Origin of the sequence: Paenibacillus marchantiae (assembly GCF_028771845.1) — a bacterium.
GTDB lineage: Bacteria > Bacillota > Bacilli > Paenibacillales > Paenibacillaceae > Paenibacillus > Paenibacillus marchantiae.
In genome coordinates this window covers 3921660-3979330 of record NZ_CP118270.1, presented here as the reverse complement: position 1 = coordinate 3979330, position 57671 = coordinate 3921660, and the positions used below count along the sequence as shown (strand labels likewise).

Genomic DNA, 57671 nt, shown 5'->3' with positions numbered 1-57671 from the left:
TACTGGTCAGTGGCGGAGCCTGTTGGGGGTATCTAACCCTATATCGCAAGACGGAACAACCCGTATTCACGGAAGAGGAGCGACTAAGCATTCAGGCCTGGACACCTTCTATTGCTTTGATGTTACGATCAACAAGTCTGACTCTTATGGACGAGATTAAGAGCGGAAGTCCCTCGGACCCTGGTATTATGATCACATCGGACGCTTTCGAGCTGTTATCCGTGAACGCTCCCGCTCAATATTGGCTATCACAATTACGTTTACTGGAGCAGGTGGGACCAGATGTATTGCCGCGCCCAGTCCGTGCAGTCAGTTCGCATTTACAGCGTCAGATTCGTACAGATTCCGACCTGATAGTTGCGCAAGAACCTATCCTTCATTCGCCTTCCAAAGTTTGCATTCAACTCCTGGATGGCCGTTACCTTGTGCTTCATGCCAGCCTCATGCAACAGTTTTCAGGTCCGGATCAGATTGCGATCAGGCTTGAACAGGCTATGCCGCAGGACTTACTGCCATTACTCGCAGAGAGTCATGGGTTGTCCATTCGGGAACGAGAACTATTGGGTTACGTGCTGCGCAGCTATTCTTCCAAAGAAATTGCCGAAGCAATGCATATATCAGCTTACACGGTACAGGATCATTTAAAATCCATTTTTGCCAAAACAGACGTATCCTCCCGCCGTGAGTTAATCTGGTATTTCGTATCCCGTTTCCAGTTGTCTGATGAACCAGCTATTTGAATGTTATAACTGGACATACAAAAAAAGATGCCTTGTCCCATGGGACAAGGCATCTTTACACTGCATTATGGTGAAGAACATCAGTTATATCAACACATACGTTTAATTCATTCAATTCTACTGCACCATTCTCATGAGTGAAAACTTAGGACTTAGCGGGCTTCGCAGGTTTGATGTTTTTGTTCTTTACCTGCACAGCCACGGGCTCTTGCGGGTGTTCCACCGGATACAATTTGCGGAACAATAACGTCTGCAAGACCAGGAATGAACCGCCGATCGTCCAATACAGCGGCATCGCTGCAGGTGCCGAAAGCGAGAAAAAGGCCATCATCAAAGGAGAGATATATCCCATGATTGCGAATTGTTTTCGCTGTTCCGGCGCCATATTGGCTTGCGAAACCTTGGCTTGGATCAGATAAATTATTGCTACCACGACTGCTAGCACATAGTCAGGCGCTCCTAATTTGAACCACAGAAAGGAGTGGGAAGATAGTTCCGGTGTAAGCCGGATAGCCGTGTAGATACCTGACAGAATGGGCAACTGAATCAGCAGTGGCAAGCATCCAATATTCAGCGGATTGAACTTGTGCTTCTTGTACAGCTCCATCGTTTCCTGCGAAAGCTTCTGCTTATCGGCTGGGTCGTTTTTGCCCTCATACTTTTTCTTGAGCGCATCCATCTCCGGCTTCATAGCATTCATGATCACTCGGGTACCTTGCTGAGATTTTGCTTGTCGCATCATCAATGGTAACAAAGCAAGACGGATAACGAGGGTAATCACAATAATGGCTACCCCATAACTTCCATTAAATATCGTTGCGATGTGCTGAATGAGATACGACAGTGGAAATACAACATAATGGTTAAAGAACCCCGGTGTTGATGAATTAATCTCTGAGACGTTGTTACTGCATCCAGCCAGTAGCATCACTGCAAAAAGAATTGCAATTAGGCCATAGATCCGTCCCTTGCCAGATGTAAAAGTGAACCCCTTGCTTGTCTTATGTCCCATATATATCCTCCTCGTTGTTTTGTAGAAAGTACATACAACGAGGAATGGCAATCTGGTTCATCTTCATCCGGGGATTCTCTTCGTCTGACAATTCGACTTAAAGCTTCAGGTCTGTGTTGTCCGTCCAAGGACAAGGTTGGCAATCCAGGTTCCAGACCACCTCCGGCCCCACCTTCCATCCAGTACTCTGTAATGCCGCAATGCAGATGGGCAATATAAGCGTAACTGACTGTGAAAATGAGTCCGAGTGAAAATATATACGGTATCAATTCCTGAAGTTCAAACAAGGGATTCACCCCCTTTATAGGTTAGTTTTTATAGTATAACACTTACATATGGATTTTGCATAAATTCATTGTTGGAAAACAGGTAGATGAATTCATTCCATTCTCAATTTGGACAATTCTAGCTTAGCTCTATGTCTTGCCATATTAAAAGAAGTCCATGAACTCTCTTCACCCAAGTCGAAGTTGGCTTGACGATCCAACATTTCCCCTTTCAAATTCGGGTACTCTCTCTGGGCAAATTCCCGCAATAGCGGAAAGGCATCTGCAGATAAACTCGCCAAGTAGGATGTATCAATAATGCCTGTCTGATGATATCGTGCAATATTGAGCTCCGCAATCCGTTTATCCATACCCACATAGTTGACTGCCACATAGGCTGCTAGGGACAGTACAATATACCAGCGGATCAACGGTATGGAGGTATAACGGATTCGAAGAGCTGCAATAAGCAGCAGTAGCGCCAGAAAAATCATGAATGCATGTACGAGAAATCGAATGTAGGTATATCCATAAGCCTGTTCATACAGGTTGAGGCGTATAAACGCCGAGTACAGCATGATTGCGGAACAACCCACCAGGACAAAGAGCAGCACCTGATGCACAACAGAACCTATTTTGCCGCTTGAACGCGTGAACTGAAGAGCGATAATCAGGATGAAAAAATTAATGCCTGTTACCAGTATCAGCTCCACAAATCCACTTCTTGCATACTCTGCGTAGGACAATTCTGACGGAAGATGTCCCTCACCCGCCCCAAAAAGATAAGAAAATTGTACAAGTACAAACAGAACATACACACAGTTGATGACCAACAGCATCGTGCCCACAATGATGGGGTCCAATCTTAAAGGTTCACGATGAGCTTGAGTAGAAATTGCCTCAGGTGCGGGCTTATTTGCTGGCTGATCCTCTATGATTGAGTTCAAGGAAGGACTCTCCTGTATGGAATTCACGGAAACATCTTCTCGCTTTTCGATTTCTGAAGTAACCGTAATTGCTTTTCCATTTTTCCAATGTGCATTTTCTCTCTTATCTGCTTCATATTGCATTGGCTGCACGAAACCCCATACGTAACTGAACAATAAAACGCTCGCGATGAGAATCCAGATCACTCTCGGAAATCCTGGTGTCAGTGTCATCTGGTTCAGCCATTGGGGAAAACCGGACAAATACTCATTAAAAATCCCATCTGCTGAGGTGAGCAGTGCTACGACCACGATGAGGATGGGAACGGAAGCTATAAGGCCAATGAATACTTTGAAAGCAGCCGTTTTCTGCGTTTTACCTAACCCACGTCCTCCTGTTTTCACAACAATGCTTGCGACCGTTCCCCAATGACGGATGGATTGCGGCAGCAAATGGTCCATCGCGGTACCGATCAATCCAATGTCCCACCATTGTCTCTGTTTTCTGCCAATTAGATAAGTCATATGTAAGATAATAAGCACCGGTACGATCAGGAAATTAAGGATACGCAGCGGTTCATTGTCGTATAACAGAAACGTTAGCGCTAGCATCAGCACCACCCCAGCCATAAAAGCATCAATCATGGTCAATGGCCGCATGCGGTCCCTGGCAAACAAGAACATAAAGCCATAAAAGAGGATAACAAAGATGGGATAAGAAACACCAATATCCTTGCCATAGAACAAATACTGATGAATGATAGCTAACATTAATGCGGATAGTAGCGTAATTAAAGCGCGGTTGGGTGAAGCCATTATTTTATCAATCATGGGAAAAACCTCCATTAAACTTTCTAGGTTTCATTCTAGATGATAAAATAAGAATATAAATAGAAATTAAAAACGATAAAACTTCTTATTTTATTATATTGCATCTGCTACAACCTCCAGGAGGAATCAAAACCTTGAAATTACATCAGCAATATTTGCTGCTTCATAGCCGGTTTGGTCAACTATTAGAACATGAAGTAACGCTCTCTGACCTTGCGGAACTGCTCGAGTGTACACACCGTAACACATTAACAATCGTCAAAAAAATGGTTGCCCAAGACTGGATTCGGTGGGTGTCCCAGCGCGGACGTGGACGGCGTTCTAAGCTGACCTTACTTGTTCCGGCTGATCAAATTGCAGCAGAATACATGATGCAGGCCATGAATCGCCGCGAGTTGCAGCAAGCCGCCGAACAGGTTGGTGCTTTCTCTAGTTCTACGACAATGCAGGATCACCTAAACCAGTGGCTGCTTGGTTATTCTGGACACCATACGGAAGCTGGTAGCCATAATGAGCGAATTGATACGCTCAGGTTACCGATCCGTCAACAACTGCACGCCCTTGATCCTCTTTTTATCAATTTGCTGGCAGAATCTTTTGTCACTAGTCATGTGTTCGACGGGCTGGTTCAACGTAATGAACATGGAGAGATTATTCCTTGTCTGTCTCATACCTGGGATATCAGTTCAGATCGGAAAACATGGTTCTTTTATTTGCGTAAAGGGATTACTTTTCACAATGGACATCTGCTGACAGCCGCGGATGTGGTGTATACATTTGAACGACTGCAATCCACAGAACGGCGGACATTATACCGCGATGTGAGTAAACAAATTCTATCGATTGAAGCAGCAGATCCCTTGACCGTTTGTTTCAAGCTCAAAGCCCCTCACGAACTGTTTTTGCCCTTTCTTTCTACGAGCCGTGCAGCGATTGTTTCACAAGCCGCTTACGGGCAACATAAAGATGGATACAATGAACCAGATCTACCGAATAGCATGCAAAAGCCTATAGGAACGGGGCCTTTCAAGGTCACAACCTGGGATGATCACCTGTGCAGACTTGAAGCTTTTCCGATGTATTTTCAAGGCAGGGCCCATCTGGACCGAGTAGATATTCTACAAATCCCGTGGAGTGCTCCTGCACATTTGGATGAAAAACAAGATATCGAATCTCCTTTCTTCCACCTTGTTCATAATCCATCCTCGTCTGAGGGTAGGGACTGGACACAGATTAGTGCAGGCGTGATGGTACGCAAATTACTCACTTGTAATACACAAAAAACCGGACCGCTAAGCGATCCGGATGTAAGAGCACATGTTCAGGCGTGTATTACTAAATTGTATGGAAGTGGCATGAATGAAAGTAATGAAGCTGATTCAGGAGATGCTGATAAAGTGTTGATGAATGCAGAAGAATTGACTTATTTGTCTCAGCACCCTACTTTTGATCTACCTATCCCCTTGCACATCACAACCATTCCTCAGTATCGGATGGATGCTAGACGTTTGGCATCGTCATTGGAAATGAACGGCTTCACATGTACTGTCCGCATAGGCACGATGGAGCAATTCAAAGGGAACCTGAGACTGGAATCCGATCTGATTCTCTTCTCCTTGATTCGGGACCGGGACGAAAAATTACGCAGGTACGATCTCTATCTCACTTTATCCGAGCATCTGGAGGACTCTTCCAAGAAGAGTGTACAACAGATGCTGCAAACCGTTGTTGCTTCACAAATATCCGCAGACCGAACTGCCGAACTGGACCGAATTGAACAATTTTTGGTGCAGCAGAGTCTATTATTCCATTTAACTGAAAAACCTGTGGAGACTGCCTACCTGCCTTCCGTTCGTGGCCTCTCCTTCAACAGCCAGGGATGGGTAAACCTCAGGCACATCTGGTTCCTGTGAATGCTCGTTAAACGAGCATAACAATCCATTCGTTTCAAGATGCGGTAATGATGTTGCATGCTTATGAACTGGTCATTGGGTCGGCATCCACCTTCTGCCGTATTTTTTCATTTTTCTTGGAAATGGTATCCTTCCGACGGTACACACCGAGAAGTAAACCGAGCATAGCATATTCGAAAAGCAGGTGATTTCCATATCCTATTAAAGGAAAAACAATGCTAAGAATTGGAGCCTTCCCGGTAGTCATCGCCAACGAATAGATGATTTGCAACGCAAACATAGATGTGATACTGATAATTATCATTCGACCGAAATCTTCCCGAATGTGAGGAAGGATCTTCACCATACTGGCAACAAACCAGATGATACCCACCAATAACAGTATTCCGGCTGACCAGCCAAACACATCAATGAGCAGCACACCTGGGTAATCTAAATAACTCGTTTTAAACTTGTCGAACGTTGTATCAATTCCATTCCCCCACCAGCCGGCTGATTGAATAATTTCAATAATGGAATTGTTGCTATAGCCACCGCAAGGGTCATCCTGAAGATTCAAAACGACAGAAAGCCTCTTCAGGCGTCCGTATTGATCTGCAAAAAACAATAACAATACAAAAATACTTCCTGTTACAACAGCACCTAAGGCTGTATAAAGCCATTTTCGCGTGAGCCAACCAAATAAAATAATGGACATTGTGCCAAACAGAAACATGCGAACCCAGTCCGACATTTGAAACAATAGCACTACAGGTAACGCTACCAGAGCAATATAGGTCAATATGGATTGCATATTGCAGTTTGAACGAAGCTTGTCCTGCACAATTGCCCCTATGGCAAGTGGCAAAATCCACACTGAAGCAGTGGTAAGGTCTATTACAAATCCAAGTGGTGCAATCAGGAATCTGCTCATACCATAAAAATCCGTAGATATCATTGGATTAATCCACAAAAGGGCATTAAGTAGAATATATATCCACCAAGCAGCTTTTTTCAACTTACGATAATCAAAGTAAATAAAGAACAACATCAACATTACACCTATAACGGTATACACCACATGCCCCCGATATAAGGACTGATACTTTTCATCTGCGACATTCGTCGTAAAAATCCATATCAGTAACAAGCTAGTTATAGACAAACCAATTAATCCAACTAACAGCCCCCAATGCATACGATGACGATGCAATCTGTGCATACTTTTGCCCACCACTGCGGGATCACCCATCTGATCAATGGCGTATGCAGCTGCCTCTTCCTGGCTCAGTCCCTCTTGCTCCTTGTCCAACATCATTTCTTCCATGTGGTTGCCAAGCTCATCACGCAGATCAGTATGTACTTCACGTGCCTTAACCTGACTACACAGTTGATCAAGATAATGTTTAATCTTCTCATGTCGATCCGTCATGTTAAGCCTCCTTCCCCAAGCACCCGATCCACGGCACCGCGGAATAAAAGCCACTCGGCTTTTTTATGCTGTAACGCCTCCACACCCTTGTCACAGATGGAATAATATTTACGTTTCCTACCTTCAACCTCCATCCAGTAAGACTCCACCCATCCCTCAAGCTCCATCGCGTGCAGAATGGGATATAACGTACCTTCCTTCAAATTAAACACACCTTCGGATTGACGATGGAGTTCCTTGATCAATTCATAACCGTAAAGCGGCTGTTCCTTCAGTAGCGTAAGAATCAATGTCTCCGTGCTGCCTTTAATCATTTGTTTGTTTACCTGCAAAGCTGTCACTCCCTTTGGTTCATGCTTCCACGTCCAATAACTACATCCACTTTTACCACACTTCTTAAAACTTCAACATGTACCTAATAAATCCACTTGGCTACATACATCGGAAATCTATGCATAGTAAAACTAGGTATAATATTACCTGATCCTTCCTTTTCTGTCTAGCTATCAATTGAAGACGTTTGTGATAAAATAAATAAGTCATTTCACACCTGAGGTGTCATCACGAATCTCTTATTCTTACTTAGACATTACATATTCTTTCTACCGATTATGAGGAGGCAATTCAAACCATGAGCAAACTGATTTTCTTTCTTGGCGGGGCCGGGAGCGGCAAAACAACCCTTGCCAAAGCCCTCTCGCGTAAACATAAAGCTGCTTTTTTTGATATGGATATCCTGCTGCGTCCAGCTGCTGAAGCAATAATGACCCTACAAGGACTCGATCCATCCGATCGGGATTCACCGGAATACAAACGGCTGTGCCGTGATTTGGGATATCGTATTACGATGGATGCTGCACTGGACAACGTGCAATTGGGTATCGATACCGTGGTTGTAGGACCCTTTACCAAAGAAATCGGAACTCCGGACTGGATCGAGCAGGAACTCGCACGGATTGGACGTTCCCTGGATGATACAGATGTACGTGTGGCCTATATTTATCTTGCAAATGAAGCGTTGTATCGAGAGCGGATTACAGCCAGAAAATCCCCGCTGGATGAGTGGAAGCTGGAGAACTGGGATGCCTTCACAGCTTCACTTGCCCGTAAACAAGTAGCCTGGCCCTTGCCCGCCTCAGCCGTTGCTTACATTGATAATTCAAATGAGAGCCCTGATATCGCTTTTGCTGAAGTCGAACAACGAATGTACGAATAAAATGTGTAATGGAATGGAACGACCTTCATTTTCTCCATTCAATTTCATGCTACCTATAGGCTCAGAAATATATAATCCACACCAAAAGGGGTATTTGTCATGGTGACCCGCGCAGGTCGAACGTGACAAATACCCCTTTTACAATAATCTATGACTAAACATCCGAACCTACATCGTTACAAAAACTGCTTCATAATATACTCCTGCTCCAGAGGTGTAATCACAGTGCGCTCCACGGGTGGGCCTTCTGTCAGATACTCTGCCACTTCAGCCACACGATTGGATTCCAGTTCCGCTGTAAATACGAGATTGGCCATCCCTAATGTCTCAACCAATGTTCCCCGCGCTTTAGCGTGAAGCATGAATAAGGTATATAAATCTGGTCGTTTCAACTCCGTCATTGCCCGGGCGATCAAAGCCAATTCGGCTTTGTTGTCCCCCAACGGATGATGCACTTTAGGCTGTCTCTTTAAGCCAAGATCGCACCACAAAATGCGCCGCTCCTGTATATCAATAATGGCCGGAATACAAATATGGGAATCTGCCGTCAGATCAATTCGCTCCTGCACCGTTGAAGGTTCGAATTTTTCATCCGACTGTGGCCCCTGACGCATCATCCAGCCAGCATAACACTCCGACAAATCCTTGATAGCATTATCCCTGAATGCGTTAACCATGATTACAATATAACGTGCCCCTAACCTAGAAACGGACGGCAAATGCAGATCCATATACTTCGCCGCTCCATCCGGTGCAGTCACCATAAACCCACTATTTGCAGCTATATATTCATTCGATTGCAGAGGGGTCCGGGATGTTTGGTCCATATAACGCCAATCCTCATCATACAGTGCACCCGACAGATCGGTATCCACACGTTCGATTCGCTCATCACCGCTCAGGCCTTCTCTCCACCACAGAAAAAAACGAACGGTATCTCCTGTGGGTAACGATATCCATGACGCACGCGATAGAGCTCGAAGAGATTCGCTTGCCCGGCGTTTTCCCCATGGAACTGAAAACTCTTGAAGTCTTTCATCAATGTAGACATTACCGAGTGGTGGAAGCACGGCAAACCGTTTCAACAGTGTATGCTCTACCGCCGATATCACCGCATGAACATCCTCAACGTTGAGGGACGGTAGCGGTTGAGTGGAGACATACAGATTTGCCGTGTTGCCTTGGCGGAAAAAGCTCCTCCTGACCTGAAACTCCGTCCGTGTGCTGAAGTGGGCCAACACTCGAAGCAGCGCCCTTGTCGATACCTTCTCTTCCACAGTTTCCATTTTGCTGATCACTTGCTGTACCGGAAAACCGGAACGTATCATTCGGTCCAGCTGACCCATCATCTCTCCCGGACGTTCCGCAAGCGTCTCCACAATAAGCTTGTTATCCTTCTGTTCAAATGCCCGCTCCACTCGGCCATGAAAGGTAAGCGGTCGTTCCCCACGTCGCAACTGGTCCAGCGCCACTATTGCCCCTGGATAACGGTGACGATATTCACCTGGATGCAGTCGCTCGGCCAATCTCTGCCAGCGCCCTTTATATCGAAACAAATCTTCCAGCGGGTTCGAAGCACCCTCCAATAAAGCAAGTATTACCCGACGTTCAGATCGAGTAAATGAACGGAAGCGGGTGTTCTCCTTCAGACTGACATCTCCATCGGAACACGCTACAGCCAGCCGCAATATATCTGTTGCCGTGCGCAAATGTCGCTGGAGTTGCTTCACCGAAGCACGCCCCGCCTTTAATAAAGCCGCGCAATAAACGGCTGCATTTTCCCTCACAGGTATTTGCCCTGCCTCTGGTTCAAATGTGGCCCAGCCTTCGTACTTTGTTGCAAACCAGGTCAACTGCTCTCTTGCAACTGGCATTAACGAAGATTTTGCTGTAAGCAGGTCCATTCCTACTTGGTAAAAATCTGCTTCACTGCCGAGATGAATCACACGCAGTCGCAGCTTGTTCAGCAGTAATATGCGCTGCTCCTGTTCTTGCTCCTTTTCAAGAAGCTGCTGTCTCCAGGAATGCATCAAAGCATTTAAATAAAATTTACTTTCCTGAATATTCATTTTCCGCTTAGGAAATTTCGGATACACGAGGATTTCCTTTAAATTGATTCCTTTCATCTTTCGAAGCTCATCTATCAATTGCTCAAACCAGAAAACGAATCTGTCACGTTCCCAGGTATTCAGCACATCTATCAGTTTCGTCGAAAACGTATATCCCAGCGATTCCAAATTTCTCAGTGCAGTCGCCAATATACGCACAGGCAGCTTGCCCTTGCGCTCTGCAATGATCACTTTCAAATTCCTGCTGAAATAGATTGAGAATAAGTCCATCACTTGTACTCTCCCACATGACGATAATATATTCAGCATTGGTATACTTGGCCTAGCTCGTGGCGGTTCTTCATATGTATAACACAGTCCAAAAAACTAAAAAAATCAGGGAAGCGGCACCCCTAATACCATTGTAAGAGTTCAGAAGGAAGGGATACCATAGCCTGATTAATGCATATTATATCTTATAATTACAGATTAGAAAATATCACATCGGAAAGAGAGCGGCAGAATACCACTTAACCCAAAAGGTAAGATTATTCTGACCGCTCTCTTTATGTTTATTTTCACCGCTGTTCTCTTGCCAGATTATCCGTGCTGCCGTGCCGCTTGACGTCCGGCGATACGAGCTGTAATTAACTGGTGACTCTCATCAATCTCTTCCGGTGTGCAGGCTGCTTTCAACTCATATACTTTGACCGGAGAACGATCAATGATGTCCAGAAATGAATCAAAAAATGCCATGTCCTTACTATGGATATAAGGACACCAATGATCCGACAAGCCTACCGTCTCATGAATATGTACCCCGACGACATGGTCGATCAATTCATTTGCTTCACGTACATTGTCATAGAGCCCCATTCGATCCATCATCATACCGTGACCAATATCGTACCACAATCCGAGTGGTGCCCCTTTCATGCTGCGGATAAGTGCGCCCGCCTCCTGCAGCGTCGGCATTTGGTAACAGCGAGATCGGGTTTCAATGCCAAAATTCACCCCATACCCGCGCTGTTCCGACAACTCGCACACTTCTTCCAGACTCTCCTGAATTCGCTTCAGGTAATGTGCACTCCCCGCCTCGCGCTTCTCAATCATCTCTTGCCATAACGATTGATAGTCCGTGGAGTCCGGCCCTTGATCGTGATATATCTTTTTCAATGCTTCATCAATATTATATTCAAACGGCACCTCGCCTGGATGCACGACAACTGCCTTCGCACCATACCGATGTGCATATTCAGCTGAACCGAGCAGCAGTTCAATGGCCCGCTTACGACGAGGCTCATCGTCGAAACCGAGCAGAACCGAATCGGTTCCATAATCGGGATCAGCTACATGCGGAAACGTATTTGTGCACACTGGATATGCCGATTTCTCCCCGTTCAATCATCGGTTCAATCGTTTGCAGCAATTCGTCCGTCACGTTATAGTTTAGCTCCACCTGTCTGAAGCCTAGGGATTTGATCTCCTCAATCATGCCCTGACCCGTAGTGTGACGTTTGATGTTCCAGCAAGTTGAAAATGAATATTCCTTTTTGTCGGTAAACATAGCTTTGTCCTCCTATATGCGATGTTCAACCCGTTCAATGTCTGATGAATCTTCTCTATTTTTAAATCAGCCTAGCTGATTGTTTAATTCAAATCTCATTTTGTTCGCGGTTAACGGTTAAGCCAATTTCGATCTCGCCCATCCAGCTTACCTTTATCATTATTGAAGTAACGCCCTTATTCCAATGCCTCATGCTGAAGATTCAGCATCGTCTGTTGCAAGGCTACCTGCACTGCTCCAGTCACTACAGCCCGCTCGCCCAGCTCTGAACAGATCAGTTCAGGCTTCGCCGGGAATTGATCAGATACGATCTGTCTGAGAAACGGCAATAACACATCCCCATTTCCCCCGATACCTCCGCCAAGTACAATGAGATGGGGAGCAAGCACGACACAGATATTCCGCAGAGCCGAAGCAATCATTTGGCTGTATTGTTTCAGAATCTTCACAGCCTGCGATTCTCCACCTCGGGTAGCTTCAAACAGTTTCTCAGGAGTCAGGTGTTCACGAAGGTATTCTATACCAGAATCAGGACCCTCAAGAAGACTGGCATCCAACTGACGCTTGGCCAGTTCCATCAGACCTTCCGCTGACAAAACATCCTCCAATCGACGCCCCTCTTCCAACAACATCTCCGCGAGCTCGCCTGTCAAACCGCCCATGCCTCGTAGCAATTGCCCGTTCACCATGATGCCTGCACCCGTTCCAGTACCGATGGAGAAAAACACAAATAGATTGGAATCCGCTGCTGCTCCACCCCTGTACTCCCCCAGTGCAGCCAGGTTCACATCGTTCTCCAGGATCACTTCACACGGGAAGGCTCCCGACAATGATTCAAGCGAGAGCAACTTCTCCAATCCCTCTAACGGGGCAACGATTCGATCAATATCACCAGAGTCCGGCAGTACAACACCTGGAATGCCAAAACCAATATATTGGATTTGATCCCAATTCAATTGATTTTCCGTCAGTAATTCATCCATATGGCTTCGAAGCACATCAAGGATTGCCGTCCCTGCTCGATCACCGCTTTGGACCGATAATGTTGGATACGTTCTGTAATCCACAATCTCACCATTCAGATCAGAGAGTGCGATCCGAATTCGGGTTGCCCCAATATCAATACCACAGACATAGTAAGCTGTTTCATTGAATCGAATGAGTGTTGCTTTGCGACCCTGGGCATTGTCGGCTCTACCGGTTTCTAACACCAGATTTCGTTCAATCAGATGTTCAATCGCCGACGACACCGTAGGTTTGCTGAGTCCGGTCTGACGACTGATATCTGCCCTGGACATCGCACCAGTTGCGATCAGCGCATCCATAATCAAATTCTCGTTCAGATTGCGGATATACTGCGGTGTGCCAGCCATTTTATCGCCTCCTTTTATAGTTAGTTAAGTTTCTTAACGAATTAAATTTAATATATCATCGGCTTTAAAACGTGTACAGCTTTTTGTCTGTATCGGATGATATGATTTCAAAATCAAGGCCTGATCTCATCGTAATCATTCAATTTCGACTTTACATTATGTAAATCAAAAAAGCCGCAGTGATAAACACCGCAGCTCCTTACTTCCTTATATATACGTTTCATTACGATTTGGACAATTCAATGAATCCTTCACCAAATACGTCACGCACATCATGGATCGTTATGAAAGCAATTTCGTCCTCCGCTCGCACAATCTTCTTCAGCATCGGAACTTCTTGTTTGCTAATGACAATATATAAGATCTCTTTCGGGTTTTTCGTATAGTAGCCATGACCAGACAAGACGGTAACTCCCCGATCCATCTTCTCAATGACCTGTTGAGCAATGGCATCCTGTTTGGTAGATATAATCGTAACTGCTTTTTTCGGATTGAGCCCTTCAATAATAAACTCCATCGTTTTGGTTCCGACGAACAACATGACAATCGTACACATCAAACCTTGCGGCCCTATAATGAAGAAAGACGAGAACGCCACGATCAGATCGAAGAATAACAGTCCATAACTGATGTTCCAATCCAGATATTTATTGGCAAGCCGGGCCAGAATAACGGTGCCCGCCGTTGTGCCGCCTACTCTAACAATCATGCCGATACCCAGACCGGCAAATAATCCACCAAAAATAGTATTGATCCAGAGCTCGTCCGATGCGATCGTCCAGCTCTCGGTTAGGTGCAGGAACAGCGAGTTAAATACCACCGCAATAATGGTATACACCGTTGTCGTTCTGTCCAGAAATTTGTACCCCACAAGTAGCAAAATACCATTCAGGAGCAAGTTCATCAGTCCAGGAGACCATTCAAAGAGGTAATACAAAATAATTGTAATCCCTGTAACGCCGCCTTCAGCCAGATCATTCGGGATGACGAACAGGTTTACTGCAAGTGCAAACAGAAATGCACCCGCCATAATAAATAGAATATCCGTTATTCTTTTCTTCATCATGCACTCCATCCAATCCATCAGAAAATCAACCTATCAACCAATTTCATAAGTTGTCATAACCACTCAATGATAGATTCTACCATGCCCGGCACAAAATTTGTATACATAATACAAATTGTTGCGCAAATTGTACAAAGGAATCTAAAAATACTGTTTTTCAGGCTCTACAAAGCAGGTTTTCTTCATCCACCCATGACAAATGTCATGGGTCATCATTGATATTCATCATTACAGTGTACTGACGTTTATGACTTACTGCACTGGACGCATTCTTATACAATGATAAAAACGCCTCACTTGGAGACATCTTCCCAGGAAGCGTTAGGTTAGAACTGATTACAGTTATTGACCATTGAAGGAGGACGTAAGTCTATGAGCAGAACCAAAGAAATGGCCCTTAAAAAAGAAGTGACCCCTTATGAGAAAAATAATCTTCGCCTGAGTATCCAACAATTAGTGAATTCCATACTACCACTATTATTATTATGGGCCGCAGCGTACTATAGCCTGTCCGTGTCCTACTGGCTGACATTTCCGATTGCCCTCGTAGCCTCGGGGTTTGTACTTAGAACGTTTATCATCTTCCACGACTGCTGTCATGGTTCATTCTTCAAAAGCAAACGTGCCAACGACATTCTCGGTACGATTACAGGTGTATTAACCCTGACGCCTTACCTGCAATGGAAAAATGAGCATTCCATTCATCACGCCACCAGCGGCAATCTGGATAAACGTGGAGTTGGCGATATCTGGGTGATGACGGTTGAGGAATATAAAGCCGCTTCCCCTTGGGGCCGTCTCTTCTACCGTATTTATCGTAATCCGTTTGTCATGTTCGGTATTGGACCCATTTATGTATTCCTGTTCGCCTACCGTTTTAACCGTAAAGGTGCAAGACGCAAAGAACGCATGAATACTCACCTGACTACAGTGTTGATCGTAGCTCTTTATGCCTCCATGTGCTGGTTAATCGGCTGGCAGGCTTTTGTCCTGGTGCAGGCACCCGTCTTTTTCTTCTCTGGCTTCTTCGGCATCTGGCTGTTCTACGTACAGCATCAATTTGAAGATACGTACTTTGAGAATGAAGATGAATGGAGTTATGTGAAGGCTGCTGTTGAAGGTAGTTCATATTACAAATTGCCTAAACTGTTGCAGTGGATCAGCGGCAATATCGGGTTCCACCATGTGCATCACTTGAGCCCACGTGTACCTAACTATTACTTGGAAGAAGCACATAATGCAACACCACCATTGCAGAATGCAACAACGATTACGCTACGTTCCAGTCTGGCTGCCCTGCGCTTCCGTCTATGGGACGAAGAATCCAAGCGTTTTATTAGCTTCGGCGAGATCAAAACGTTATCCCGCAAGCCTTACGTTCAACCGCCTATTCGAGTAAACAACCAAGCGGGTCTGACAGAGAAGCCTTAACTCTGTCGGATTCGTTTTCTTGTATTCAGGCTAAAGTCATGCTACAGTCAGGCTAAGTTTGAGTACAATGCAAGTCCGAGGAGGAGAATTTTCATTCAAAAGTGGATGCAGCTCTTTTATAAAAATACAGGTTTAAATCCATATGTATGGCTCGTCTTTTTCATCCTGCCCTTCTATTATATTTCACAATATTCCAAATTGTGGCCCATGGTTGCGGGAATCTTCATCATTCTGTTCTTCTTTGTTTGCTATCTGCTTGCCTTCATCACAAAGGGCTGGCAGGTGTATATGTGGATTGGGCTGCTGATCGCCATATCAATTACGATGACCATCGCTTATGATTATGCCTATTTCTCATTGTTTCTTGCTTTTTTTATTGGGAATATTAAAAATAAAGCCGGCTTTTTCACCCTCTATTCGGTGAACCTGGCAGCCAGTTTTCTAACTATTAATTATAGCTTCATCAAGCAGAGCACCCTACTGCTCAGTCAGTTTCCGTTTGTATTCATTAGTCTCATGGCATCCATTCTGCTTCCGATCAGTACGTATAACAAAAATAAGCGTGAACAGTTGGAAGGCCAGCTGGAGAATGCCAACAAACGGCTGGATGATCTGGTGAAAATGGAAGAGCGGCAACGTATCGCACGCGATCTGCACGATACACTTGGACAAAAGCTCTCTCTCATTGGTCTGAAAACCGATCTGGCGAAGCGTCTGCTTCGCATGAATCCTGATCAAGCCGAGATTGAACTGAACGATCTGAGACAGACGGCAAGTACGGCCCTGAAGGAAGTCCGGGAAATGGTAACGACCATGCGTGGCACACAGCTGGTGGATGAACTGTTCCGTGCCGAACAGATTTTGAAGGCCGCTTCCATTGAATTTGTACTGGAAGGCAATCCGAAGTTGCAGGATACGTCACAACTAAATGAAAATGTACTCGGCATGTGTCTGAAAGAAGCCGTTACGAATGTCGTAAAACACAGTCAGGCAACGGTATGCACCATCCGAATCGAGGAAACACTGTCCGATAATATAGTAACGGTTCAGGATAACGGAGTTGGAATCGAACGTACCCGCAAGCAAGAACGGCGCGGTACCGGAATCTTGGGAATGAAAGAACGACTTGAATTTGTGAACGGTTGTCTGGATATTCGTTCCGGAGCAAACATGGAAGGTACAGGCATTGTCATCCATGTTCCCAAGCTGGTCCGCAAACCGATAAAGGAGGTTGAACAATGATCAGGATCGTAATCGCCGAAGACCAGCGTATGATGCTGGGGGCCTTGTCTTCCCTACTCAATCTGGAAGAGGATATGGAAGTGGTAGGTCGTGCAAGCAATGGACAGGAAGCTCTTTCTCTCGTTAGGGAGCTTACACCAGACATCTGTCTGATGGACATTGAAATGCCCGTCAAAAGTGGCCTGGAGGCCGCTGAGGAACTGAAAGGTATGAGCTGTAAAGTCATTATTTTGACAACCTTTGCCCGGACCGGATATTTTGAACGTGCTTTGAAAGGCGGTGTACGCGGTTATCTGTTAAAGGATAGCCCGATCGAGGAACTGGCCGAATCAATCCGTCAGGTCATGAATGGGAGACGTATTTTTGCACCCGATCTGGTAGACGAGGCTTATGTACAGGAGAACCCGCTGACCGAACGTGAAAATGCCGTTCTCGGCCTGATGGCAGACGGTAAAAATACAAAGGAAATAGCCGGACATTTATTTATTACAACCGGTACGGTGCGAAATTACATCTCTATTATCCTCAACAAGTTAAATGCAAGTAACCGCATTGAAGCCATCACTCGTTCCAAAGAAAAAGGGTGGTTTAAATGAAAGTACCGCTTTAACCCAATGAAACATAAATAAGCAAGGCACACCTTCCCATCGGTGTACCTTGCTTATACAAGGATAGGCTGGCCTGGAGTACTCACTCCGGTCCAGCCTATTTCCTTTTGGAACCTATTTTAGTTCCATACTATACTATTTTTACAGAAACAACCATGCCCAAAGCTTCCAGTGGCACCTGCTCGGTCTGGAGCTGATGAATCTGCTTGCCATCTTGCCAGGAGATCGTTACATTAACGCTTTTACCACCGCTTGGGTACTGCACGTTCACGAATCCTTTATCCTTTGGTGCAGGCAGTGTATGGGATTCCAAGTATTCCACCATTCTCTTCGCAATCCCCGGATTATTCATGTTATCTTGGGAGACGGATCGAATTTGAAGCGTCCATCTACCTTCTGTCCATGTCAGATACTGACTGCCCGCCGCGCCTTCAGCCACACCCTTGATGTCATGTCCCAGATCCACAGTCATGTCCTCAGGAATGTCTTTCAAATCTGTCTCAGGGAAAATATCCGTACTGTTCGGGTCTTTATACGTCTTCACTTCATAGGATGCCAGAACAGGTACCTTGCTGCCAGAGGCCGTCAACGAAGCATCGTTAACCGCAACAGACTGGTCAGTGGAATAAAAGTTAATGTGGAACGCATCTGAAGTATTCGATGTGATCGCCGCAGTCAGATGTTTTCCCTTTTCCAAGGGAAATGAAGTAGGTAACGAAGCGTTCTTCATCTTCAGCTGACTGCGAATGTCCTTAATGACATCGTTCGCACTTTTCTGGGTTTGATCGTTACTGCCCGTTTCCGAATTTGATGTCCCGCTTCCCGCAGAACCTTCCGTCCCCGTTGTTTCCGTTGTATCTGTTCCGCTATCTTTCGTTCCATTGGAGAAATCGGCTCCTCCACTGCCTGACTGAGCCTGTTCACCAGCCGCGGGGGACGTGTTGTCCACTGATGATGGTTTGGTATCCTGACCACCACACCCCGCAAGAGCAAGCAGCACTGCTGTTGTCACAGGAATCGTCATCCATAATTTAGGTTTGCTCATGTTGTTGTCCTCCTTGAAGCCGTTATTGGAATCAGCTTACATTGTTGTCTCGCCTGAATTTTAACGTTTGTCATTCCAGAAATTCACGGGCTGCACTTTCTTGGTCAGCACTTCAAACTGGTAGCCTTCTGCTTTCAGTGTTTTTAACACTTGCGGAAGTACTTTCAATGTCGCTTCCTGGTCATGCATCAGGACCACAGGGGTGGTTCCGCTCTTTTGAACATTATGGATCTGCTTCATCACGCTGTTGTAAACTTTCTGATGATCCTTCTTGTATTTCCAATCTTCGGAGTCGACATTCCAATCCCACAGATGGAATCCACCCTGACCTAGTAGAACATTGCGATATGCCGGTTTGAGATACGGTTTGCTGCCGTATGGAGTACGAACGAGACTGGTTTTGACACCTGCCACTTTATTCAAGCTTTCATTGGCCTGCTGCATTTCTTTCAAGCCGCTGTATGCGGATTTATAAAATTTACTGGGAACATGCGTTACGCCATGCAAGCCCAGTCCATGTCCATCTGCAACAATACGCTTGGTGGCCTTCTGAAACTTCTCCATCTGAGGTCCAAGCATGAAGAATGTCGCCTTGGCATTGTACTGATCCAGAATATCCAGTAATTGTCCCGTATGGGCGGTCGGCCCATCATCGAAAGTTAGATATATGATTTTGGAGCTCGCTTTATTTCCAGCATTCTTGGATGCGGATGATGTAGCTGAAGCCGACTGCGGCAATAGCAATGGAATGATCAATAGAATAGCAAGTGCGGTGATGAATGTTTTACGAATATGTAGCATAATAAAAGTCTCCCTTATGTCTTGTATTTCCCCGGGTGTCTATGTTTCTCTCAGTGCAGCCCTTGGCGATAATCCTAATACTATCAAAAAGAGTGCGTCCCATTCTCGCTTCAAATGCTACGTTCGAGTTACACTTTTGTCAGATTACCCAAAAAAATAAAACGAATTTGATAGATTTGCTCGAAAAAGAACATCCGTCGGGATAGATCAATGTTGACATATATTCTATTAACCCAAATTGTGGTTTCTGATAGATTCATTTCTGGAATTTATATGAAGAGAGCAAAGAAGCTTAAAATGGTATAACAAAAAAGCCTGCCCGAGAGCAGACTTTTCATATGTAGATCGATTTACTTGTCGTTCGGATCAATCCTGTTGCTTTGCTTAGTCCCCTCTTACTCCGCAGGAGCTGTGAATGAACGTTTACCAAATTCGGCGTCCAGCATGTAGAAAGCATTGCTATCTTTTTCGATACGGCGCAACTTCTGGATGATATTATCAAACAGAGCTTCCTCTTCGACTTGCTCATCGATGAACCACTTCAGGAAATACATCGTGGCATGTTCACGCTCATTCAGGGCAATGTCAGCCAGATTGTAGAATTTCTTCGTGTTTTGCTGCTCGTGTGCATATCCGTGTTCAAACACATCCAGCATTGAAGAATATTCATTCTTCGGCTCTGGCAATGCAGCAAGAGTAGCGCGTTGTCCGCGGTCATTCAGGAATTTGTATATTTTCATGGCGTGGAACCGCTCTTCCTCTGCTTGTACGATGAAGAAGTTGGCAAATCCGTCCAAGCTTTCGCTGGAACAGTATGCGGCCATCGCCTGATATACGTGAGCCGAATAAAATTCGAAGTTCATCTGTTCGTTCAAAGCTTCTGTCAACTCTTTACTCATTAGGGATACACCTCAATCTTTCTCTAGGGATAGTTTTATTTTATCATAACGTCCGCACGACCGATATCGAAATTTCTACAAAATTCGCCAATGACTGATTGCCTCTCTTCCTATATAATTACATAGTTCTCGCTCTAAAATCATTTTATTCTGGAAGGCAGGCCATTTTATTTCATGAACACATCTTCTTCGCAGCTCAAAAAAACGATAGGTATGCCGCAAGCTGTTGCGCTTTATATAAGTGCAGTTCTCGGTTCAGGTGTCCTGATTGTACCCGGACTTGCTGCCGAACTTGCAGGACCAGCTTCACTTCTCGCCTGGGGAGGCATGGTGCTGCTGATTCTCCCACTCGCCCTATCCATGGGATTACTCTCAGCCCGATACCCGGACGCAGGCGGTGTATCCCATTTCGTCACCCTCGCTTTCGGACAACGGGCAGGAGCCGTGGTTGGATGGTTCTTTCTAATGTCCGTTCCCATCGGTGCTCCCGTGGCTGCCCTTACAGGTGCAGGCTACATGACGGCTGCGCTGGGACTCGGGGAAGGATATAGAACAGCGATTGCCGCCCTCATGCTGGCGGCTGGACTGATCATTAACATTGTAGGCATGCAGGTTGCCGGAAAGGTACAGATTGGCGTTGTGCTAGCGATTATTATCGTGCTAGTCATGGCATTTGTATTTGCTATTCCGAATATGCAATCCATACATTTCACACCATTTATGCCAAGTGGTTGGGTCAGCGTGGGTCAGGCTGGGGCCATTCTGTTCTGGTGTTTTATCGGTTGGGAAGCTGTATCTCACCTGTCTGAAGAATTTACTGATCCACGCAAGGCAGCTATCAAAGGCGTAACCATTGCTGCCATCATTGTAGGTGTGCTCTATTTCCTGACTGCACTGGCGACAGTCGGAACCCAAAGCTATCTTCATGGCGGAGCTGATGTCTCTCTCGTATGGATCATTAGTCAGGCTCTCGGTTCCTGGGGTGGATTACTTGCTGGGCTAACTGGCATATTCATTTGCACCGCTACGGTCATTGCGTATGCTGGTGCCGCATCCCGTGTCGCCTATGCACTGGCAAGACAAGGATCCGCCCCGCAATGGATGTCCCGCTTATCCAGTCGGTACCATACACCAATTGCTGCAATCGGCTTCCTGGCCATCTGCTTCACTCTCGTGTTAGGCATATACGGATCAGGTCTGGTGTCACTCACCACACTTATTCAGTTGCCTAATGCAACGTTCATTCTCACCTATCTTGGTGGATGCGCAGCCGGAATACGCTTACTCAAGGGAAGTCGTACTGGGGTAACCATCAGTTGGATTTCCTTTGTGGCGACAGCCATTGTGTTCCCTTTTGCCGGGTGGGCCGTTCTCTACCCTGTGGTGATCGTCGTTCTGTACGGACTTCTCAGCCGCAAACGACAACACAAAATATAAACAAAAAAAGCTCTGCCGCGATGGCAGAGCTTCCTTTATTCATCTGGAATAATAATTATACCAGGAATGCTTTGGAGATGATAACCAACAGGATAAACAAAACCAGAATGGCACCTACAGAAGTAAAACCTCCGTATCCGTAGCCTCCTCTTGCTTCTCCACCTAATACTTCGCTCATTGACCGTACCTCCTCTGCAACAGGTATGGGTTATCTTATGCAGGGAGAATGGATTTGACAGGGCGGATGCCCTGATTCAGATCCTGTTTATCATCTTTTTCAAAACCGTGGGGAATCAATGCGCATAATATCCAGGAACGGCACTTTGGCCGTAAATTCTTCCTCTGTATACTCCACATGCACTAGCCGGGTACGTGAGTCCAACTTCACAATCACCCCATGAACCTGATCTTCCTTGCCCCATACGGTCAGCAACACTTCCGAACGTTCTTGATACGCCTCAACTAGTTGGTTCCCCAGCTCTTCCAGTTCAAACTCATCCCGGGTAGGTCTTTTTGCAACTTTTGCTTTTGCCAATGTAGCGGCCTCCTCTATAGCTAATCCGACACCCGAATCCACGGGTTATTTGCCGAGGTCATATTTAATTAGTATACCATTCATTCACCTTCGTGTAATGTCATGACTCCATAAAGAAGCAAAAAATCCCTTACATTTACAGGAAAAAGCTAGTATCCCCCTTCATTCATCGCCATCTTCAACAATAATGGTGTATACATTCGAAATGGACTGTCCTGAATGCCTCTGACCGTTCCACTCGTAGGTATACATTGCAGTTACGGTACCCTGCTGGATTCCCAGTTGTTCAGCGGAGGATATTTGTGCAATGTAAGTGACCCATTTCTCCGCTCCAGGTTCCATCTCACCCAAATGTAAAAATCTTGGTGATGAATACTCTGAAATGATCGCTCGATCCCGTACTTCTGCTTCCCCAATCCATTTGGCACCTGGAGGGAGCACATCAGCCAACTGCACCCGCGCGGGCCAGGCCCCTTTGTTGGTCACATGTACATGAAAGGTTACATTTCCTCCCCTTTCGATCAAGTCTGGCTTCACTTCCACATGAACCGAGATGATAGGAAACTTCAACTGAATGACAGCCGTATTGGAGGAAATTATTCGTTGCACAGAACGCGAATCTGGCAAGCGAAATGTATAGATCAGGCGAGCCTGATTCATCAGTTCGAAGACTGCAGGTACACCCCGCTCCTGCTCTGTGAGATGCACTTCAAATTGGATATTAACCACGGAACGTGCAGTCAACGTTCCCAGATTGATGCCTTTGACTGGATTTGTTCCAAGCCGTTTCACACCGTTCCACCCCAGGCTCCCCTCAACATAGCGCATACCTGGCGGAAGAAAATCCGTCACGATAGCATCTACTGCAAAAGAACCTTCATTGTGTACCGTTATTTGGTATTGAACGGTATCCCCAGGAGTAGCGATGGGTGGATTCACACTTTTCGCAATCGAAATCCGAGGTTGAATGATTTGTAAAGTTGCTACGTTCGAGTATACATTCTCCAATGTGTCACCTGAAACGTACTCTAGTACTGCCTGAATTGTTAAATTCTCAGCTATGCTTCCTCCCGTGACCTGTACTCGAAATTGAATTGGAACAGATTCTTCGGGTAGTACCTCGCCTATCATAATCCCGGAGTCAGGCGTCGTCTCGGGAACAAAAATCTCATTCACAATGACACTTCCCGGAAGAAATTCAATCCCTTTGGGTAATGGGATCGTTACCCTGGTATCGTTTCCTATTATAAAACCCGGGTTACTCACCAAAAGGTTGTAAGTGACGATATCTCCGACAAAGGTTTGCACACGATCTGCATTCAAAACCAACGACAGACTTGACGAGACCAGATTTACTTCTACCACGTTGGATTGCTCTTCTCCCTCAACCATTCGTCCTTCCGGCGTCACAAATGTATAACGTATCTTCGCTTGATTCACCAGTTTCAAGTCCTGAGGAAGACCGACGATGATCACCTGAAAATGAATACGCAACGTCGCTCCAGGTACGATTTCCTGCGCAGGAATCCCTCTCTCCGGTGATACTCCTGGCAGCGGAGTTCCATCCAGGAGTACACTATTGGGGAGAAGTGAAGTTTCCGACGAGAGCGAATCCAATACATGGACCATGGCAGCACAATTACCCGAATTCACAATTTCAATCAGATAGGTCAGTGTCTGCCCCAGAGCAGCCTCAGCAACGTTGCAAAACTTGTAAACCTCCAGCCTGGGGCCGATCCATGGTGTAACTACCGTATTAGAATAGGCCACCTGTTCCAGTTCAGTCGTACCCGAGCTGAATCGAACCAGTGACTGATTCTGTAGCGTGTGGGACAACGGACCGGAAGATTGGCTCATATCACTACAACCTCCACTCTGAATGTAACGGTAACTGAAGCACCGGCGACAATTGAACCGAGTGTTATCCCTGTATTCGGATTCCCCGTAGGCCTTGCCACGCCATCCACCGTAACACTTCCCGCTACAAATACGGTGCCTGTTGGTACAGGGTCTACCATAACCACGCTATTGACTACCTCGATGCCACTATTGGTTACCACAACTGTATAGGTGATCACATCGCCGACAACAGCATCAACTGCACTTGTGCTTTTGATCACAACGACATTTGGTGCAGATACAGGAATCACCAGAACGTTGGAGGATACTGTACCCGTCAACTGACGTCCATCCGGCGGACTAAATGTATAATTGGCTACCGCCTGATTGACCAGCTGCTGATTCTGCGGCAATGAATCCACGGTAACTTCCAGAGTGACCGTTACATTAACGGACCCTCCTGGAGGTATCGTCCCAACAACAATCCCTGATTCCGGATTTGCACCTGGCTGTGGAACACCATCAATCAGGACGCTGTTGGGAAGCAGTACTGCTCCATTCGGAATGTTATCCGTAAGTGTCAAATTGGCTGCTAAATTCCCACTGTTGGAAATGGTAAAAGAATAGGTAATGATGTCTCCGATGGTGGCATTGGACGTACTCGCTGTTTTGGTTACAGCAATAATCGGCTGATAAATTGGTGTTACCACGGTATTTGAATAGGCCGCTCCCGAGAATACACCCGATGTGAAACTTACCGATGACTGACTACTCACTTGCGGTGGTGCAGGCAGCGTGTTGACCCGAACCGCATACGAAACGGATACAGATGCTCCAGGTGCCAAAGAACCAAGCGCTATCCCCAGTGTCGGGTTAGCCGTGAGACGTGGAACGCCGTCAACCAGGACACTGCCTGTGACAAAAGTAACAGCCGAACTGATTGGATCGGTTAACACGACATTGTTGACAGGATCAATCCCATTATTGGTTACGACCATCTCATATACAATCGTATCACCCACTACAACATCAATTACTGGTGTCGTCTTGACGACACTGACATTCGGAGCAGACACCTGAATATTGAGAGAATTGGACGAAAGGCTTCCTCCCAGTGTTCTTCCATCCGGCAGCGTGTAGGAATAGGTTGCTGAGGCCTGATTGGTTATGGCCTGGCTTAAAGGTAGGGTGATGATCACGACCGAGAACATGATTACAGTTGTTGTGGAGACTACACCCAGTGGTATCCCTGAAGCCGGATCGGCTCCTGGTGCTGAAGCTCCATTAATAATGACGCTATTTGGCACAAGTTCTGTTCCTGCCGGAATGGTATCCGTTAACGTGACAGATGCCCCAAAGTTCCCTGCATTGGTAATCGCGATGCTGTAAACGACCGTATCCCCTACCGTTGCTATAGCCTGGTCTCCCGTTTTGACTGCCGACAGAATCGGTTGGTATACCGGGGTAGTGACCGTATTAGAAAATGTGGTAGCTGAAAAAACACCTGATGTAAAGCTCACTGTAGACTGATTGTTTAATACTGCACTGGATGGGAGTGCTGTAACCTGCACACTAAACACAACGGTCACGGTAACTCCAGGCGCGATGGAACCAAGCGTTATTCCGGTTGAAGGATTGACACCCGGTCGAGGAACTCCATCAATAAACACGCTGTTTGCTGTAAGAACAGTACTTGCCGGCAATGCATCCGTAAAGACCACATTGCTGACAGTCGCTATTCCGTTATTAGTTACTGCAATGCTGTACGTCACGACATCACCAACAGATACAGACGTAGATGTCGTAGATTTCACCACATCGACATCGGGAGCCGACACTGAAATGGTAAGTATATTAGACAAAACAGAACCCGTGATGTTGCGTCCGTCAGGCAGCGTAAAGGAAAGAGCAACCGAAGCCTGATTCACCAGCTGTTGCGGGGTCGGCAAAGTATCAATAACTACGGAAAAGGTAACCGTTGTTGTTGCCCCAGCAGCAACAGTGCCTGCCGGAATGCCTGTTGCAGGATTGGCTGCAGGTAATGGCTGACCATTTACAATCACACTGTTCGGAACAAGTATGGTTCCTGTAGGAATATTGTCCGTTAGGTTAATCTGGGCACCATAGTTACCCTGATTGTTGACGGTAATCGTGTAACTGACGGTATCCCCAACGGTAGCATTTCGTGTACTCGCCGTTTTTTGTGCTGATAGAATGGGCTGAAATACCGGTGTAACCACAGTATTGGAGAACGTTGTGCTTGAGAATGTCCCCGAGGTAAAACTCACTGTGGATCGATTGCTTAATTGTCCACTTGGTGGGATCGCATTGACATTGATACTGAAAGTCACAGTTGCAGACGTTCCGGGAGCGAGCGTACCTAGTGATATCCCCCCTGCCGGATTGGAAGCGGTCTGCACTACCCCATTTATAGTGACACTTCCTGCAACAAAAGAGGCCCCCGTAGGAATTGGATCCGAAAACTGAATATTATTTACCGGTGCTATTCCGCTGTTCGTTACCAAAATGGAGTAAGTAACAGTATCCCCTACGGCAGCCGCAGTAGAAACTGTACTTTTAACTACGGCAACGTTTGGCGACGAGACTGGAAACGTCAGTGTATTTGAGGTGGCTGTCCCTGTTAACGTTCGCCCGTCAGGAGGTGTGAAAGTAAAAGATGACGTCGCAAAATTGCTAAGTTGCTGCGGAGATGGAAGTGAATCCACAACAACGGCAAATGTAACAACAGCTGTCGCTCCCGCTGCCACAATGCCTACAGGAATACCCGTTCCTGGTGTTGCTCCAGGCTGTGGTACACCAGATACCACGAGACTATTGGGTACAAAAGTTGTGACAGTAGGAATCGTATCTGTCACTGTAACGTTTGCCTCCAGATTGCCTGTGTTACTGACAGTTACTGTATATATAACCGTGTCGCCTACGGTCGCATTAACTGTATTTGCTGTTTTGATGAGTGAAATTTGCGGTTGTATGACCGGAGTCTGTGTTGTATTGGATGATGATGACCCCGAAAATGAACCGGATGTGAAGCTGACCGTCGACTGATTGTTAATCTGTGAAGGGATCGGCATAGTAATCGTCACCTCAAAAGTTACGGTAACCTCGGCTCCTGGAGCCAACGTACCGATTGGAATGCCGGCGGTCGGATTGGAGAGCGGGAATGAAGTCCCGTTCACAATGACGCTTCCGGGTACAAATGGGGTATTCGGAGGAAGAGGGTTGACATATACCACATTGTTAACGGCTACTGTTCCGTTGTTACGAATAACAGATGTGTATCGAATGATATCCCCGACCACGCCATACTCTACATTGTCACTGTTTACTATCGTTACATTGGGCAAGGATACGGGAATGTTAATGGTGTTCGATAACGAAGAACCGGCAACCGTTCTCCCACTTGGAAGAGTGTAGGCAAATGATGCAACTGCTTGGTTAGTCAACTGCCTTGAATCAGGCAAACTTGTGACCATGGCAACAAAAGTGACCGTTACGTTCGAGCCTGCAGCGATCGGCCCCAAATTAATTCCTGTTACCGGGCTAACACCTGGTGTTGGTACGCCATTAATAATGACACTATTCGTACTGAATACAGCTCCCGCAGGAATCGGATCCGTCAAGGTAACCGTTGCGGCAATATTGCCTGAATTGTTGACCTGAATGGAGTAATTAAAGGAATCCCCTACTGTCAAATTCGAGGTGCTAGCTGTTTTAGCTACTTGGATGACTGGTTGATATATGGGTGTATTCACCGTAACAGACGAAGAAACGCCATTAAAACTGCCTGACGTAAATGCTGCACTTGCCCGGTTGCTGACTGAACCTGTGGACGGAACGGATGTCACTCTTGTTTGATAGGTCACCGTAACGCTGCTTGAACTGTTCAATGCACCGACAGCAATGCCCGAAAGCGGACTTGCATTCCTTGCAGCAGCTCCATTAATAGTGACACTGCCGGAGACGAATTCCGAACCGGTTGGCGTATCCGAGATCACCAGATTTTGTACCGCACTGCTCCCAGCATTTGTTGCAACAACCGTATAGGTAAGTACATCCCCTACGGTAGCGTCCGGCGTACTTACTGTTTTGCTAATCAATATATTGGGGCTTGATGCAGGTATACGAACGACATTGGACAAACTGCTTCCTGAAAGATTTCGTCCACTCGGAAGCTGGTACGTGTAACTAGCGGCCCCCTGATTCTCTAGTGTTGGCGGTGATGGGAGTGTAGTGAGTGAAGTTCGGAACACAATCGTTGATGTTGCTCCTGGCAGCAGACCCCCCAACGTTATTCCGGTTAATGGATTGGTCCCAGGACGCGCAGTACCATTCACGGTTACCGAATCCGGGTTAAATGTCAGGCCTGATGGTATCGTATCGGTTATATTTACTTGAGTCGCTATGGTTCCGTTGTTCGTTACCACAAGTGTGTATGAAATCTGATCCCCTAGTGTCGCATTGGTTTCGCTCGCCAACTTGTTAATGCCGATTGCCGCCTGGTATACAGGGGTTGTAATGGAATTGGAGTTGGAAATCCCCGTGAACGAACCCGAGCTATAAGACACTACGGCACGGTTAACTAACGAACTTGAAGCAGGCAGGGACTGCACATTAACCTGAAACGTCACCGACGCGGAACTTCCTGCTGCCAACGTTCCTAGCGAAATTCCACTGCTCGGATTGGCTGATGGTACGACAGTTCCTCTGACGATCACACTGCCCGCTACAAATGTGGTTCCAACAGGGATAGCATCCGTGAGCACCACATTGTTAATCACTTGGATACCACTGTTGGTAGTAACGATGGTGTACGTAAACGTCTCCCCAACTGCAACATCCGTGACCGATGCCGATTTTACCGTGGTTACATTGGGCAATGTGACGGGAATCGTCAAGGTGTTCGAAGCTACTGTGCCGTTAATAGTCCGACCATCAGGAGAGTTAAAGGAATAGGTGGCCGTGGCTTGATCCACAAGGGTCGGAGGCGTAGGCAAGCTTGTTACGAGTACCTGGAAGGTTACGGTATTTGTACTTCCTGCCGCGAGGCTCCCCAGATTAACGCCAGTCGCGGGATTAGCACCAGCAATCACATTTCCATTTAGTCGGAAGCTGCCCGCTACGTACGAGCTGCCGCTCGGGATGTTATCCGTTAATGTAACGTTGGCAGAAACATTCCCCCCATTGTTCACCTGAAGCGTATACGTGACCTGGTCACCTACTGTGGCGTTGGTTGTGCTCGCCGACTTCACAATGGACAGGTTTGGTGAATAGACAGGAAGTGTAGAGTTATTGGACGGAATGACTCCCGTAATCACTGAGCCCCCTGCCACACTTTGGAACGTAAAGGCGGCATTCGCTGAATTCACCAATTGCAGTATGCTTGCATCCTGGCCAATGAGCGCACGATAGGTTACAACGATACTGTTGGATAGATTTAATGAACCAAGTGGAATGCCGGCGGTCACATCGAGTGTTGGGCGGGACACACCAGCGACCGTTACACTCCCTGGAATGAAGGTGAGCCCTACAGGCAATGAATCGGATAGAACAACGCTGGCCGCACTGGCTGTACCTGCATTGCTGACAGTAACGGTATAAAGAATGCTATCCCCCGCTACCGCACCAGAGGCAACGGATGCTTTGGCCACTGTAATTTTGGGTGCATTGATATCAACCTGAATCGCATTGGCATTGACAATGTATGCATCCCCGGAGGTCGTTAACGTCAACACCGCAGAAGACTGGTTATTGATTAGTCTCGATGACACATCCACATTAGTAATATCCCAGCCTTGACGTCCGCCGATAATATTGGTGCCCGGAGCCCCGTTCGTCTGGTTCCGCGTTCCGAAAGTCCCTGTTGTATTAAGGGTTCCTGTATCGCCGTTGATTTGAGAAGCAAAAAAGTTTGCAGCCAGATTGTTTGGTCCGGACAAGGCAACCGAAGTTGCCGAGGTTGGCCCGAATAATGCCTGATCCCCGGTCCGGTTCGCGTCCCCTTCCTGTGCACTGAACAGGGCTCTGCCTCCCAATGCACCCGAAAGCGGAGTAGCAAATCCAGTCAGTGTGGTAACAACTGGCGCCGATGTAGACTGGACGAGTACTCCACCTGCACGTAAGGACATGTTGCGAAAGGGCAGGCTGGGGTTCTGATAAATGACTCCAAGTGTCCAGCCTGCATGATTGGCTGTAGCATCATTAGTGATGACAATCGTTCCTACAACTGCTCCGGTGGTATATGTACCCGCTCCCCCATTTTGTACAAGCGAAGTAACATTGGCTGAACGCACATAGCCGGCAGCGCCGTTCCCCAGATCAAATTGATTATAAGTAGCTGGATCAGGAGTAACACTGGATGTACCTGCTGGTGTAGTAAACGTAACCGGATTATTGATTGCAGCACTCAGATTGACTGTCCCATTGATGTAACTTCCACCCCAGATCAATTCTGCATACAAGACAGTGCTGCCAGCAGGAAGAACGAGTATTGCCGCTGAACTGTTGCTCTGATACAGGCTCGTGGTTCCTAGCGGATAGGTTCCGTACTGGACGGAAGCGTTGGTTGTCGTAAAAGCTCCAATACTGTCCTGTGTTCCGGGTACTCCGGCTGTGTCCGAACGACTCAGTCCAAGCGTGTTACCTGTAAATGTAATTGCTCCCGTAGCATTAACGGTTGAACGAACGACAAGAGGAATTGATCTCACCTCCCCTTCATCTTAATTGGAATCATATGAATTGGAGCCTTCTTACACAGTCTATGAGCCTATTTCAGATTTTTGTTTGTCCTCTATAAGAACTTTATGCGCTTTTATGTAAGCTTTGTTTTCATATTAAAATTAAATGATTTGCGTTTCGTGCAATGTGTTTTATAATTAAAACATACGAGAGCAATGCCTGTCGTATTATTATGATGCAGTCAGCGGTGATATATTGAAGAGTCCCAACTTACATAGCAACCATATCCCAACCGAGTACGAATTCAAGCATTCCAAATGGATCAAAAAAATGCTTCGTGCTTACTGGGTCGTCGTATTAACGCATGTTGTCATTCAAATAGGCTGCTTTCTGTTTCTCGATTATGATCGCACTCCAGAAGATTTCATGATTCATGTATTATTTTTGCCTACATTAGCCAGCGCTTTCGCCATTCTGATCGCCAGTTGGGTGGAACGCCGTTTCAGTTCGTTCTCCTTCTATTCCATGTCCGTGGCCAGCACAGTGATTGCCTGGACCATCATACGTGTCAATTACGACATTCGCATTATACTGGCCATATGTCTGTTGCCGATCTTTGCTTCGGTACTGTTTTTCAACAAGAAACGGGTATGGACGGTATGCCTCATGCAGATGATTGGCTATGTCATCGTACTCTGCGACCCAGCCTATCGGCTGTACTTATCTTCGTTTGATATGGTTTCCATTCCGGCTTTTCTCATTGTAGGTACATATGTTGCACAATTGATTGTTACGAGCGGCGTCGAGGTACTGGATGATCTTCAGGCCAGTATGCTTGCCAAGCAGGATCTGATTGTGCGAAACGCAATTATGAGCAAGCAGTCCAAGACAGACGGGTTAACCAATCTGTATAATCAAAGCTCCTTTAAGGACTACTATGAAAAAGCGTTTGAGTATGCCAATAATGGCATGAGTCTACATTTAGCTCTGATTGATATTGACAACTTCAAGTCAATTAATGATACATATGGGCATCGGGTGGGAGACACCATTCTGGAGAGAGTCTCTCTGATCATTCAGGAGAACATCACATCAAGCGATATCGCGGCGCGTTATGGTGGAGAAGAATTTGCACTGTTAATGTTTGAGCAACCCTTCGAGCAGGCTTATGCCTTGGTGGAGCAGATCCGCAAGAAGATTGCTCGTCTCGTTCATCTGGAGCTTGAAGGGCAATATATTACGGTAAGTGTCGGACTTAAAAGCTACAGCGCTCATCTGTCCAAGGACAAGCTGTTTGAGGAAGTGGATGCATGTCTCTATGCCGCCAAACGAACGGGGAAAAATAAAACGATGACGTCCCTTGATTTGGTTTAATCCTCCAAAAAAACGCAAAAAAGTAGTGCTGTTCACCGGGAATCCGGCTGTACAGCACTACTTTTTTTAACGCTAATCGTCACTCCGAATATATTGGTTCACTCTGCCCATTCCCAGCGATGTGCATTTTGCTCCAGCTTCGGGTGGAGCTTAACGGCATCTCCATCAATAATCAGACGTACTTCCTTAATCCAATCTTTGAACGAATCAAATGATGCGAACTGATTTGCCATCTCTACCGTGAGGTATAGGAAATGGGGAGCTGGATATTCTTCTGCCATATGACGCAGGGCTGCTTCGATCGGCGTATACTTCTTTCTCTTGCCTTCCCAGCCTTCCACCCGTATGCGGGAGGATGCATACTCCCTTCTCCAGTCATGAAGACGATCTTCCCTTTTGTAAAAAGGCTGCACACCATCCTTGCTCATCCGCTTCACTGTATTCTCATGCAGCGGATAGAGCACAAGTTGCACAAAAGAACGTTTGTCCGCAATAGCAGCGGCGCGTTCAAGCTGTTGATCCGTTACGTGTTCAAATGAATCATAGAAAATCAGCGTGCCTTTCCGGGTAGCCGGGGGCGGTTCATAACCATAGGGTACATTGGTATATTTTCCAGACATCTCATCGCTCCTTGCCTGTATGCGGATCAGTTAACTCTTACTTTATATTATATTATTCTCTAACTGTGTTCTTCAATTCTGGATAGAATGTCATTCTATTTTTGCCCGCACGTTTCGATTCATACAACGCCTCATCTGCCATGCGGATAATTTCACTCGGATTGCCACTGTTCGTAGGATACTCAGCTCCTCCAATGCTGCAGCCGATATGAATTCGCTCATATTCAATAATAAACGGCTTATTCAGGCTCTGGATGATATCTTCTGCATAGGTACGAGCTTCTTCTCTTGGATTGCTTCCCACAGAGCGAAGCACAATGAGGAACTCATCTCCACCAAGCCTTACCGTGATGCCCATATCATGACTGAGACTGGTCAAACGCTGAGCCACTTTCTTCAGCAGAACATCTCCGGTCTGATGCCCAAGCGTATCATTCACACTTTTGAATCCATCCAGATCAAGGTAAAGGAATGTTAATGTGTGATTTTCACTTTCCATCTCCAAGGATTCTTCCAGATAGAGCTCGAGCGCTGTTCGGTTCGGTAGTCCGGTCAATTGGTCGTAATGGGCCAGATTCTGCATAACAACCAGTTCCGAATCTTTATTCGTTAGCGAAGTCAACATATCTCCCAGTGAACGTGACAGTACTTCGATTTCCCTAAAGCCTCGATTTTCTGGAATCTGTACTTGCTCTCCAGCACCAAGCCGATTCGCCACTTGAGTTAGCCGTGCAATCGGGGCCGAGATCTGGCGGGAGATCAGCCAGCCAATCAGTGCAAATAGCACCGTAACCGAGAGCCCTGCCCACACATTGAACCAAAGCATGTCGGTCACGGAAGCAAACGCTGCTGACTTGAGCTGACGAATAACCACCGTCCACCCCAGACCCGGATAGTCCAAATGCCCTTGGCTAGTAGCAAATCCTGTTACATATTCTTTTCCATCCGGCCATTCTTCTATGGACCAGCTGCTTTTGTTCAGTCTTGCCCATTCAATGCCCGATAGCTTTAAAGGACGACCAATCCATTCTTTTGGACCAAGCAGCACCGTATTTTCCTTTTGACTGACAATAAACATCTCGATGTCCTTTTCCTCATGTTTCAGCGGCTCCAGGACACTTTCCTCCATTTCCTTCGCCCAGGCCCAGCTCAAATGTGCGGCAAGCACGCCAGCAATCTCTCCGTTCTTGTATTTCACCGGAAAGCTGATATCAACAAATTGCAGTGGTTCGCCGGTTGGGTTCGGAAGCAGCTTCGCCAGAAGGACTGCATCATGGACATCTCCGATAAATTTACCCTTGATTCCCTCCTGATACACAGGTCGTTCCGATAAATTTTCACCACGCAATATGCCTTCTGTGGAAGCCAGCACTTTTCCTTCGGGATTCATGAATCCAACCCATGAGAATGTGGGAAAGCTATCTTGAAGCTGATTCAGCAGCATCTGCATTTCGGCAGGCTCGAAGCGGTCCTCTAGAGCAATCATTCGGCCCAGAAGATCCAATTCTCCTGAACGCGACCACATGAAGCGATCCAGCTTGTCTGAAGTCTGAGAAGCCGTGCTGATGAGGGCATGACCAATCTCCGTTTCGACAGCTATGGATGATTTTTGACTTAGAATATAACCAATCGTGAGTGTAACCAACAGGGATAACACAGCGAAGGTCATGGTGAGAACAGTTTTAAGCTTGAATGACATAACTTCCTCCAATAACGGTGAAACCAGCTTGCTTTTTTCAACATCATTCATGCTGTTAAGAACTACGGGATGTCACCTATTCGTTTTCATCTTTATCGGAAATAATGTCTTTTTTCATTATACATTTCCATACAATATGGGAACGCTATTCGCACCTTGTTTCTTCCATTCAAAGAATAGTCACGATTCTGTATATACATACTTGGGTTATGAATATAGAGAGCAAGCATGCTCACAGAGCCATATGAGCACGGTTTGCCACAACAAAGAGCTTTAGAAATTCAGTCATTGGGGGTGTAATGTTGAGCCTGCTTCATGTTGCTGTGATTCTGCCTTTTGCCGCTGGTATTGTACTTGCCATGCTGCATCGTTTCTTCCGTAAAATACATATGGGATGGCTGGTTTTACTTGTCCCGGCCCTATTATTTGTTTATTTTGCGAGCCTCGTACCCGCCGTGTCTCAGCGCAATACGGTATCTGGGTATATCCCCTGGATTCCGTCACTGGACATTGGATTTAATCTATATCTTGATGGTCTAAGTTTGCTGCTGACATTGTTAATCACCGGTGTAGGAACACTGGTGGTGCTCTACTCCATTTTCTACATGGATACCAAAGAAGCCTTAAACCGCTTTTATTTGTATCTACTGATGTTTATGGGAGCCATGCTTGGCGTGGTGCTGTCAGACAATATGATTGTGTTGTATGGATTCTGGGAGTTGACCAGTATTACGTCCTTTCTCCTGATCGCTTTTCACTACAAACGTAAAGAATCCACCTCAGGTGCACAGAAATCGTTCCTCATTACCGTATTTGGCGGATTCGCCATGCTTGCCGGATTCATGCTGATGTATCTCATGACAGGCACGTTCAGCATCCGTGCAACCATTACGGAATGGGGACAGATTCAGGATAGTGCACTATTCTTGCCCGCTCTTGTGCTGATTCTGATCGGTGCTTTTACGAAATCGGCGCAGTTCCCGTTCCACATATGGCTGCCTGACGCCATGGAAGCTCCAACACCGGTTAGCGCCTATCTGCATTCGGCAACCATGGTCAAGGCGGGACTGTATGTCGTCGCCCGGTTTACACCCATCTTTGGTGGACAGGGATTATGGTTCTGGCTTGTCACCGGGGTTGGACTGCTCACCCTGTGTTATGGATCATTCCTTGCCGTGAAAAAAAATGACCTTAAGGCGATCCTGGCCTACTCTACCATCTCACAGCTTGGTTTAATCATGTCCCTGCTCGGCGTTGGCTCGGCGGCCATCTATTTCGGATATGGCGAATCCTCCGCGATGTACACGGTTGCCATTACGGCAGCACTGCTTCATCTGTTCAATCACGCTACCTTCAAAGCGGCACTGTTCATGGTCGTAGGCATTGTGGATCATGAGACAGGCACGCGGGATATAAGGAAACTCGGCGGACTTGCTTCATTTATGCCTGTGACCTTTACGGTAGCGCTCGTCGGAGCACTCGCCATGGCCGGAATTCCGCCGTTTAACGGATTTCTGAGCAAGGAGCTGTTCTTCCAGGCTATGGTGGAAGTAACACACCTCCGCATCTTTGGACTCGGATCATGGAGCATACTCTTGCCTGTGTTCGCCTGGCTCGCAAGTGTGTTCACTCTGATCTATGCGCTTATTATTGTGTTCAAAACGTTCCTTGGTCGCACCCGCAGCGAGATCCCTGCCGAGAAGCTGCATGAAGCTCCCGTTGGCATGTTAATTCCTCCGGTTATTCTCGGGATACTCGTGATCATATTCGGTCTATTCCCGAATCTGCTGGCTGGATCATTAATTGAACCGGCGATGGCTGCTGTACTTCCATCACTGTTGAACGGAAATGAACACTTTGATGTTCACTTCTCTCTATGGCATGGCATCACACCAGAATTAATCATGACCATTGGTGTAATCGCCCTCGGTATTACATTGTACAAACTGCTGCCGCGCTGGAGAACGATTTATGAGCATTACCCACAAGGGTTAACGATAAACAATATGTACCATGTCGTACTCGATAACCTTCAGCATTATGCACGCAAATGGACGGAAGCCTATATGAATGGCTCGGTTCGTAACTACCTGGTATACATTTTCTCGTTCACCGTTGCATTGCTGGTTTATGCTTTTTTCCGCTCGGGGGAAAATATCACCTGGAATTTCAAGGGCAACGCCCCTTTTTCTTTCTATGAAGCAGTACTGCTCCTCGCACTGATTGCATCAGCGGTTTCGATCCCTTTTGCCAAGAACAGACTATCCGCAGTCATTATGACAGGCGCAGTGGGTTACCTCGTCACATTACTGTTCGTGCTGTTCCGAGCGCCGGATCTGGCATTGACCCAGATGATTGTCGAAACGGTATCCGTTGCACTGTTCCTGCTTTGCTTCTATCATCTGCCTGAACTGCAACGAGGCAAATCAAGCCGCAGCTATCTTAGTGTAAATATGATTGTTGCCATTGCCGTAGGCGTGGTCATGACCTTTGTTGCATTAGCTGCGAGCGGAACCGCGTCACTCGAGAGCATTTCGGACTTTTTCATTCAGGAAAGTTACAATCTGGCTGGCGGCAAAAATGTCGTCAACGTGTTGCTGGTGGACTTCCGTGGTTTTGATACCTTACTGGAGATTATGGTACTTGGGGTAGCTTCGTTGTCCATCTACTCCATGATTAATCTGAATCTTGAAGCGAGGGACCTTGGCGCAAGACTGAAATTCCGCAAGAAAGAACAGACTGAAGAAACGGATGAAGATACGGATGACAAAGCGGACAATACGAAAAAGTATGGCAACCGTGAACGTAGCTCATCAACCTGGGATACCGTACCACTGCAAAGCAACGATGTGTTGTTGCAAACAACGACCAAGGTTGTTGTCTTTATCATTCTGACCTTCGCGCTGCATCTGTTCTTCGCAGGACATCATAACCCGGGTGGCGGGTTCATTGGCGGTCTGGTGACCGCCGCTGGTCTCGTGTTAATTGCGCTGGCGTTCAGTACAGATACTGTACGTAAAGCGTTACCTATCGATTTTCGCACCTTGACAGCCATCGGGCTGGGCATTGCCTTATTGACTGGAGCAGGCTCGTTTTTGTTCGGCGTACCCTTCCTGAGTCAGACCTTTGGTTATTTCGATCTTCCGATACTCGGAGAAACAGAACTTGCAACCGCGATGCTGTTTGACCTCGGCGTATATCTCGCCGTCCTGGGAGTCACCATGAATATCATTCTACAGATCGGGGAGGATCGCTGATATGGAAATATTGATGTGTGTGGCCGTTGGCATTTTGTTTGCAGTCGCCGTCTTTTTAATCTTATCGCGGAGCCTGCTCCGGATCGTGCTTGGCATGTCCATACTCACTCACGGGGTGCATCTGCTGCTGATTACGATGTCCCGTCTCAAAACTGGAGCACCACCGCTGCTTGGGGAGCAGGCTGAACGCTACGTTGATCCACTTCCCCAGGCGCTGATATTGACATCCATTGTTATTAATTTCGGACTTACCGCCTTTTTCTTTGTACTTTCCTATCGTTCCTATCTGAAGCTGAAAACAGACGATATGGAAGAAGTAAGGGGGCGTCCTTATGAATAATCTCGTTGTTCTGCCCATTCTACTGCCACTGATTACAGGGGTTATAGCCCTTCTATTCTTCCGGCGGGTAAACATCCAGCGGGTTGTGAGTGTTATTGGCCTTTTGCTGACCGCAGCTGCTTCAACTGTCCTGATTACCCAAGTGACACAGTCCGGCATACAGACGCTCAATATGGGAGGCTGGGAACCACCCTACGGTATTGTACTTGTTGCAGATATGGTATCGGCCTTGCTTGTCGTGGCCGCTTCGATTATTGCACTGGCGTGTCTGCTCTATGCCTTCCGCAGTGTGAATAAGGAACGGGAAGAACATCATTTTTACCCGTTCTTTCATTTCCTGATTGCAGGCGTGAACGGTTCCTTTCTTACCGGAGACCTGTTTAACCTGTTTGTCTGCTTTGAACTGATGCTCATCTCTTCTTATGCACTAATCGTATTGGGAGGTACGGAAAGACAACTACGAGAAACGATCAAGTATGTCTTGATTAACATTGTCTCTTCTGCACTATTTGTTGCCTCTATTGGTTTTCTCTACTCTATTACAGGCACATTAAACATGGCCGACTTGTCCAATCGGATCGCCGAAGTTGGACAGAGTGGAGTCATCACCCTGATCGCTGTCCTGTTCCTGATCGTATTCAGTATCAAGGCTGGACTGTTCCTGTTCTTCTGGTTATCCGGCTCTTACGCAGCCCCTCCGGCAGTGGTCACCGCCCTATTCGCCGGTTTGCTGACCAAAGTTGGCCTGTACGCCATTGTGCGAACATTCACACTGATTTTCTATCATGATCCGGATTTCTTCCATGCCCTTATCGGCTGGATGGCTGGAGCGACCATGGTACTCGGAGTAATCGGGGCGATTTCCTATCGTGACGTCAATAAAATACTGATCTACAACGTGATCGCAGGGGTGGGATTTGTAGCCTTCGGGATGGCTGCTGCCAGCCGTCCTGCACTGGAAGGTCTACTCTTCTACATGCTGCATGATATGCTCATCAAAACACTGCTATTCCTGCTCGGAGGCGCTCTGATCGCGGTCGCAGGCACCTCCAAACTCGACAATATGGGCGGGCTGATCCACCGCTACCCACTGCTTGGCTGGATGTTCTTCATCAGTGCACTTGCGCTGGCAGGCATTCCGCCGTTCAGTGGATTTCCTGGGAAATTGTTGCTGTTCGAAGGCGGGTTGCAGGCAGGTCTGTACGGACTGACAGGCATTGCCGTCCTTTCCAGCCTGCTGATGTTGTATTCGGTTCTTCGCATCTTCATCCAGGCGTTCTGGGGTGAACCGCCGGCAGGCGCAGTGAGAAGACCTTACGCCGTGAACGGCCTGCTCATCCCTGCCGGAATTCTGTTTGTGTTCATCATCGCGATGGGTGTGGGGGCTGAGGGTATGTTCCAACTGACCTCCCGCGCAGGCGACATTCTGCTGCATCCCAATGTATATATTGATGCAGTGTTGAAGGAGTAGATGCGTATGGCCTTTCAGATTGTACTAAATCTGATCATTGCCTTTGTATGGATGTTTCTGAATAATGAGTGGAATGGGGTTGGCTTTCTCACGGGTTATCTGCTGGGTCTGCTATTGATTGGGAGCATGCGGCGATTCTTTCCACAACGCTTCTATATCGTTCGTGTCTGGGCAATCATCAAGCTGATTGCTTTGCTGTTCAAGGAACTGGTACGGGCCAGTATTGAAGTTATTCGCCAGATTGTAAAGCCGAAGCTTGATATTCGGCCCGGCATATTTACCTATCAGACACAGCTGTCCTCCGACTGGGAAGTTACACTCCTGTGCCTGCTCATCTCACTGACGCCAGGTTCTCTTCCACTTGAAATTTCGGGGAATCAACGCAAATTATTTATTCATGCATTGGATATCAAAGACGAAAAGAAAATGAGTGATGATATCAAAAATACGTTTGAAAAAGCCATTATGGAGGTGACACGATAATGTTATCCTCACTGTTATTCATTTCCTTGCTTATTCTCTCCCTAGCGATCCTGGGTTGTCTGTACCGGGTACTGCGAGGACCCTCGATGGCCGACCGGATTACGGCACTGGATACGATCGGTATTAACGTCATTGCCATCGTTGCAGTTCTATCCATGATGCTTCATACCCAAGCTTATCTGGATATTATTCTGCTGATTGGCATTCTCGCTTTTCTAAGCACAGTTGCATTTGCACGATACATTGAACGGGGGGCGGTATTCAAAAATGAAGGAGATCGTTGATGGAACCGCCGGAATTGTCATTGGGCTCATTGTCTTGCTGGGAGCATTACTGAGCGCATTTAGTGCATTCGGACTGATCCGACTGCCAGATGTCTATTTACGGGCACATGCCGCCACCAAAAGTACTACACTCGGTGTACTTTGTGTACTGAGCGGAACGTTTCTCTTCTTCTGGTATTTCGATAACTATATCAGTGCTCGGGTATTGCTTGGCATTGTGTTTGTATTTATCACAGCACCGGTAGCCGGACATCTGAACGGACGGGCTGCCTATCGCACAGACGTACCTCTATGGGAACAGAGTGTACAGGATGAACTTGAGCCACTTTTGAAAGGTAAAAAGGTCAACCACGAGGCCAAGGATATGATGGAATAGTCACTTGGTTAACAAGCAATTACCCCCGGGACATGCCTCACATTACGTGGCCGTCCCGGGGGTATTTTTGGCTATACGATTCAGCTTAGTCCAATCTATGTTCGTGGAGTAGCGGGACGAAGCTATATTTTAACCGGATCAAAATCCATTCAGTCCCTGTCTTCTCAGATCAGCAGCAACGATTCGTGCAAGCTGAGCAGCACCATCACGATTCGGATGCAGCGTGTCTCCTGTCATATACAAGGCCAGTGTTGCAGCCGGTCCAATGGAAGTGAAATAAGCCGAACTGAGTTTGTTCAGTTCTACAAGCGTCACGCCCTCTTCCTGAGCCAGTGCACGTGTAGATACATTGTACCAGCGATTCTCCGCAGTATGCACATTGGCTGAATTGAAATCAGTTGCCCGACCCTGAGGTGTCGATAGAATGACGGTGGCTCCTTTATTTTTGACCTGACGGACCATGTCACGCATGATCTCCTTGAACTCTGCTTCGGTTGTATTGTTCTTGGCATTGGTATCGTTAATCCCTAATTGCAAAATAAAGTAGTCTCCTGGCTTAATATACTTCAAAATTGCTTCCATCTGTCCATCATCGCGGAAACCTCTTGCAAATTGACCACTAGAGGCCATATTGCGAACTTGAAATGTACTGGTATTCACGTAGGAAGGAAAAAGCTGCCCCCAGCCACCCTGTACACTGCTGCTGAGTGGATAGTAATTGCAGACCGTCGAATCGCCACCAATATAGATCGTACGGTTCGTCACCGTCTGATTCGATATTTTCCGGATTTCAAGTGCGCTGAGTGTAAATGCCGTGCCTTCCTTCCCTTCTGTTACCAGTAGATTTAACTGTCCATCCGTCACCGGAATTTGAAATTGATCGGTCGCCCCATTCCCCGTCATATTAATGATCTGGTATACACCTTCTGCCGCCACACTCGATCTTGCAGTATTACCCAGGACCACTTTGACCTCATAGAGACCATTGGACAGATCCACATTAAACGTATTCGTACTCTTCGTGCCAAAGGTGACAAACTGAACGGCATCACTTGCAACGCCCGTTCCAGATGCAGATACATTACGCATATTAGCAGGTGTATTGAATCCATAACCTTTTGCTGAATTGTAGGCCTCCGTTGCTGATACACCAGTGTAACCATTCTCAACTGCACCAGCACCAAAATCAAATTTGTACTCATTCGCCGCAGCTTGGGCGATCTGTCCGCCATTAGCTGCCAGAGCACCTCCAATCAGACTAGTAAACAGGGTAAGACAGAGCAAATACCGCACGGATTTTGACCATTTCATAACTAAACTCTCCTCTCAAGGGTTCATTTGTATGATTGCCTTACAGAACGTTATCAAGCCAGTCATAGGCTTTCGCTCCGCTGATCTCATGGCCTCCTGTAAAAAAGTCTGCATCGAGCCATTTCTGTGCTCCCGCCTGTTCATAGATCTCTGTCAAACGTGCATAGGCTTCTTTTGCTGTTGGCAGCGGAAATACCTGATCTTCACTTCCAGCTTCAATAAATAGCGGCCTGGGTGCGATCAGACCTATGATATCCGGCAGCTCTGCTTCCCGCAGAATTCCTGGAATATAATTGTCGAGGCAATGATTTCTGTCCAATATGCTGCCCTGGAAAGTACTAGCGTAACCGCTCACCACAGCCGCACGGCACCGTTCATCCAACGCAGCAGTGAATGCTGTCACGAGTCCACCACCCGAGATGCCCATGCTGCCGATCCGCACTGGATCAGCTTCAGGGCGGGTGGTTACGTAATCCATCACACGCATCGTTTCATAGATTCGGTGCCCGGCCAGGGTCTGCCCAGTCATGAGCAGATGGGCGGCAATTTTGGTACAAGAGCTAGCGCCGGGTGGTGCATCCCGATCCTCCTCCAGCCTTCGGTCACCAAATCCAAGCAATTCAGGAGCGGCAACCACATATCCACGCTGTACAAGGGCGACGGCGAAGTCTTTATGCAAGCCAGGCACTCCTCTACGCGGTGAACCGTCGGGTTCCAAGCCGGAGATCTCCCGGCTACCATACCCGTGTCCATGGCAGGCTATAATGGCTGGGCGTGATTCTTTGGTAACGCTTACTAAATTCGGTATCAGCATATAGATAGGCATGCGCAATCCTGCGTAGGTCGTAATCTCAACCCGCTCACGAATGTAGCCATCACATGAGGTGCGTTCGAGCAATACGGGATTCAGCTCCGACACCACGGATGGGAAGCCGCCCAGCCGATCTATAATCCGTGCTCGCAACTGGCTGCGCCATTGCTCAAGAGATTGACCCGTCTGGTACGCAGAGCGTCCACGCGGGCGTGTTTGTTTTTGCAGATAAGATTCAATATCCGACATTACCGTTCATCCCTCCTGTGGATTCAAATGATAGACGTATGTAAGAAAATATATGTTGGACTTGTCCAGTCTATTATAAATCACGGTACAGTCGGTGAATTGAACATTATTGCCTGTTTTGGGCTGAATTCACACTATTTTGATGAAAAAAAGGATATCCTCGCATACCTGATCTTCAGGCTCCGAGAACATCCTTCTTAATCCGGCCTTTTATTCCCTGTGCCCTGGTAGCCACCAGTTCCATCTGCCCATCAGTTTCATAAGTGCAGGTACCAGCACCAGGCGGATAATGGTTACATCAATGAACACCGCCGCTGTAATTCCGATTCCCAGCTGTTTGACACCCGCCACGTCAGCAAACGCAAAAGGCACAGTCACTGCCAGTAGAATCGCCGCCGCCGATGTAATCAGACGTCCGGTTGAAGCCAGTCCTTGCTGTACGGCCAGATCACTATCCCCTGTTCGTCTGTATACCTCCTGGATGCGGGTCAGCATAAATACGCCATAGTCCATCGAAATACCAAAGACAAGCCCAGCAATGAACACGGGAATCATAATGGCAATGGCAGATGGCTCCATGCCAAAATGGCCCTGATTAAAGACCAGTACGAGCACGCCGAATGAAGCAGCCAAGCTGAGCAGATTCATCAGAATGGCTTTGATTGGAATGAGCAGTGACCGGAATGCTGCGAGTAATACGAGATAATTCGATACCACAACAAACACCAGCACTTTGGGCAGTTGACCTGAAACTTCTTGCATGATTTCATGTTGCATGACTGCTTCTCCCCCATAACGCAGAGGTATGAAGGGAATGGAGTTAGCGCTGTCCTTGGCCCTCATCTGTTCGAGCCAGGATGCAGCCTCATCGGAACCCGGTGCTCCGTGAATGGTAGCCACAATACGAATAGAGTAGTCGGACACATATGAACGCAGCCATGCAGGCGGCTGAGATGTGGTTTCTTTCAGTGCCTCACGCAAAGATGATGATAAAATGTTCATTTGAGATTGAATATAAGATTGAGATTGGCCTGAGAGCTTGTCCGGCAGCATGATCCCCCACGCGGACTCAACAGCCACCACATTCGAATCCTGCTGAAGCTCTTGCATTTTACTCAACGCCATTCGCCAATGAAATGTGGTCAACGGCTCTCCCGTTCCACCAATTACAATCTCTACAGCAGATACATTCTTTTGTCCAAAAATACTCTGGATCTGCTCAGTCGCTTGACGAGACTCCATTCTGCCAGGCAAGGAAGAAGCATCCGGAATGGCGATCTCTAACCGGGCAACCGGTAGAACAAAGAGAAGCAGCGCACCCGTTCCAAGCAAGGCCATCCGAACCGGCCGTTTCATAATGATGCCTGACCAGAATGACCAGATCGAACGTGAAGGCAATGATTGTTGATGCTGGCCCTGCTTTGAAGAGATGGAATGCCCGGAATGTTGTCTAAAGATTCGCACAGAATAAAGGGATAGAATGGCTGGCAGCAGTGTTATATTCAGCAGGACCGATATGACGAGCACGACAATGGCTCCCAGGGATACACTCAGAAACATCGGCAGTCTAATCCAGAGCAGACCGAGCAGCCCTAACAGCACACAAGCAGCAGAAAAGAATACGGCTCTGCCTGCTGTTCGCAGCATTCTCTGGAGAACTTCCTCGGCCCTCGAACCTGTTTCTTCGCTATTCTGACCTCGCTGGAGTTCCTCACGGTATCTGCTGAGAATTATCAGAGCAAAGTCTATGCTGAGCGCCATTCCCACCATCGGAATAACATTGATCACAAAGTTGGAGAGCGCCAGATGGTAACCCATTAGGGATGTAACTCCCATTGCCGTTATGACGCCGGACACTCCCATAATGACTGCAATTAGCGCTGCATAAAGACCTCTGAATGCAAAACACAAAATGACGAAGGCAAGCGGCAATCCCACAATCTCTGCCCGTTCCAAATCGCGAAAACTGAGCCGATTTACATCCTGCTGTACAACGGATTTCCCTGTTATTTGGATCGTTCCCGTACCGTCTGTTGTAAGCACGGAACGCAGCTGTTCAAGCGGCGGACCCATCTTGTGAAGCGGTACATTAAACGCCAGCAAAGCATAGGCCACATCCCCCCGCAGCATCCGCCTTCCACGTGATTCAAGCGGAGAGATTATGGACGTTACACTTGACAGTGTACTCACCTGTTGCAGACGATCTTTAATCCAGCCCCGGAATTCGACGGGGGTAGTGCCTGTCTTTTTTTCAAATAGAAGAATAACCGGATCAGCAGGAACATGGAACTCTTTCTCCAGAATAAGCTCTACAGCATGAGCATCTCCCTGGTTCAAGTTCAATCCATGATCCTGAACAATGCCAGGCAATTTCCATGCCCAGATGGCTGACATCCCGATGACAAACACCCAGCAGAGAATGATGAACCGCGGATATCGGCTAATGAGGACAGCAAGGCTGCGATAACCCATACCCAAGCTCCTCTGCTATCAGATTGGTAATTCCGATTCTTTTAAATTGCGCCTTGATTCACTGTTTCTCTTTCTTCAACGGATGCAGGAACATAAGTAAAAGGAAGCAATTCGGCTGTTAAACCCGGTCCAAATGCAAGTGCTATTCCGCTGGAAGCTTCTTCATTTTTACGATAATCATCCCGGATGGCTTGTAAAACAAACAAAATCGTCACAGAGGATAGATTTCCATAATCCCGTAAAATGTTTCGGCTGTAAGCGACCTGTTCATCTGACAGCTGGTACAGCTTCTGCACCGCATCCACAATACCTCTGCCTCCGGGGTGGATCGCCCAGATTTCTGGTAGATCGCTGCCGTTCAGTAATCGTTCAACCTCTGGACCAAGATGTAAACCCAGCAGCTTCGGAATCTGTGGCGAGAGATACAGATCGAAGCCGGTATTGCCCACTTCCCAGATCATCTCTTCCGAACAGTCTGGCAGCAACACGGAATGCCCGCTACCCAATCTGAACAGTTCTTTGCGTCCTGTTCCGGACAGGCCCACAACACAGGCAGATGCGCCATCACCGAAGAAGGACGCTGCGAACAGGTCATCCCGCTTAGCGGAAGGCTGAAAATGAAGGGTGCACAGCTCCACACATACGATAAGAACTGTAGCGTCTTTCTCACTCGTCACAATTGAATTTGCCAACTGTACAGCTTTCAGACCAGCGGCGCATCCCTGGAACACAAGCGGAATCCGGTTAATACGCGGCGATAGTTCAAGCTGCTGAATCAGCCGAACATCGAGACCGGGCAGGAATTGCCCTGTGCAACTGACGGTAATGAGATGTGTAATCTCTGAAGTCGAAACGATGGCATCCTCGAGTGCCTGACGCGCTGCCTGGATTCCAAGCGGAACGGCTGCTTCCTTATATTTGGCCATACGTTCGGCTGTGGTCGGAACGTTCTCCGCCTGGGTAAAGGGCAGATAACGGCAAGACTCTACTGGCTCCAGCAGGTTCGGCTCACATGAATAACGCGTCTCGACACCGCACTGGTTGAATATTCGCTTGGCCCATCGTCTGGAATCCGGTTCATGCTCCAGCGCTTGTGCGAGCCGAGCAGACACATCCTTTTGCTCAATGCGGTGAATAGGCAATGCCGTTCCAATTCCTATGATACTTGCGGCTACGGTTCCATCAAGTTGGTTCATCGGCTCCAACCTCCTTATATATAAATGGGTTCTTGTCACATGTGCAGGATATAGTACAAGTCTATTCAGGGCTTGCCCCCTTTATGTTCACGAAACAAGCAAAGGCGGACAACATATGCGAATTCCGCACATGTTGTCCGCCTTATTAAACGACGATTATTATTATCTTATCCGGACCCATTCTTCAATAGATCGTTCAGCCTGCTCCGCTGCTACTCCGGCCTTACCACCGTAAATCTATCGCCAAGTTTCGCATAGTCATTTCCAGCCAGTCTGCTAATCGGTTTCAGCTGATCCATCAATATATATTTGGTGGCAGGATCATACACGTTCTCACTGAAATGGTATTGTACAATGCGAACCAGAAGCAAATCACTCACAGGTTTTCCCTCATCGTTCGATATCATTATATGCTGATACAACTTACACTCCATCCGAATGAGTGCTTCCTGTATTGCTGGTACGGAGACCACCGTACTTGGTACAGTCGTTAGATTTGTCCGTTCCAGCTCACTTTCGTGGGGCTCCAGCATGGCAGCAGTCTCGTTCATGTCAAGAGCAATCGATTCATCACAGATATGTACTACCAGTTCTTGCAAGGAAAGCACATTGCGAGCCGTATCTTTCATAACGCCATCCTTGCGACCGATGGATATGGATAATATCGGCGGGTCAGAGCTGACTATATTAAAAAAACTAAAGGGCGCTGCATTAATGACGCTGCCATCATGAGAAAGTGTTGTCACAAATGCGATTGGGCGCGGTACTACCGAACCACTCATCAGTTTATAGTTATCTCTCCCCGACAATTCTCGCGGATCCAAAGTATGCATCATTAACTATCCCCTTCCGTAATTGTAAAACGATACTCACGAGCTTCACTTCATTAGTTATTATATATCGTAAAATGTTGAAATCACAAAAAACTCCCTGGTGCTCATCGCACCAAGGAGTATACACATTCGGATTCGTATTTGATATCTATTATTTTACAATACTGTTCTGAATGTCTTCCATAATTTGAAGGTTCGCTTGGACTCCACTATACAACCAGCTGCTCGAACGGGTAAATTCGAATAAGTTACCATTTTTCACTGCTGGGATGCTTTGCCATACCGGATCTTTCAGTGCTTCTGAACCAGTACCTTCATCACTATTCACAAAGAACAAATAGTCTACATCCATTTCTGCCAATTTTTCCAGCGAGATGGAAGACCAGTTACCTGTCGCATTAGCAGAGATTTCTTTCACAACTTCAGGCTCAGCAAGACCCAGTTCCTTGTACATCACTTCACCACTGGATACATTGTCACTTACGATGAAGAATTTGCCGCTAACCAACCAAATGGCCGCTGCCGATTTCGTTCCACCTGTAACGGTATTGATTTTTTCCTTGATTTCTGTGGCTTTCACTTCGTAATCATCCAGCGCTTTTTGTGCTTCATCGCCTTTATTCAGAATTTCGCCGATTTTCAGCAGCGCTTTGCGCCAGTCGCTGTTGACCTCGTCGCCAAGTACATAAGTAGGCGCGATCTTGCTGTATTGTGCGTATTTCTCGCCTTCAACCACACTTTCGGAACCGATGATAATCAGATCCGGGTTGAAGCTTGTTACCGCTTCGAAAGGAAGATCGAAGGCAATCGTTGGAATGCCGTCCAGATCTTTTTGCAGATACTCCTGGATTCCGTTGGCTACGGACCATTGGGCAACTGGCTTAACGCCAAGTGTAACCAGATTATCTTCCAGATACGAAGCGATGATACGCTCCGGATTTGCAGGGATTTTCACTTCGTGACCCATTGCATCTGTCAATGTACGTTCTGTCGGAGCTTCTGTCTGTGTCTCTGTCTCCGTTGCTGTATTGTTCTCTCCTGCTGCTGTACCGTTGTCTGCTGGCTTCGATCCGCAAGCTGCCAGCCAGATGGACATGACCATTACAGTGATCAGAAGCATGACCATTTTTTTATTTTTCTTAAACAAGTGACTATCCCCTTTCAATATGAACACCTCAATGGAATGAGTTGTTATGACAGACTTAGACGTTTATACATTATTCATGCATATAATACTGGTATGTACTTTTGTCCAATTCCATTGACAATGATAATTGTTATCAACGAAGTTGTCAATGCAGCTTTTGCCTTTTAAGATCGAAAGCCCTTCATTCGAACAATTCACATTTAGGCTGATGCCGCCATAAGCTAATTCAAGAATACGATGACAGGAAGGATGTTCGTACATGGATTACGTTTATAACACCTATTCAGGATATGATGAGGATCGTTCGTTTCAATTGCCCCCACTATTCCCAGGAGGCGCTCCAGGAGGTCAGCCTGTGCCAGGTTTTCCGGGATCACCAGGTTCCTATCCCCCATTCATTCCCGGTGGAGGTAGTGGCGGTCAACCTCCTTACTTTCCTGGAGGCGTACCCGGTACGGCACCGGGTGTGCCCGCTCAGCTATCACAAGGCAATCTGCCTACCCTTCTAAGCGCTTATCCACGCCCGGTAGGTCAGCCCCCGGCTGAGATGGTTTTTCTGTATAACCTGATCAAAAGCAGCCCTGGTCTTCTACCGCTATTTATCCAGCAACAACCACAGAATCTGACCCAGGCTGTGCAATTTGCTCAATCAGGAGTAGCAACACCTCGTGATCCTGAGCAACGTGTACTGCAAAATTTCTGTTATAACCGCTGGTCTCTCGTATTCACATACAATGACGTTTACTTAATGTGGCCATCCACCAATCTGTTCGGTTTTGTCATTGGTTACTTCTATCCGTTCCTGACTCCAGGTATCCTGCTCAATACACAGATTTTGTTTGCTCTCTGCTAGATCACGTTCACACATAGAACAAGCGCCCCAGTTGGAGGACAGAACCTTCCAATTGGAGCGCTTTTTTATGGCTACATTATTTCGTATTATCAGCAAGCATTTATCTAATCACAGCAACAATGCAATACATTTCACGCCAGGCGTTTTTCACCCTGACGTTTACCGTTCTTGCCTACCATAACAACGTAAATCAGCAATGCACCAAGATCCGCACAAGCGATTACAATGCCCATTGGCACAGCTGTGCCTTCTCCTCCAAGACCTACAAGCGGAGCGACAATACCACCAAATAGGAACGTCATAACCCCAATAAGTGCTGATGCACTGCCTGCTGATTTCTCTTGATTAGCCATCGCCAGTGAGAAGGAAGCCGTATTAACCAGCCCCACACTGGATACCACGAGAAATAACGGGATCAGGACCGAAATCAGATTACCTCCTGCTAGAATGGCGATGAGCAGCGATGTTCCTCCCAGAGCAGCAGTTATCAGTCCTGCGATCAACAGACGAGTTTCTGATACTTTACCTGCAAGTCTTCCGGCAATCTGACTTGCCAATATGATGCCCAGACCGTTAATGGCGAAGCAGATACTGAACATTTGCGGGGAAATGCCATATATTTTTTGAAGCACGAACGGCGAACCCGATATGTAGGCAAACATACCAGCAGATACAAACCCTTGGGTTAAAGCATATCCCATGAACAGGCGATCCCCTGCAATTTTGCGGAATGTAATCAGCGTCTGCTTCAGTCCTCCGCTAGATCGTCGCTCTGCAGGCAGTGTCTCTCCAAGACCAACCACGACAGCAACTAAAGTCAAAATCCCGATGATACTCAGCAAAATAAATACGCCACGCCACGACGTATACGCAAGCAATTGCCCGCCGATAATTGGTGCAGCAATGGGTGCGACCCCATTAATCAGCATTAAGAGTGAGAAGAAACGTGTTAGCTCCGGCCCGGAATACACATCCCTCACCACTGCACGCGAGATGACAATTCCCGCAGCTCCCGCTGCACCCTGAATGAAACGCAGCACAACAAAAGAGCCCATCGTTGGGCTGACCAGACAGAGTATGGAGGCGATCGTATAGAGAATAAGACCTGCAATAAGCGGCGCACGACGACCACGTACATCACTTAGAGGTCCAGCCAGCAGCTGCCCTGCGGCCAGTCCGACCATACATGCCGTTAGACTGAGCTGGGCATAAGAAGTGGATGACTGGAATTCATCGGCCAGTGTAGGCAGTGCTGGCAAATACATATCCAGGGACAGCGGCCCAAAGGCCGACAGTGTCCCCAGAATCAATGCCATACGTATACGGGATGTAGAATTGGTGCTTAATGAAGCTGGTGTACTTTTCATATGAATAACATATTCCTTTCCCTGCGGTAGTTCACGTTTCCTTATTGTTCCCCGTTTCCTAACAGCTTGAGCAGGTTGGAAGGTAGCGTGAACTGTTGATTGTTAATGATAATACGGCGTAGTTCTTCTTCATCCCGCTCATTCTCGGCGTCCTTGATCTCCTGAATCTCCCGGTGCAGTCTCTCCATTTGTTGATCCAGTGCGTTTGCAGAGTCCGCTGCACTTTTGAGTTCTTTCGTTAAACGCTCGGGAACATCCTTATTGTATTTATAAAAGATTTTATGCTCCAGGCTCGCCCAGAAATCCATCGCAATCGTACGAATCTGGATTTCCACACACGCCCGCTCCTGTCCATTAGACATGTAAACAGGTACTTCAACCAGAAGATGAAGGCTCTGGTAACCGTTTGGCTTCGGATTCTGGATATAATCTTTCACTTCCAGCACACGCAGGTCACTTTGATTGCACAGCATATCCTTGATCCGGTAGATATCGGAGATAAAGGAGCAGGTAATTCGCACACCCGCGATATCCTTAATATTTTCCTTGATGCTTTCAAAGGTTAACTCGTGATTTTTGCGGAACATCTTGTTCATAATGCTCTCAGGTGACTTTAATCTGGATTTCGTATGTTCGATCGGGCTGTAATCATGCAGGGACTGAAATTCTTCCTTCAGCACCTCGATTTTGGTCTCCATTTGATCCAAAGCAAATTTATAAATCATCATAAATCTCGTAATTTCATATTTAAATTTCTTGAATTGATCAATCGGATGTGGAGCGTTCATCATGGTTTTCTTCCTTTCTTCGTGCACACTAAAGTTAGTTTTATAAATACGAGGACAGAGGTCAATTCACATGTCTCCTGAACCATTATAAATCATATGGAGCCAATAAACGAATTTCTCACACCGAACGGCTGTTGCTGGAGGAAAGGTATGGGAACCTCGTTTAGGCGCATCCTAAAGAAGAATCATGGTCAATTGGCACGCCATTTCCGATGAAAGAGGTCGATCCCCCTGCTCTATCATGTGACGTATTCGTCCGATGCGCTTCGGGTAAAAGGCTATTTATGCCTGCCTGACGGCTGCTTCTTACCCGCCTTCTCGCCGTTAGAAAACACCGATAGTAGCTCTGCCTTCCAAGGCTTCACCGTATCGCAAGAATCCATGCAGATGCAACAGCTCGCAAGCCGCTACCCTCCTGTAGAACAACACACCATGGACGGTATTGATGCACGTTGGCCGGTTCTGATCTATTGCCGCGGTGGGTTGGGCAACTATGGTGGGGTAAATACCGCTTGGCTGGAGCAATTTGTCCATAAAGGTTATATCGTGTTCGCTCCATCATATCGTGGTAACGAAGGTGGCGAAGGACGTGACGAGTATGGCGGACGAGATGTCGAAGATGTACACGCCGCTTACCGACTTGTGCAAGAGTGGCCCTTTGCCGATACGAAGCGAATTTCAATGATGGGATTTTCGCGTGGAGCCATTAATGCCGTACATACAGCAACAACCTACAATGAAGGACCTCAGCAGGTACATAAACTGGTGCTTTGGAGCGGTGTCGCCGATGTGGAACGTACCTATCATGAACGAACCGACTTGAGACGTACTTTGAAAAGGGTGCTTGGCGGTTCGCCACGTTCAGTTCCGGAAGCTTATCTCGCCCGTTCTCCCTTGTCGAAGGCACACAAACTCCATTGTCCTGTGCTGATCATGCATGGCACGTCTGATACGCAGGTGAATTACAGTCATGGAACCCGGATGTATCATTGGCTGAAACGTAGAGGTGCCAACGTTACATTTCATGCTTATGGGGGACAGGATCATCGTTTTCAGGAGAGGATGCATGAGGCGGCAGTGAACAATATGTTTGACTGGCTTGCAGCACCTTAGCTGCAGAGTAGGCATGATTTAAACAAGTTTGCTGCTATGGGAAATTGGGCTTGAATCATAAACTTCATTTTGAAGGATCATGCGTTGTGGATGTATACTGGAGGGGTTACGTTTTTGGAAAGGACGGATGATTATGAATCAAAATACCCTCCAAAAGTACGCAATGCTGCTGTTATGCATGTCTGCCGGAATGGTTGATGTGATCGGATACCTGGGACTAGGGCATGTGCTTACAGCCAATATGACGGGTAATATTGTGCTACTGGGGATCGCGATTGCCCGTGCTCAGGAATTGGTTGTGCTGCGTGCACTCCTTGCCCTCATTGGTTTTATTGCCGGTAATGCCATTGCGGCATACATGATCGGACATGTGCAGACGAAAAATGGCTGGTCTTCCCGGGTCACATCTGTGTTCACTGTAGAAAGTATATTGCTTCTGCTCTTTGCCATCGCTATGATCAGTCCTTATTCGGAACAAGTATCCTATTTGCTGATTGCTATGCTGGCCACCGCCATGGGGATGCAAACGACTGCGGCACGCCGCATTGGGATTGCCGGTATCTCAACGACCGTGCTTACCAATAATCTGGCCGCCGTGGTTGAGGATGCGGTAAGCATCCTTCAGCGACTGCGACACGCCAATATCCGCTCGCTGGTCAAAGCGCTATCAGCAGATGCATACCTTCGCGCAGGTGCCGTTGTGATCTATTTGGGCGGCGTTATTCTAGCTGCGATGTTGTTCCACCACGTACCCATGATGGCAGTCTGGATACCTGTTCTGATCGTTGGAGGAGTCACCCTGTACGCACGGTTATACTCCAGAGGAACGACCAAAGCAACGTCGACGGATGACATTTAACGTTAGCTCTCATGCCATTATTGAACGATTCATTTCATTAATGATGCTTCCTGTCTGATGAGTTCAACCAGATGCTGTGCAGCAGGAGATAACACTTCCCCTGCTCGTGTACAGACGGCTACGGTGTTTTTCAACTGTACACCTCGAACGAATACACGTGCCAACCTGCCCTGTTGTACATCTTCCTTTACGACCAGAGAAGAAATAAAGTTGGCTCCATAACCTGCCTTCACCGCACTAATCGTTTCGTTCAACCCATTGAACTGAAGCGCAATGCGGGGAGCGGCCAGGTTATTTGTTGTGCAAAGAGAGACCAGACGCTCCCGTGTAGCGCTGCCTTCTTCACGCATAATGAAAGGCTCTGCCACCATCTCCCGAAGCTCAATTTCCTTTTCCGCATAGGGATGATCGGGATGTACCACAAACCACATTTCATCTTCAAACAATTCGTCCCAATGAACACCTGAATGTGTAATGCCACTTCCACCATAAACCGCAATCTCGGCCTCATAACGCAGCAGTTGGTCAAAAGCCATCCGAGTATTGGTTGTGCTCACAACCAGCTCCACATCCTCGTGCATTTGCTTGAAACGGGCAATCCAGCCCGGAAGCAGAAAATTCGAGGGCAAATAGGTTGCGGTAAGACGAATCATCCCTTTCTTGCCTGCACGAAAATCCTGCACAAAGTTCTCGACATCCTGCTCCAGCATGAACAGACGTTCCGCGTAGCCTGTTAATTGCATTCCAGCATCGGTAAGAACCAGTCTTCTCCCCTCCGAAGCAAATAGTTGAATGCCCAATTCCCGCTCAAACTTCTTCACCTGAGAGGATACCGCTGGCTGGCTAATGTTGAGTTCTTCCGCCGCACGCGTGACTCCTCCATATCTCACGATGGCATGAAACAATCGTAATCCGTGCAAATTCAACCGCAACACCTTCTTCACTTGAAGTATATAATCTAAAGTTATATTAACATACATAATATATATTTTATTTATGTATTTGTTCCCTTTATAGTTGAAGTATGAAATCCAATACATGCAATCGGAAAGGAACATGTAACGATGAACAATGTGAATGGTTCTACTCAACAGCAAACCTGGAGACAAGTCGACGACTATTTGAACACCTTATTAATCCCCTCGGATCCCCTGCTGGAGCAGGCACTACTTACCAATGCGGAAGCCGGCTTGCCCGCTCATGATGTAGCACCTAATCAAGGGAAATTGCTTCAACTCCTGCTTCAAATACAAGGCGCAACTCGTGTGCTGGAAATCGGGACGCTTGGCGGATACAGTACGATCTGGATGGCTAGAGCCCTTCCCGAAAACGGACGTATCGTCACACTGGAAACAGATCCACGCCATGCAGAGATGGCACGAACCAACATCACGCGTGCAGGACTTATGCACAAGGTTGATCTTCGAGTAGGTCCTGCCCTGACTACTCTTCCCGACGTTCAGGAAGAGTACAGAGAACCCTTTGATTTCATCTTCATCGATGCTGACAAACCGAGTAATCCAGACTATTTGCGATGGGCGCTGCGTCTGGCTCGTCCGGGAAGTCTGATTATTGGTGACAACATCGTCAGGGACGGTGAAGTTATCAATGCAGACAGTACGGACAACAGAGTTCAGGGCGTTCAGTCTTTCCTGAAATTAATTGCAGATAACCCGCGTCTTGAAGCTACAGCACTGCAGACTGTAGGCACTAAAGGCTACGATGGATTCGTGATTGCCCGAGTGCTGAAATCCCCTACTGCAAAATAAACAGTGGTCAATTCTTCCGCAAATCTCCCATTCCTGTTAAACTAAAATCACTGCACAGGCAGACTGGGGGAAACCACTTGAGACTTCTACAACAGATTCATGCTGAAATTCGGGGCTGGTCCCGCAATATTCAATTGTTTTTTCTGGCAAGCATCTTGTATCAGATCGGAAATGGCATGTTCTCTGTCTTGTACAATCTGTACATTCAGGGTCTCGGCTACAATGATACAATGAACGGCCAGATTGTAAGTATTCAATCACTTGCGACAGCGATTATGTTTGTTCCCATCGGACTATGCGGCGATTTCTTCAGCCGTAAGCGGCTGCTGATTACCGGCGCCTTGTTCAGCGGAATATTTCTGATTAGCCGTTCCTTCGATTATTCTGCCAGCGGACTGATCTGGTTTGCTGTATTTTCAGGACTTTTCGCTGGCGTATTTCAGGTACTGGCCATTCCCTTCCTCGCTGAGAATGTGAAAAAAAGTCAACGACTGAAGATGTTCAGCTATTACTCCTGCCTCGTACTCGCTTCTCAGGTACTCGGCAGCTTGGGTGGTGGCATATTTGCAGACCTGCTTCATACGGCTGGCCTTGCCAAAGTCACTGGTTTGCAAACGGTATTGTTCGTAGGTGGGGCAGCTACACTGGTTGCGTTTATTCCGATGTTGTTTGTATCCGAGGATAAGAAGGCACCACAAGCGGATACTCCGGCGCAACCTGTCATTGAATCTGCAACATCTGCAACGGATGGCAAACAGGATGTCGTTCATTCCGCAGTACAAGGCAGCAAGAACGTTACTCTTAGCCAAAAGAAAGATTCCCGTTTGATCGGTCAATTTGTCATAACCCAATTATTAATCGGGTTTGGTTCTGGACTGGTTGTGCCTTATTTGAATCTGTATTTCACCAACCGTTTTTCGGTATCCTTAAGTGCTATGAGTCTGCTCATTTCATTGGGTCAGATCATGACCATTGTATCGATGCTGATTGGACCTACACTTGCGGCCAAGGTGGGAAGTGTTCGAGCTGTCGTCATCTTCCAGGTTATGTCACTGCCCTTCCTGCTGCTGACTGGATTTACGAATCTACTGCTCATCGCTTCAGTGAGTTTCTTATTCAGACAAGCGCTGATGAATGCAGCCAATCCGATTCAATCCGCCATTCTGGTAGACAGAGTATCAGACAAACGCCGTGGAATCGCCAATTCACTGATGCAGACCGCCTTTATGATTGGATGGGCCACCATGGGACCCGTGCAATCCTACCTCGTGACGACTTATGGCACGTATTGGGGTTACGCGATCACGTTCAGCATTACAGGCAGTTTATACGTAATTTCATCGCTGATGTACTATATGATGTTCAAAGAACCGAAGACATCTGCCCGTGTTCTTGCCGCGAACAGATAAATGATAACCATTCAACAGGACAGTGGATGAATCAGCTCCCTGTCCTGCTTCGTAAAGAGCCAATCCCCGTCCAAGGATCAAGCAGTGTTCTCCTCATTGCAGGTTCGCTTGGCTTGAGCTATATATTAATGAGGATGTTCTCTCTCTCGGCCGCTACATCATTGTTGAGCATGGCACCTGGCGGAATGGATCAGATGAGCATCATGGCCCATGAAGTCAATGCCAACCTATCGGTGGTGTCCGGATATCAGTTGTTTCGCATCTTATTTATATTCTTTATCGTCTCTTCGCTCCTTAAGATGATTCTCATGCATATGTTGAGGAAAAAAGGGGCGAGCACCATTCTTCGGTCAAGTAAATAGGAAGTGGACACACCAAAGAGAGTATCCGACTGATTTCCAGACTGCGGATACTCTCTTTTATTTGTTTGCTCATTTTATGAATAAACCCGACTATACATCCAACTCACAATGCCCACAGTTACAGCGGCCGCCCCAATAATAAATGCATAATAGCAAGTTTGCTTTTTGACTCTGAAGTCTGCTTGTCATAGAAGTCTGAGTTTCGCCTGTAGAATCCCATCCACAGTTCTCCAATCATATTCACAACGACCATTATAAACCGTTTGGCAAGTCCCATTCATCCCATACCCCTTTCTTTTCTCAAACCACTTCCATATTAAGTATAA

The 57671-nt window shown here is 47.0% G+C and carries 47 protein-coding genes and 1 pseudogene (1 of these 48 only partly in view); 20 read left to right on the top strand and 28 right to left on the bottom strand.

Annotated features, from left to right (window positions below; genetic code table 11):
- A protein-coding gene (locus tag PTQ21_RS18305) for a helix-turn-helix transcriptional regulator (protein ID WP_274566596.1) crosses the window boundary here: on the top strand, positions 1 to 740 show its 3' portion. Its footprint begins 376 nt before the window's first position; the window shows 740 of its 1116 coding nt (coding positions 377–1116); its start codon lies off the left edge, out of view; the stop codon is at positions 738 to 740.
- Between the two features lie 145 nt (positions 741 to 885).
- On the opposite strand, the gene yidC is transcribed toward PTQ21_RS18305, so the two are convergent.
- The 3 genes from yidC to PTQ21_RS18290 form a co-directional block, all read right to left on the bottom strand.
- Entirely contained in the window at positions 886 to 1752 is an 867-nt protein-coding gene (gene yidC / locus PTQ21_RS18300; protein WP_076291022.1) for a membrane protein insertase YidC, read from the bottom strand.
- Positions 1689 to 2039 carry a hypothetical protein gene (locus PTQ21_RS18295; protein WP_175382604.1) on the bottom strand — a complete coding sequence of 117 codons (351 nt, stop codon included), beginning with the start codon at positions 2037 to 2039 and terminating at the stop codon, positions 1689 to 1691. Before PTQ21_RS18295 ends, yidC begins: the two co-directional genes overlap by 64 nt.
- Positions 2040 to 2131: 92 nt before the next feature.
- Complete coding sequence (locus PTQ21_RS18290) at positions 2132 to 3775, bottom strand: DUF4153 domain-containing protein (RefSeq protein ID WP_274566593.1); 1644 nt, start codon at positions 3773 to 3775, stop codon at positions 2132 to 2134.
- 134 nt (positions 3776 to 3909) lie between these two features.
- Here PTQ21_RS18290 and PTQ21_RS18285 point away from each other — a divergent pair, with 134 nt between their 5' ends.
- Positions 3910 to 5688: an ABC transporter substrate-binding protein gene (locus PTQ21_RS18285; RefSeq protein WP_274566592.1), complete on the top strand. Its 1779-nt coding sequence runs from the start codon at positions 3910 to 3912 to the stop codon at positions 5686 to 5688.
- A gap of 61 nt (positions 5689 to 5749) precedes the next feature.
- Here the strand turns inward: PTQ21_RS18285 and PTQ21_RS18280 are convergent, their stop codons facing one another.
- Positions 5750 to 7099, bottom strand: coding sequence for an FtsW/RodA/SpoVE family cell cycle protein (locus PTQ21_RS18280; protein WP_274566591.1), 1350 nt, complete (start codon positions 7097 to 7099; stop codon positions 5750 to 5752).
- Positions 7096 to 7431 carry a PadR family transcriptional regulator gene (locus PTQ21_RS18275; protein WP_024631897.1) on the bottom strand — a complete coding sequence of 112 codons (336 nt, stop codon included), beginning with the start codon at positions 7429 to 7431 and terminating at the stop codon, positions 7096 to 7098. Before PTQ21_RS18275 ends, PTQ21_RS18280 begins: the two co-directional genes overlap by 4 nt.
- A 299-nt stretch (positions 7432 to 7730) precedes the next feature.
- Between PTQ21_RS18275 and PTQ21_RS18270 the strand changes: the two genes are divergently transcribed.
- Positions 7731 to 8315, top strand: a complete 585-nt coding sequence (locus PTQ21_RS18270; RefSeq protein WP_274566590.1) for a P-loop nucleotide/nucleoside kinase family protein — start codon at positions 7731 to 7733, stop codon at positions 8313 to 8315.
- Between the two features lie 176 nt (positions 8316 to 8491).
- Here the strand turns inward: PTQ21_RS18270 and PTQ21_RS18265 are convergent, their stop codons facing one another.
- The 4 genes and pseudogenes from PTQ21_RS18265 to PTQ21_RS18250 all read right to left on the bottom strand — a co-directional run bounded on the left by PTQ21_RS18265 (position 8492) and on the right by PTQ21_RS18250 (position 14366).
- Entirely contained in the window at positions 8492 to 10654 is a 2163-nt protein-coding gene (locus PTQ21_RS18265; protein ID WP_274566589.1) for a cytoplasmic protein, read from the bottom strand.
- A 309-nt stretch (positions 10655 to 10963) separates the two neighbouring features.
- Positions 10964 to 11930, bottom strand: a pseudogene (locus tag PTQ21_RS18260) (sugar phosphate isomerase/epimerase family protein).
- Between the two features lie 176 nt (positions 11931 to 12106).
- Complete coding sequence (locus PTQ21_RS18255; protein WP_274566588.1) at positions 12107 to 13303, bottom strand: ROK family transcriptional regulator; 1197 nt, start codon at positions 13301 to 13303, stop codon at positions 12107 to 12109.
- A 223-nt stretch (positions 13304 to 13526) separates the two neighbouring features.
- Positions 13527 to 14366 carry a YitT family protein gene (locus PTQ21_RS18250; RefSeq protein WP_064640909.1) on the bottom strand — a complete coding sequence of 280 codons (840 nt, stop codon included), beginning with the start codon at positions 14364 to 14366 and terminating at the stop codon, positions 13527 to 13529.
- 375 nt (positions 14367 to 14741) lie between these two features.
- Here PTQ21_RS18250 and desA point away from each other — a divergent pair, with 375 nt between their 5' ends.
- The 3 genes from desA (at position 14742) to PTQ21_RS18235 (ending at position 17638) form a co-directional block, all read left to right on the top strand.
- Entirely contained in the window at positions 14742 to 15800 is a 1059-nt protein-coding gene (gene desA / locus PTQ21_RS18245) for a Delta(5) desaturase DesA (RefSeq protein WP_079694478.1), read from the top strand.
- A gap of 93 nt (positions 15801 to 15893) precedes the next feature.
- The gene (locus tag PTQ21_RS18240; protein WP_063563423.1) at positions 15894 to 17042 is read left to right on the top strand and encodes a sensor histidine kinase; all 1149 of its coding nucleotides are present in this window, start codon (positions 15894 to 15896) and stop codon (positions 17040 to 17042) included.
- The gene (locus PTQ21_RS18235) at positions 17039 to 17638 is read left to right on the top strand and encodes a response regulator transcription factor (RefSeq protein ID WP_063563422.1); all 600 of its coding nucleotides are present in this window, start codon (positions 17039 to 17041) and stop codon (positions 17636 to 17638) included. Before PTQ21_RS18240 ends, PTQ21_RS18235 begins: the two co-directional genes overlap by 4 nt.
- 142 nt (positions 17639 to 17780) lie before the next feature.
- Here the strand turns inward: PTQ21_RS18235 and PTQ21_RS18230 are convergent, their stop codons facing one another.
- The 3 genes from PTQ21_RS18230 to PTQ21_RS18220 form a co-directional block, all read right to left on the bottom strand.
- Complete coding sequence (locus tag PTQ21_RS18230; RefSeq protein WP_274566586.1) at positions 17781 to 18695, bottom strand: hypothetical protein; 915 nt, start codon at positions 18693 to 18695, stop codon at positions 17781 to 17783.
- 60 nt (positions 18696 to 18755) lie between these two features.
- The gene (locus tag PTQ21_RS18225; protein WP_072732576.1) at positions 18756 to 19496 is read right to left on the bottom strand and encodes a polysaccharide deacetylase family protein; all 741 of its coding nucleotides are present in this window, start codon (positions 19494 to 19496) and stop codon (positions 18756 to 18758) included.
- A gap of 395 nt (positions 19497 to 19891) precedes the next feature.
- On the bottom strand, positions 19892 to 20395 hold the full coding sequence (locus PTQ21_RS18220) for a ferritin (RefSeq protein ID WP_063563419.1): 504 nt from the start codon (positions 20393 to 20395) through the stop codon (positions 19892 to 19894).
- A 174-nt stretch (positions 20396 to 20569) separates the two neighbouring features.
- Here PTQ21_RS18220 and PTQ21_RS18215 point away from each other — a divergent pair, with 174 nt between their 5' ends.
- On the top strand, positions 20570 to 21832 hold the full coding sequence (locus tag PTQ21_RS18215) for an amino acid permease (RefSeq protein WP_063563418.1): 1263 nt from the start codon (positions 20570 to 20572) through the stop codon (positions 21830 to 21832).
- 55 nt (positions 21833 to 21887) lie between these two features.
- On the opposite strand, the gene PTQ21_RS18210 is transcribed toward PTQ21_RS18215, so the two are convergent.
- The 4 genes from PTQ21_RS18210 to PTQ21_RS18195 form a co-directional block, all read right to left on the bottom strand.
- Entirely contained in the window at positions 21888 to 22010 is a 123-nt protein-coding gene (locus PTQ21_RS18210; RefSeq protein ID WP_090805800.1) for a dihydroorotate dehydrogenase, read from the bottom strand.
- A 99-nt stretch (positions 22011 to 22109) separates the two neighbouring features.
- Positions 22110 to 22367 (bottom strand): YolD-like family protein, encoded by a 258-nt coding sequence (locus PTQ21_RS18205; protein WP_063563416.1) that lies wholly within the window; start codon positions 22365 to 22367, stop codon positions 22110 to 22112.
- A gap of 162 nt (positions 22368 to 22529) precedes the next feature.
- A complete protein-coding gene (locus PTQ21_RS18200; RefSeq protein WP_274566585.1) occupies positions 22530 to 24224 on the bottom strand; it encodes a COG1361 family protein in 1695 nt (564 codons plus the stop codon).
- Positions 24221 to 30931, bottom strand: a complete 6711-nt coding sequence (locus tag PTQ21_RS18195; RefSeq protein ID WP_274566583.1) for a DUF7507 domain-containing protein — start codon at positions 30929 to 30931, stop codon at positions 24221 to 24223. Before PTQ21_RS18195 ends, PTQ21_RS18200 begins: the two co-directional genes overlap by 4 nt.
- Before the next feature lie 301 nt (positions 30932 to 31232).
- Here PTQ21_RS18195 and PTQ21_RS18190 point away from each other — a divergent pair, with 301 nt between their 5' ends.
- On the top strand, positions 31233 to 32276 hold the full coding sequence (locus tag PTQ21_RS18190; protein WP_162842423.1) for a GGDEF domain-containing protein: 1044 nt from the start codon (positions 31233 to 31235) through the stop codon (positions 32274 to 32276).
- Positions 32277 to 32374: 98 nt separating this feature from the next.
- Here the strand turns inward: PTQ21_RS18190 and PTQ21_RS18185 are convergent, their stop codons facing one another.
- Both PTQ21_RS18185 and PTQ21_RS18180 read right to left on the bottom strand, forming a co-directional pair.
- Positions 32375 to 32896, bottom strand: a complete 522-nt coding sequence (locus PTQ21_RS18185; RefSeq protein WP_063563412.1) for a hypothetical protein — start codon at positions 32894 to 32896, stop codon at positions 32375 to 32377.
- Between the two features lie 52 nt (positions 32897 to 32948).
- The gene (locus PTQ21_RS18180) at positions 32949 to 34646 is read right to left on the bottom strand and encodes a sensor domain-containing diguanylate cyclase (protein ID WP_274566582.1); all 1698 of its coding nucleotides are present in this window, start codon (positions 34644 to 34646) and stop codon (positions 32949 to 32951) included.
- 251 nt (positions 34647 to 34897) lie between these two features.
- Between PTQ21_RS18180 and PTQ21_RS18175 the strand changes: the two genes are divergently transcribed.
- From PTQ21_RS18175 to mnhG, 6 genes are read left to right on the top strand one after another with little or no spacing between them, the layout of a single operon-like run.
- Complete coding sequence (locus tag PTQ21_RS18175) at positions 34898 to 37852, top strand: Na+/H+ antiporter subunit A (RefSeq protein WP_079694483.1); 2955 nt, start codon at positions 34898 to 34900, stop codon at positions 37850 to 37852.
- A 1-nt stretch (position 37853) separates the two neighbouring features.
- Positions 37854 to 38192 carry a Na(+)/H(+) antiporter subunit C gene (locus PTQ21_RS18170; protein WP_024631879.1) on the top strand — a complete coding sequence of 113 codons (339 nt, stop codon included), beginning with the start codon at positions 37854 to 37856 and terminating at the stop codon, positions 38190 to 38192.
- Complete coding sequence (locus PTQ21_RS18165) at positions 38185 to 39663, top strand: Na+/H+ antiporter subunit D (protein ID WP_063563410.1); 1479 nt, start codon at positions 38185 to 38187, stop codon at positions 39661 to 39663. The genes PTQ21_RS18170 and PTQ21_RS18165 overlap by 8 nt, the downstream gene beginning before the upstream one ends.
- 6 nt (positions 39664 to 39669) lie before the next feature.
- Positions 39670 to 40146: a Na+/H+ antiporter subunit E gene (locus tag PTQ21_RS18160; RefSeq protein ID WP_274566580.1), complete on the top strand. Its 477-nt coding sequence runs from the start codon at positions 39670 to 39672 to the stop codon at positions 40144 to 40146.
- Positions 40146 to 40430 (top strand): Na(+)/H(+) antiporter subunit F1, encoded by a 285-nt coding sequence (locus PTQ21_RS18155; protein ID WP_053782045.1) that lies wholly within the window; start codon positions 40146 to 40148, stop codon positions 40428 to 40430. Before PTQ21_RS18160 ends, PTQ21_RS18155 begins: the two co-directional genes overlap by 1 nt.
- Positions 40414 to 40806, top strand: a complete 393-nt coding sequence (gene mnhG, locus PTQ21_RS18150) for a monovalent cation/H(+) antiporter subunit G (RefSeq protein WP_062324636.1) — start codon at positions 40414 to 40416, stop codon at positions 40804 to 40806. Before PTQ21_RS18155 ends, mnhG begins: the two co-directional genes overlap by 17 nt.
- Positions 40807 to 40944: 138 nt before the next feature.
- Here the strand turns inward: mnhG and PTQ21_RS18145 are convergent, their stop codons facing one another.
- The 6 genes from PTQ21_RS18145 to PTQ21_RS18120 form a co-directional block, all read right to left on the bottom strand.
- A complete protein-coding gene (locus PTQ21_RS18145; RefSeq protein WP_274566579.1) occupies positions 40945 to 42117 on the bottom strand; it encodes a rhamnogalacturonan acetylesterase in 1173 nt (390 codons plus the stop codon).
- A 40-nt stretch (positions 42118 to 42157) separates the two neighbouring features.
- Positions 42158 to 43177: an alpha/beta hydrolase family protein gene (locus PTQ21_RS18140; RefSeq protein WP_274566578.1), complete on the bottom strand. Its 1020-nt coding sequence runs from the start codon at positions 43175 to 43177 to the stop codon at positions 42158 to 42160.
- A gap of 210 nt (positions 43178 to 43387) precedes the next feature.
- A complete protein-coding gene (locus PTQ21_RS18135) occupies positions 43388 to 45649 on the bottom strand; it encodes an MMPL family transporter (protein ID WP_274566577.1) in 2262 nt (753 codons plus the stop codon).
- A 41-nt stretch (positions 45650 to 45690) separates the two neighbouring features.
- Positions 45691 to 46845 carry a type III polyketide synthase gene (locus PTQ21_RS18130; protein ID WP_090805783.1) on the bottom strand — a complete coding sequence of 385 codons (1155 nt, stop codon included), beginning with the start codon at positions 46843 to 46845 and terminating at the stop codon, positions 45691 to 45693.
- A 212-nt stretch (positions 46846 to 47057) separates the two neighbouring features.
- The gene (locus PTQ21_RS18125) at positions 47058 to 47678 is read right to left on the bottom strand and encodes a flavin reductase family protein (protein ID WP_274570523.1); all 621 of its coding nucleotides are present in this window, start codon (positions 47676 to 47678) and stop codon (positions 47058 to 47060) included.
- Between the two features lie 151 nt (positions 47679 to 47829).
- Positions 47830 to 48825 (bottom strand): iron-hydroxamate ABC transporter substrate-binding protein, encoded by a 996-nt coding sequence (locus tag PTQ21_RS18120; RefSeq protein WP_244552061.1) that lies wholly within the window; start codon positions 48823 to 48825, stop codon positions 47830 to 47832.
- 259 nt (positions 48826 to 49084) lie between these two features.
- Here PTQ21_RS18120 and PTQ21_RS18115 point away from each other — a divergent pair, with 259 nt between their 5' ends.
- Positions 49085 to 49678: a hypothetical protein gene (locus PTQ21_RS18115; RefSeq protein WP_063563402.1), complete on the top strand. Its 594-nt coding sequence runs from the start codon at positions 49085 to 49087 to the stop codon at positions 49676 to 49678.
- Between the two features lie 131 nt (positions 49679 to 49809).
- Here PTQ21_RS18115 and PTQ21_RS18110 read toward each other — a convergent pair whose 3' ends face one another.
- Both PTQ21_RS18110 and PTQ21_RS18105 read right to left on the bottom strand, forming a co-directional pair.
- Complete coding sequence (locus PTQ21_RS18110) at positions 49810 to 51045, bottom strand: multidrug effflux MFS transporter (protein ID WP_269055804.1); 1236 nt, start codon at positions 51043 to 51045, stop codon at positions 49810 to 49812.
- A gap of 41 nt (positions 51046 to 51086) precedes the next feature.
- Entirely contained in the window at positions 51087 to 51833 is a 747-nt protein-coding gene (locus PTQ21_RS18105; RefSeq protein ID WP_063563616.1) for a GTP pyrophosphokinase, read from the bottom strand.
- Positions 51834 to 52076: 243 nt separating this feature from the next.
- Here PTQ21_RS18105 and PTQ21_RS18100 point away from each other — a divergent pair, with 243 nt between their 5' ends.
- Together PTQ21_RS18100 and PTQ21_RS18095 are read left to right on the top strand one after the other, a co-directional pair.
- Positions 52077 to 52946, top strand: coding sequence for an alpha/beta hydrolase family protein (locus tag PTQ21_RS18100; RefSeq protein WP_095205959.1), 870 nt, complete (start codon positions 52077 to 52079; stop codon positions 52944 to 52946).
- Between the two features lie 133 nt (positions 52947 to 53079).
- Complete coding sequence (locus tag PTQ21_RS18095; protein WP_274566575.1) at positions 53080 to 53805, top strand: YoaK family protein; 726 nt, start codon at positions 53080 to 53082, stop codon at positions 53803 to 53805.
- A gap of 29 nt (positions 53806 to 53834) precedes the next feature.
- Here PTQ21_RS18095 and PTQ21_RS18090 read toward each other — a convergent pair whose 3' ends face one another.
- A complete protein-coding gene (locus PTQ21_RS18090; RefSeq protein WP_274566574.1) occupies positions 53835 to 54731 on the bottom strand; it encodes a LysR family transcriptional regulator in 897 nt (298 codons plus the stop codon).
- A 138-nt stretch (positions 54732 to 54869) separates the two neighbouring features.
- Between PTQ21_RS18090 and PTQ21_RS18085 the strand changes: the two genes are divergently transcribed.
- The 3 genes from PTQ21_RS18085 to PTQ21_RS18075 all read left to right on the top strand — a co-directional run bounded on the left by PTQ21_RS18085 (position 54870) and on the right by PTQ21_RS18075 (position 57345).
- On the top strand, positions 54870 to 55574 hold the full coding sequence (locus PTQ21_RS18085) for an O-methyltransferase (protein WP_269055801.1): 705 nt from the start codon (positions 54870 to 54872) through the stop codon (positions 55572 to 55574).
- Between the two features lie 77 nt (positions 55575 to 55651).
- The gene (locus PTQ21_RS18080) at positions 55652 to 56983 is read left to right on the top strand and encodes an MFS transporter (protein ID WP_274566573.1); all 1332 of its coding nucleotides are present in this window, start codon (positions 55652 to 55654) and stop codon (positions 56981 to 56983) included.
- 26 nt (positions 56984 to 57009) lie between these two features.
- Positions 57010 to 57345, top strand: coding sequence for an AbrB family transcriptional regulator (locus PTQ21_RS18075; RefSeq protein WP_274566572.1), 336 nt, complete (start codon positions 57010 to 57012; stop codon positions 57343 to 57345).
- 118 nt (positions 57346 to 57463) lie between these two features.
- Here the strand turns inward: PTQ21_RS18075 and PTQ21_RS18070 are convergent, their stop codons facing one another.
- Positions 57464 to 57622, bottom strand: coding sequence for a hypothetical protein (locus PTQ21_RS18070; RefSeq protein ID WP_274566571.1), 159 nt, complete (start codon positions 57620 to 57622; stop codon positions 57464 to 57466).
- Between the last annotated feature and the right edge of the window lie 49 nt (positions 57623 to 57671).

Coding starts and splice junctions, on each gene's coding strand:
- yidC (WP_076291022.1), bottom strand. CDS start 1,752: ATGGGACATAAGACAAGCAAGGGGTTCACTTTTACATCTGGCAAGGGA.
- PTQ21_RS18290 (WP_274566593.1), bottom strand. CDS start 3,775: ATGATTGATAAAATAATGGCTTCACCCAACCGCGCTTTAATTACGCTA.
- PTQ21_RS18280 (WP_274566591.1), bottom strand. CDS start 7,099: ATGACGGATCGACATGAGAAGATTAAACATTATCTTGATCAACTGTGT.
- PTQ21_RS18270 (WP_274566590.1), top strand. CDS start 7,731: ATGAGCAAACTGATTTTCTTTCTTGGCGGGGCCGGGAGCGGCAAAACA.
- PTQ21_RS18265 (WP_274566589.1), bottom strand. CDS start 10,654: ATGGACTTATTCTCAATCTATTTCAGCAGGAATTTGAAAGTGATCATT.
- PTQ21_RS18255 (WP_274566588.1), bottom strand. CDS start 13,303: ATGGCTGGCACACCGCAGTATATCCGCAATCTGAACGAGAATTTGATT.
- PTQ21_RS18250 (WP_064640909.1), bottom strand. CDS start 14,366: ATGAAGAAAAGAATAACGGATATTCTATTTATTATGGCGGGTGCATTT.
- desA (WP_079694478.1), top strand. CDS start 14,742: ATGAGCAGAACCAAAGAAATGGCCCTTAAAAAAGAAGTGACCCCTTAT.
- PTQ21_RS18235 (WP_063563422.1), top strand. CDS start 17,039: ATGATCAGGATCGTAATCGCCGAAGACCAGCGTATGATGCTGGGGGCC.
- PTQ21_RS18230 (WP_274566586.1), bottom strand. CDS start 18,695: ATGAGCAAACCTAAATTATGGATGACGATTCCTGTGACAACAGCAGTG.
- PTQ21_RS18225 (WP_072732576.1), bottom strand. CDS start 19,496: ATGCTACATATTCGTAAAACATTCATCACCGCACTTGCTATTCTATTG.
- PTQ21_RS18220 (WP_063563419.1), bottom strand. CDS start 20,395: ATGAGTAAAGAGTTGACAGAAGCTTTGAACGAACAGATGAACTTCGAA.
- PTQ21_RS18215 (WP_063563418.1), top strand. CDS start 20,570: ATGAACACATCTTCTTCGCAGCTCAAAAAAACGATAGGTATGCCGCAA.
- PTQ21_RS18210 (WP_090805800.1), bottom strand. CDS start 22,010: ATGAGCGAAGTATTAGGTGGAGAAGCAAGAGGAGGCTACGGATACGGA.
- PTQ21_RS18200 (WP_274566585.1), bottom strand. CDS start 24,224: ATGAGCCAATCTTCCGGTCCGTTGTCCCACACGCTACAGAATCAGTCA.
- PTQ21_RS18190 (WP_162842423.1), top strand. CDS start 31,233: ATGCTTCGTGCTTACTGGGTCGTCGTATTAACGCATGTTGTCATTCAA.
- PTQ21_RS18185 (WP_063563412.1), bottom strand. CDS start 32,896: ATGTCTGGAAAATATACCAATGTACCCTATGGTTATGAACCGCCCCCG.
- PTQ21_RS18180 (WP_274566582.1), bottom strand. CDS start 34,646: ATGAATGATGTTGAAAAAAGCAAGCTGGTTTCACCGTTATTGGAGGAA.
- PTQ21_RS18170 (WP_024631879.1), top strand. CDS start 37,854: ATGGAAATATTGATGTGTGTGGCCGTTGGCATTTTGTTTGCAGTCGCC.
- PTQ21_RS18165 (WP_063563410.1), top strand. CDS start 38,185: ATGAATAATCTCGTTGTTCTGCCCATTCTACTGCCACTGATTACAGGG.
- PTQ21_RS18160 (WP_274566580.1), top strand. CDS start 39,670: ATGGCCTTTCAGATTGTACTAAATCTGATCATTGCCTTTGTATGGATG.
- PTQ21_RS18155 (WP_053782045.1), top strand. CDS start 40,146: ATGTTATCCTCACTGTTATTCATTTCCTTGCTTATTCTCTCCCTAGCG.
- mnhG (WP_062324636.1), top strand. CDS start 40,414: ATGAAGGAGATCGTTGATGGAACCGCCGGAATTGTCATTGGGCTCATT.
- PTQ21_RS18145 (WP_274566579.1), bottom strand. CDS start 42,117: ATGAAATGGTCAAAATCCGTGCGGTATTTGCTCTGTCTTACCCTGTTT.
- PTQ21_RS18140 (WP_274566578.1), bottom strand. CDS start 43,177: ATGTCGGATATTGAATCTTATCTGCAAAAACAAACACGCCCGCGTGGA.
- PTQ21_RS18135 (WP_274566577.1), bottom strand. CDS start 45,649: ATGGGTTATCGCAGCCTTGCTGTCCTCATTAGCCGATATCCGCGGTTC.
- PTQ21_RS18130 (WP_090805783.1), bottom strand. CDS start 46,845: ATGAACCAACTTGATGGAACCGTAGCCGCAAGTATCATAGGAATTGGA.
- PTQ21_RS18125 (WP_274570523.1), bottom strand. CDS start 47,678: ATGCATACTTTGGATCCGCGAGAATTGTCGGGGAGAGATAACTATAAA.
- PTQ21_RS18115 (WP_063563402.1), top strand. CDS start 49,085: ATGGATTACGTTTATAACACCTATTCAGGATATGATGAGGATCGTTCG.
- PTQ21_RS18110 (WP_269055804.1), bottom strand. CDS start 51,045: ATGAAAAGTACACCAGCTTCATTAAGCACCAATTCTACATCCCGTATA.
- PTQ21_RS18105 (WP_063563616.1), bottom strand. CDS start 51,833: ATGAACGCTCCACATCCGATTGATCAATTCAAGAAATTTAAATATGAA.
- PTQ21_RS18095 (WP_274566575.1), top strand. CDS start 53,080: ATGAATCAAAATACCCTCCAAAAGTACGCAATGCTGCTGTTATGCATG.
- PTQ21_RS18085 (WP_269055801.1), top strand. CDS start 54,870: ATGAACAATGTGAATGGTTCTACTCAACAGCAAACCTGGAGACAAGTC.
- PTQ21_RS18075 (WP_274566572.1), top strand. CDS start 57,010: ATGAATCAGCTCCCTGTCCTGCTTCGTAAAGAGCCAATCCCCGTCCAA.
- PTQ21_RS18070 (WP_274566571.1), bottom strand. CDS start 57,622: ATGGGACTTGCCAAACGGTTTATAATGGTCGTTGTGAATATGATTGGA.